This is a genomic window from Roseovarius sp. SCSIO 43702 (assembly GCF_019599045.1).
Taxonomy (GTDB): Bacteria; Pseudomonadota; Alphaproteobacteria; order Rhodobacterales; family Rhodobacteraceae; genus Roseovarius.
On sequence record NZ_CP080623.1, the window covers coordinates 983,977 to 1,039,080 of the forward strand.

General features: G+C 65.1%; 59 protein-coding genes and 1 tRNA gene (2 of these 60 cut by a window edge). 37 read left to right on the plus strand and 23 right to left on the minus strand.

Features of this window, described 5'->3' with window-relative positions; all coding sequences use genetic code 11:
• Positions 1-187, minus strand: partial view of an outer membrane protein gene (locus K1T73_RS04625; RefSeq protein WP_220602806.1) — the 5' end (the start) only. The gene continues 500 nt to the left of window position 1, outside the view; the window shows 187 of its 687 coding nt (coding positions 1-187); its start codon is at positions 185-187; its stop codon lies beyond the left edge, outside the window.
• Between the two features lie 222 nt (positions 188-409).
• On the opposite strand from K1T73_RS04625, the gene petA reads away from it, so the two are divergent.
• The 7 genes from petA (at position 410) to mscL (ending at position 6,983) form a co-directional block, all read left to right on the plus strand.
• Positions 410-994 (plus strand): ubiquinol-cytochrome c reductase iron-sulfur subunit, encoded by a 585-nt coding sequence (gene petA / locus K1T73_RS04630; protein ID WP_220602807.1) that lies wholly within the window; start codon positions 410-412, stop codon positions 992-994.
• A gap of 12 nt (positions 995-1,006) precedes the next feature.
• Entirely contained in the window at positions 1,007-2,350 is a 1,344-nt protein-coding gene (petB, locus tag K1T73_RS04635) for a cytochrome b (protein ID WP_220602808.1), read from the plus strand.
• Positions 2,351-2,366: 16 nt separating this feature from the next.
• Complete coding sequence (locus tag K1T73_RS04640) at positions 2,367-3,167, plus strand: cytochrome c1 (protein WP_220602809.1); 801 nt, start codon at positions 2,367-2,369, stop codon at positions 3,165-3,167.
• Positions 3,168-3,300: 133 nt separating this feature from the next.
• Positions 3,301-5,700 carry a phenylalanine--tRNA ligase subunit beta gene (pheT, locus tag K1T73_RS04645; protein ID WP_220602810.1) on the plus strand — a complete coding sequence of 800 codons (2,400 nt, stop codon included), beginning with the start codon at positions 3,301-3,303 and terminating at the stop codon, positions 5,698-5,700.
• Between the two features lie 138 nt (positions 5,701-5,838).
• On the plus strand, positions 5,839-5,970 hold the full coding sequence (locus K1T73_RS17815) for a hypothetical protein (RefSeq protein WP_259400447.1): 132 nt from the start codon (positions 5,839-5,841) through the stop codon (positions 5,968-5,970).
• Positions 5,971-5,986: 16 nt separating this feature from the next.
• Positions 5,987-6,436 (plus strand): YtoQ family protein, encoded by a 450-nt coding sequence (locus K1T73_RS04650; RefSeq protein ID WP_220602811.1) that lies wholly within the window; start codon positions 5,987-5,989, stop codon positions 6,434-6,436.
• Between the two features lie 124 nt (positions 6,437-6,560).
• On the plus strand, positions 6,561-6,983 hold the full coding sequence (gene mscL / locus K1T73_RS04655) for a large conductance mechanosensitive channel protein MscL (protein WP_220602812.1): 423 nt from the start codon (positions 6,561-6,563) through the stop codon (positions 6,981-6,983).
• Between the two features lie 36 nt (positions 6,984-7,019).
• Here mscL and K1T73_RS04660 read toward each other — a convergent pair whose 3' ends face one another.
• Positions 7,020-7,181, minus strand: coding sequence for a cytochrome oxidase subunit III (locus K1T73_RS04660; protein WP_220602813.1), 162 nt, complete (start codon positions 7,179-7,181; stop codon positions 7,020-7,022).
• 166 nt (positions 7,182-7,347) lie between these two features.
• On the opposite strand from K1T73_RS04660, the gene K1T73_RS04665 reads away from it, so the two are divergent.
• Positions 7,348-8,742 (plus strand): OmpA family protein, encoded by a 1,395-nt coding sequence (locus K1T73_RS04665; RefSeq protein WP_220602814.1) that lies wholly within the window; start codon positions 7,348-7,350, stop codon positions 8,740-8,742.
• A gap of 35 nt (positions 8,743-8,777) precedes the next feature.
• Positions 8,778-9,383, plus strand: a complete 606-nt coding sequence (locus K1T73_RS04670; protein WP_220602815.1) for a hypothetical protein — start codon at positions 8,778-8,780, stop codon at positions 9,381-9,383.
• A gap of 28 nt (positions 9,384-9,411) precedes the next feature.
• Here the strand turns inward: K1T73_RS04670 and K1T73_RS04675 are convergent, their stop codons facing one another.
• The 3 genes from K1T73_RS04675 to K1T73_RS04685 all read right to left on the minus strand — a co-directional run bounded on the left by K1T73_RS04675 (position 9,412) and on the right by K1T73_RS04685 (position 10,914).
• Positions 9,412-9,714, minus strand: coding sequence for a DUF1244 domain-containing protein (locus tag K1T73_RS04675; RefSeq protein ID WP_220603618.1), 303 nt, complete (start codon positions 9,712-9,714; stop codon positions 9,412-9,414).
• Between the two features lie 26 nt (positions 9,715-9,740).
• Positions 9,741-10,082 carry a 5-carboxymethyl-2-hydroxymuconate isomerase gene (locus tag K1T73_RS04680; protein ID WP_220602816.1) on the minus strand — a complete coding sequence of 114 codons (342 nt, stop codon included), beginning with the start codon at positions 10,080-10,082 and terminating at the stop codon, positions 9,741-9,743.
• A 91-nt stretch (positions 10,083-10,173) separates the two neighbouring features.
• A complete protein-coding gene (locus tag K1T73_RS04685; protein ID WP_220602817.1) occupies positions 10,174-10,914 on the minus strand; it encodes an N-formylglutamate amidohydrolase in 741 nt (246 codons plus the stop codon).
• Between the two features lie 140 nt (positions 10,915-11,054).
• Here K1T73_RS04685 and pyk point away from each other — a divergent pair, with 140 nt between their 5' ends.
• The 6 genes from pyk (at position 11,055) to rnr (ending at position 16,254) form a co-directional block, all read left to right on the plus strand.
• Positions 11,055-12,500, plus strand: coding sequence for a pyruvate kinase (pyk, locus tag K1T73_RS04690; RefSeq protein WP_220602818.1), 1,446 nt, complete (start codon positions 11,055-11,057; stop codon positions 12,498-12,500).
• A gap of 37 nt (positions 12,501-12,537) precedes the next feature.
• Positions 12,538-12,765, plus strand: coding sequence for a hypothetical protein (locus tag K1T73_RS04695; RefSeq protein WP_259400448.1), 228 nt, complete (start codon positions 12,538-12,540; stop codon positions 12,763-12,765).
• Positions 12,766-12,912: 147 nt separating this feature from the next.
• Positions 12,913-13,113: a 50S ribosomal protein L35 gene (rpmI, locus tag K1T73_RS04700; RefSeq protein ID WP_220602819.1), complete on the plus strand. Its 201-nt coding sequence runs from the start codon at positions 12,913-12,915 to the stop codon at positions 13,111-13,113.
• Between the two features lie 12 nt (positions 13,114-13,125).
• Positions 13,126-13,491: a 50S ribosomal protein L20 gene (rplT, locus tag K1T73_RS04705; protein ID WP_220602820.1), complete on the plus strand. Its 366-nt coding sequence runs from the start codon at positions 13,126-13,128 to the stop codon at positions 13,489-13,491.
• Between the two features lie 93 nt (positions 13,492-13,584).
• Positions 13,585-13,899 (plus strand): multidrug efflux SMR transporter, encoded by a 315-nt coding sequence (locus K1T73_RS04710; RefSeq protein WP_220602821.1) that lies wholly within the window; start codon positions 13,585-13,587, stop codon positions 13,897-13,899.
• Positions 13,900-13,998: 99 nt separating this feature from the next.
• Entirely contained in the window at positions 13,999-16,254 is a 2,256-nt protein-coding gene (gene rnr / locus K1T73_RS04715; protein ID WP_220602822.1) for a ribonuclease R, read from the plus strand.
• Between the two features lie 25 nt (positions 16,255-16,279).
• On the opposite strand, the gene K1T73_RS04720 is transcribed toward rnr, so the two are convergent.
• The 3 genes from K1T73_RS04720 to gloB all read right to left on the minus strand — a co-directional run bounded on the left by K1T73_RS04720 (position 16,280) and on the right by gloB (position 20,526).
• Positions 16,280-17,245: a M23 family metallopeptidase gene (locus tag K1T73_RS04720; protein ID WP_220602823.1), complete on the minus strand. Its 966-nt coding sequence runs from the start codon at positions 17,243-17,245 to the stop codon at positions 16,280-16,282.
• Positions 17,246-17,262: 17 nt separating this feature from the next.
• The gene (gene clpA / locus K1T73_RS04725) at positions 17,263-19,596 is read right to left on the minus strand and encodes an ATP-dependent Clp protease ATP-binding subunit ClpA (RefSeq protein WP_220602824.1); all 2,334 of its coding nucleotides are present in this window, start codon (positions 19,594-19,596) and stop codon (positions 17,263-17,265) included.
• 162 nt (positions 19,597-19,758) lie between these two features.
• Positions 19,759-20,526 carry a hydroxyacylglutathione hydrolase gene (gloB, locus tag K1T73_RS04730; protein ID WP_220602825.1) on the minus strand — a complete coding sequence of 256 codons (768 nt, stop codon included), beginning with the start codon at positions 20,524-20,526 and terminating at the stop codon, positions 19,759-19,761.
• A gap of 61 nt (positions 20,527-20,587) precedes the next feature.
• Between gloB and K1T73_RS04735 the strand changes: the two genes are divergently transcribed.
• A complete protein-coding gene (locus K1T73_RS04735) occupies positions 20,588-21,331 on the plus strand; it encodes a class I SAM-dependent methyltransferase (protein ID WP_220602826.1) in 744 nt (247 codons plus the stop codon).
• A 55-nt stretch (positions 21,332-21,386) separates the two neighbouring features.
• On the opposite strand, the gene K1T73_RS04740 is transcribed toward K1T73_RS04735, so the two are convergent.
• Complete coding sequence (locus K1T73_RS04740) at positions 21,387-22,724, minus strand: calcium-binding protein (RefSeq protein ID WP_220602827.1); 1,338 nt, start codon at positions 22,722-22,724, stop codon at positions 21,387-21,389.
• A gap of 573 nt (positions 22,725-23,297) precedes the next feature.
• Between K1T73_RS04740 and K1T73_RS04745 the strand changes: the two genes are divergently transcribed.
• The 6 genes from K1T73_RS04745 to K1T73_RS04770 all read left to right on the plus strand — a co-directional run bounded on the left by K1T73_RS04745 (position 23,298) and on the right by K1T73_RS04770 (position 28,775).
• Complete coding sequence (locus tag K1T73_RS04745; protein WP_220603620.1) at positions 23,298-23,864, plus strand: F0F1 ATP synthase subunit delta; 567 nt, start codon at positions 23,298-23,300, stop codon at positions 23,862-23,864.
• Positions 23,865-25,403, plus strand: coding sequence for a F0F1 ATP synthase subunit alpha (gene atpA, locus K1T73_RS04750; RefSeq protein ID WP_220602828.1), 1,539 nt, complete (start codon positions 23,865-23,867; stop codon positions 25,401-25,403). It begins immediately after the preceding gene.
• A gap of 18 nt (positions 25,404-25,421) precedes the next feature.
• Positions 25,422-26,303, plus strand: coding sequence for a F0F1 ATP synthase subunit gamma (locus K1T73_RS04755; protein WP_220602829.1), 882 nt, complete (start codon positions 25,422-25,424; stop codon positions 26,301-26,303).
• A gap of 20 nt (positions 26,304-26,323) precedes the next feature.
• The gene (gene atpD / locus K1T73_RS04760) at positions 26,324-27,748 is read left to right on the plus strand and encodes a F0F1 ATP synthase subunit beta (protein ID WP_220602830.1); all 1,425 of its coding nucleotides are present in this window, start codon (positions 26,324-26,326) and stop codon (positions 27,746-27,748) included.
• An 88-nt stretch (positions 27,749-27,836) separates the two neighbouring features.
• Positions 27,837-28,280 carry a F0F1 ATP synthase subunit epsilon gene (locus K1T73_RS04765; RefSeq protein ID WP_220602831.1) on the plus strand — a complete coding sequence of 148 codons (444 nt, stop codon included), beginning with the start codon at positions 27,837-27,839 and terminating at the stop codon, positions 28,278-28,280.
• A gap of 144 nt (positions 28,281-28,424) precedes the next feature.
• Positions 28,425-28,775, plus strand: a complete 351-nt coding sequence (locus K1T73_RS04770; protein ID WP_220602832.1) for an H-type lectin domain-containing protein — start codon at positions 28,425-28,427, stop codon at positions 28,773-28,775.
• Positions 28,776-28,801: 26 nt separating this feature from the next.
• Here K1T73_RS04770 and K1T73_RS04775 read toward each other — a convergent pair whose 3' ends face one another.
• On the minus strand, positions 28,802-29,815 hold the full coding sequence (locus tag K1T73_RS04775; protein ID WP_220602833.1) for a ribose-phosphate pyrophosphokinase: 1,014 nt from the start codon (positions 29,813-29,815) through the stop codon (positions 28,802-28,804).
• 108 nt (positions 29,816-29,923) lie between these two features.
• Between K1T73_RS04775 and K1T73_RS04780 the strand changes: the two genes are divergently transcribed.
• A complete protein-coding gene (locus K1T73_RS04780) occupies positions 29,924-30,523 on the plus strand; it encodes a 2-hydroxychromene-2-carboxylate isomerase (protein ID WP_220602834.1) in 600 nt (199 codons plus the stop codon).
• Positions 30,524-30,526: 3 nt separating this feature from the next.
• On the plus strand, positions 30,527-31,333 hold the full coding sequence (locus K1T73_RS04785) for an alpha/beta fold hydrolase (protein ID WP_220602835.1): 807 nt from the start codon (positions 30,527-30,529) through the stop codon (positions 31,331-31,333).
• Between the two features lie 42 nt (positions 31,334-31,375).
• Here K1T73_RS04785 and K1T73_RS04790 read toward each other — a convergent pair whose 3' ends face one another.
• The 6 genes from K1T73_RS04790 to hemE form a co-directional block, all read right to left on the minus strand.
• Positions 31,376-32,419, minus strand: a complete 1,044-nt coding sequence (locus tag K1T73_RS04790; RefSeq protein ID WP_220602836.1) for a low specificity L-threonine aldolase — start codon at positions 32,417-32,419, stop codon at positions 31,376-31,378.
• Complete coding sequence (locus K1T73_RS04795) at positions 32,419-32,889, minus strand: YcgN family cysteine cluster protein (RefSeq protein WP_220602837.1); 471 nt, start codon at positions 32,887-32,889, stop codon at positions 32,419-32,421. The genes K1T73_RS04790 and K1T73_RS04795 overlap by 1 nt, the downstream gene beginning before the upstream one ends.
• Positions 32,886-33,824, minus strand: a complete 939-nt coding sequence (locus K1T73_RS04800; RefSeq protein WP_220602838.1) for a bifunctional riboflavin kinase/FAD synthetase — start codon at positions 33,822-33,824, stop codon at positions 32,886-32,888. The genes K1T73_RS04795 and K1T73_RS04800 overlap by 4 nt, the downstream gene beginning before the upstream one ends.
• 104 nt (positions 33,825-33,928) lie before the next feature.
• The gene (locus tag K1T73_RS04805; protein WP_220602839.1) at positions 33,929-34,372 is read right to left on the minus strand and encodes a MaoC family dehydratase; all 444 of its coding nucleotides are present in this window, start codon (positions 34,370-34,372) and stop codon (positions 33,929-33,931) included.
• Positions 34,373-34,475: 103 nt separating this feature from the next.
• Positions 34,476-35,351, minus strand: a complete 876-nt coding sequence (locus K1T73_RS04810) for a TIGR01459 family HAD-type hydrolase (RefSeq protein ID WP_220602840.1) — start codon at positions 35,349-35,351, stop codon at positions 34,476-34,478.
• 55 nt (positions 35,352-35,406) lie between these two features.
• Positions 35,407-36,441: a uroporphyrinogen decarboxylase gene (gene hemE / locus K1T73_RS04815; protein ID WP_220602841.1), complete on the minus strand. Its 1,035-nt coding sequence runs from the start codon at positions 36,439-36,441 to the stop codon at positions 35,407-35,409.
• 104 nt (positions 36,442-36,545) lie between these two features.
• Between hemE and hemC the strand changes: the two genes are divergently transcribed.
• Positions 36,546-37,493: a hydroxymethylbilane synthase gene (gene hemC, locus K1T73_RS04820; protein WP_220602842.1), complete on the plus strand. Its 948-nt coding sequence runs from the start codon at positions 36,546-36,548 to the stop codon at positions 37,491-37,493.
• A 28-nt stretch (positions 37,494-37,521) separates the two neighbouring features.
• Here the strand turns inward: hemC and K1T73_RS04825 are convergent, their stop codons facing one another.
• Positions 37,522-38,937: an FAD-binding oxidoreductase gene (locus K1T73_RS04825; protein WP_220602843.1), complete on the minus strand. Its 1,416-nt coding sequence runs from the start codon at positions 38,935-38,937 to the stop codon at positions 37,522-37,524.
• Positions 38,934-39,356, minus strand: coding sequence for a tellurite resistance TerB family protein (locus K1T73_RS04830; protein ID WP_220602844.1), 423 nt, complete (start codon positions 39,354-39,356; stop codon positions 38,934-38,936). The genes K1T73_RS04825 and K1T73_RS04830 overlap by 4 nt, the downstream gene beginning before the upstream one ends.
• Before the next feature lie 133 nt (positions 39,357-39,489).
• Here K1T73_RS04830 and K1T73_RS04835 point away from each other — a divergent pair, with 133 nt between their 5' ends.
• Together K1T73_RS04835 and K1T73_RS04840 are read left to right on the plus strand one after the other, a co-directional pair.
• Entirely contained in the window at positions 39,490-41,064 is a 1,575-nt protein-coding gene (locus K1T73_RS04835) for a lysine--tRNA ligase (protein WP_220602845.1), read from the plus strand.
• Positions 41,065-41,138: 74 nt separating this feature from the next.
• Positions 41,139-41,552 carry a c-type cytochrome gene (locus tag K1T73_RS04840; RefSeq protein ID WP_220602846.1) on the plus strand — a complete coding sequence of 138 codons (414 nt, stop codon included), beginning with the start codon at positions 41,139-41,141 and terminating at the stop codon, positions 41,550-41,552.
• Here the strand turns inward: K1T73_RS04840 and K1T73_RS04845 are convergent.
• From K1T73_RS04845 to parE, 3 genes are all read right to left on the minus strand, one after another.
• Positions 41,549-42,220 carry a hypothetical protein gene (locus K1T73_RS04845; protein ID WP_220602847.1) on the minus strand — a complete coding sequence of 224 codons (672 nt, stop codon included), beginning with the start codon at positions 42,218-42,220 and terminating at the stop codon, positions 41,549-41,551. The two genes, K1T73_RS04840 and K1T73_RS04845, sit on opposite strands and share 4 nt — an antisense overlap.
• 542 nt (positions 42,221-42,762) lie before the next feature.
• Complete coding sequence (locus K1T73_RS04850; protein WP_220602848.1) at positions 42,763-43,428, minus strand: hypothetical protein; 666 nt, start codon at positions 43,426-43,428, stop codon at positions 42,763-42,765.
• On the minus strand, positions 43,429-45,390 hold the full coding sequence (parE, locus tag K1T73_RS04855; protein WP_220602849.1) for a DNA topoisomerase IV subunit B: 1,962 nt from the start codon (positions 45,388-45,390) through the stop codon (positions 43,429-43,431).
• 230 nt (positions 45,391-45,620) lie between these two features.
• On the opposite strand from parE, the gene K1T73_RS04860 reads away from it, so the two are divergent.
• The gene (locus tag K1T73_RS04860; RefSeq protein WP_220602850.1) at positions 45,621-46,370 is read left to right on the plus strand and encodes a redoxin domain-containing protein; all 750 of its coding nucleotides are present in this window, start codon (positions 45,621-45,623) and stop codon (positions 46,368-46,370) included.
• A gap of 33 nt (positions 46,371-46,403) precedes the next feature.
• Here K1T73_RS04860 and K1T73_RS04865 read toward each other — a convergent pair whose 3' ends face one another.
• Positions 46,404-47,309 (minus strand): MBL fold metallo-hydrolase, encoded by a 906-nt coding sequence (locus K1T73_RS04865; protein ID WP_220602851.1) that lies wholly within the window; start codon positions 47,307-47,309, stop codon positions 46,404-46,406.
• A 384-nt stretch (positions 47,310-47,693) separates the two neighbouring features.
• Between K1T73_RS04865 and K1T73_RS04870 the strand changes: the two genes are divergently transcribed.
• The gene (locus tag K1T73_RS04870) at positions 47,694-48,272 is read left to right on the plus strand and encodes a hypothetical protein (protein ID WP_220602852.1); all 579 of its coding nucleotides are present in this window, start codon (positions 47,694-47,696) and stop codon (positions 48,270-48,272) included.
• A gap of 24 nt (positions 48,273-48,296) precedes the next feature.
• Here the strand turns inward: K1T73_RS04870 and K1T73_RS04875 are convergent, their stop codons facing one another.
• On the minus strand, positions 48,297-49,646 hold the full coding sequence (locus tag K1T73_RS04875; RefSeq protein WP_220602853.1) for a cytochrome P450: 1,350 nt from the start codon (positions 49,644-49,646) through the stop codon (positions 48,297-48,299).
• 126 nt (positions 49,647-49,772) lie between these two features.
• Here K1T73_RS04875 and K1T73_RS04880 point away from each other — a divergent pair, with 126 nt between their 5' ends.
• The 8 genes from K1T73_RS04880 to rplK form a co-directional block, all read left to right on the plus strand.
• The gene (locus tag K1T73_RS04880; protein ID WP_220602854.1) at positions 49,773-50,330 is read left to right on the plus strand and encodes a hypothetical protein; all 558 of its coding nucleotides are present in this window, start codon (positions 49,773-49,775) and stop codon (positions 50,328-50,330) included.
• A 146-nt stretch (positions 50,331-50,476) separates the two neighbouring features.
• Positions 50,477-51,652 carry an elongation factor Tu gene (tuf, locus tag K1T73_RS04885; protein ID WP_220602855.1) on the plus strand — a complete coding sequence of 392 codons (1,176 nt, stop codon included), beginning with the start codon at positions 50,477-50,479 and terminating at the stop codon, positions 51,650-51,652.
• 252 nt (positions 51,653-51,904) lie between these two features.
• The gene (locus K1T73_RS04890) at positions 51,905-52,558 is read left to right on the plus strand and encodes a CatB-related O-acetyltransferase (RefSeq protein WP_220602856.1); all 654 of its coding nucleotides are present in this window, start codon (positions 51,905-51,907) and stop codon (positions 52,556-52,558) included.
• A 90-nt stretch (positions 52,559-52,648) separates the two neighbouring features.
• Positions 52,649-52,724 (plus strand) — tRNA-Trp (locus K1T73_RS04895).
• A gap of 253 nt (positions 52,725-52,977) precedes the next feature.
• Positions 52,978-53,751 (plus strand): hypothetical protein, encoded by a 774-nt coding sequence (locus K1T73_RS04900; RefSeq protein ID WP_220602857.1) that lies wholly within the window; start codon positions 52,978-52,980, stop codon positions 53,749-53,751.
• A gap of 85 nt (positions 53,752-53,836) precedes the next feature.
• Positions 53,837-54,034, plus strand: coding sequence for a preprotein translocase subunit SecE (secE, locus tag K1T73_RS04905; RefSeq protein WP_220602858.1), 198 nt, complete (start codon positions 53,837-53,839; stop codon positions 54,032-54,034).
• Positions 54,035-54,230: 196 nt separating this feature from the next.
• Positions 54,231-54,764 (plus strand): transcription termination/antitermination protein NusG, encoded by a 534-nt coding sequence (gene nusG / locus K1T73_RS04910; RefSeq protein ID WP_220602859.1) that lies wholly within the window; start codon positions 54,231-54,233, stop codon positions 54,762-54,764.
• 139 nt (positions 54,765-54,903) lie between these two features.
• Positions 54,904-55,104: the 5' end (the start) of a 50S ribosomal protein L11 gene (gene rplK, locus K1T73_RS04915; RefSeq protein WP_220602860.1), read on the plus strand. 225 nt of this gene lie beyond the right edge of the window; only the first 201 of its 426 coding nucleotides appear in the window; the start codon lies at positions 54,904-54,906; its stop codon lies off the right edge, out of view.

The window sequence follows — 55,104 nt, forward strand, 5'->3', positions numbered from 1 at the left end:
GGTTCTCGAGCGATTTTCCCTCCCAGTCGACGTTGCGGCTCACGGGTGCACCACCCGGCAGCGTTCCCGAGGCACGGCTGTCCTGCACCCCTTGCAGGCCCATGTAGAAGCTCAATTCGAGTTCGGCGGCGGCGGGCGTCGCGAAAAGGCAAAGTGCGGCGAGCGCGAGTTTGGCGGATTTGAACATGAGACCAAGGCCCTTCGAGGTGTAGTGTGGCGTCGGCCCTGCTTACACCGCGTGCCCGCGCCCCACAAGCGCGACACATGCGCGCCCCCCGCCTTTCCGCGCAGATGCGCACTGGACGGGCCTTTAAAGCCCCGCTAAACACGGGTCCCAAAGGTCGCGGGATTCCCGTGATCCGAAGGTGTTATGGCCCCGCAGAGGGTCGACAGAAATGGAGCAAACCTCGTGTCCCACGCAGAAGATCACGAAGGCACCCGGAGGGATTTCCTCTACTATGCAACCGCAGGCGCGGGCGTCGTGGCAACCGGCGCGGCCGTCTGGCCCCTCGTCAACCAGATGAACCCTTCGGCCGACGTCCAGGCGCTCAGCTCGATCCGCGTCGACGTGAGCGGCGTGGCGCAAGGCTCGCAACTGACGGTCAAGTACCTGGGCAAGCCGGTCTTCATCCGGCGCCGGACACCCGAGGAGATCCAGGCGGCGCGCGAGGTGGATCTCAGCGACCTGATCGACCCGATCGCGCAGAACCCGAACCTGCCCGGCGTCGCGCCGGCGACGGACGAGAACCGCGCGCTGGCCGCCCCCGAATCCGAGGGTGACGCGGCCGAGGAATGGCTCGTGATGATCGGGGTCTGCACCCATCTCGGCTGTGTTCCGATCGGTGACGGCGCCGGTGATTTCGGCGGCTGGTTCTGCCCTTGTCATGGTTCGCACTACGATACGGCGGGCCGCATCCGCAAAGGCCCCGCGCCGACGAACCTGCCGATTCCGATCGCTGAATTCGTCGACGCCACAACGATCAAACTCGGATAAGGGAGCGCGCAGATGGCCGGTATTCCGCACGATCACTACGAGCCGAACTCCCGCGGGGAGAAGTGGCTTCACAAGCGCCTGCCCATCGTGGCGCTGATGTATGACACCCTGATGATCCCCACACCCAAGAACCTGAACTGGATGTGGATCTGGGGCATCGTCCTGACCTTCTGCCTGGCGCTTCAGATCATCACGGGCATCGTCCTGGTGATGCATTACACGCCGCATGTCGATTTCGCCTTCGCTTCGATCGAGCACATCATGCGCAACGTGAACGGCGGTCATTTCATCCGCTACCTGCACATGAATGGCGCGTCGCTCTTCTTCTTCGCTGTCTACATCCATATTTTCCGCGGTCTCTACTATGGCTCCTACAAGGCCCCGCGCGAGATCACGTGGATCATCGGCATGCTGATCTACCTCTGCATGATGGGCACCGCCTTCATGGGCTACGTGCTGCCCTGGGGGCAGATGTCGTTCTGGGGCGCGACGGTCATCACCGGCCTCTTCGGGGCTATCCCGCTCATCGGCGAGCCGATCCAGACCTGGCTTCTTGGCGGACCGGCGGTGGACAACGCGACGCTCAACCGCTTCTTCTCGCTGCACTACCTGCTGCCCTTCGTGATCGCGGCACTGGTGGCGTTGCATATCTGGGCCTTCCACACCACGGGCAACAACAACCCCACCGGGGTCGAGGTGCGACGCGGATCGAAGGCCGAGGCCGAGAAGGACACCGTGCCCTTCTGGCCCTATTTCGTGATCAAGGACCTCTTCGCGCTTGCCGTGATCCTGGTGGTCTTCTTCGCGATCGTGGGGTTCATGCCGAACTACCTGGGCCACCCGGACAACTATATCGAGGCGAACCCGCTGGTCACGCCCGCGCATATCGTGCCGGAATGGTATTTCCTGCCCTTCTACGCGATCCTGCGCGCCTTCACCTCGGACGTGTGGATCGTCATGGCGGCGAGCTGGATCACCGGCGGCATCATCGACGCCAAATTCTTCGGCGTGCTGGCGATGTTCGGCGCGATCGCGGTCATGGCCCTGGCGCCGTGGCTCGATACGTCGAGCGTGCGTTCGGGGCGTTATCGTCCGATGTTCAAGTGGTGGTTCTGGCTCCTCGTGGTGGACTTCATCGTGCTGATGTGGGCGGGCGCGATGCCGGCCGAGCCGCCCTACTCGATCATCTCGCTTATCGGGGCGACCTACTGGTTCGCGTATTTCCTGATCATCCTGCCGCTTCTGGGCGTGATCGAGAAGCCGCTCGAGCAGCCCGAGACCATCGAGGAAGACTTCAAGGCGCATTACGACGCCAAGACGGGCGGCACGCATACCGTCGTGAACCCCGCTGAATAAGAAAGGATCAGGACCAATGTTGAAGAAAACAGGCATTGCCGCCCTGTCGGCCCTGACCCTTACCGCCGGTGCCGCCTTCGGCGCCGGCAGCGAGGGCCACGTGCACGACGTGGACTTCTCATTCGAGGGGCCGTTCGGCAAATTCGACGAGAACCAGCTTCAGCGCGGCCTGAAGGTCTATACCGAGGTCTGCGCGGCCTGCCACGGTCTGCAATACGTGCCGATCCGCACGCTCGGGGACGAGGGCGCGCTCGGCTACTCGGCGGACCAGGTTCGGGCCTATGCGGAGAATTTCGAGATTTTCGATCCCGAGCTGGACGATTACCGCGCGGCGAAACCGTCGGACCACTTCCCGGGCTCCAACCTCGAGAACGCACCGGACCTGAGCCTCATCGCCAAGGGCCGGGCGGGTTTCCACGGGCCTTACGGCACCGGGATGGCCCAGCTCTTCAAGGGCATGGGCGGCCCGGAATACATCGTGTCGCTCCTGACCGGATATACCGGCGAGGAGAAGGAAGAGGCGGGCGTCGTTCTCTATGAAAACACCGCGTTTCCGGGTGGGTGGATCGCCATGGCCCCGCCGCTCGAGGACGGGTTGGTGGACTACGACGACGGGCATGACAACTCGGTTCATCACATGTCCGAGGATGTCGCGGCCTTCCTGATGTGGACCGCGGAACCCAAGATGATGGCGCGCAAACAGGCGGGCCTCACCGGGGTCATCCTGCTCCTCGTTCTGTCAGTGCTGCTCTACCTCACGAACAAGCGGATCTGGGCGCCCATCAAGAACAAGGCGAAGGCCAAGAAGGAAGCCTGAAGGCGTCACCCTACGCCTTGGCCGAAATATGCCCCCGCCCGAGCGATCCGGCGGGGGTTTTTCGTGCCCTTCCCCCTCTGCGTCTTATCCGGTAAACGGCGCGTGACCCTGATACGAAGTTGCGGATGTACCCATGAAATTCACCCTCTCCTGGCTCAAGGAACATTTCGATACCGAGGCGAGCGTCGACGAGATCGCAGAGGCGCTGACCGACCTGGGCCTCGAGGTCGAGGAGGTGCAGAACCCGGCCGACCGGCTCAAGGACTTCACCATCGGAAAAGTGAGGAGTGCCGAGAAGCATCCCGATGCCGATCGGCTCAAGGTGTGCCAGGTCGAGACCGACGAGGGCATGGCGCAGATCATCTGCGGTGCGCCCAACGCGCGCGAGGGGATCACGGTGGTGATCGCCAAGCCCGGTGTCTATGTTCCGGGGATCGACACGACCATCGGCGTGGGCAAGATCCGCGGCGTCGAGAGCCACGGCATGATGTGCTCGGAGCGCGAGATGGAGTTGAGCGACGAGCATGACGGCATCATCGAGTTGCCCAGCGGCGAGGTGGGGGAGCGGTTCATCGACTGGCTCGCCGCCAACGACCCGGCCCGGATCGACCCGGTGATCGACATCGCGATCACCCCGAACCGACCCGACGCTTGCGGAGTGCGCGGCATCGCGCTTGACCTCGCGGCGCGGGGACTCGGCCGGATGAAGCCAGCCCCCGAAGCGAGCATCGAGCCCAAGTTTCCCTGTCCTATCGGGGTCAGCATCGCCGAGGACACCCGCGAACACGGGTGCGAGGTGTTTGCCGGCCGCGTGATCCGGGGCGTCAGGAACGGTCCCAGCCCGGACTGGCTTCAACGGCGCCTCAAGGCCATCGGCCTTCGCCCGATCTCGGCGCTGGTCGATGTCACGAACTTCTTCACCTTCGACCGCAACCGCCCGCTGCACGTTTTCGACGCCGACAAGGTGGTGGGCGATCTGCGCATCCACCGCACGCAGGGCGGCGAGACGCTCGTGGGGCTCGACGAGAAGGAATACACGTTCGGCGCCGGGCAGGTGGTGATCTCGGACGACAATGGCGTCGAGAGCATCGGTGGCATCATGGGCGGTCTGGCAACGGGCTGCACGATGGAAACGACGAATGTCTTCCTAGAGGCCGCCGTCTGGGATCATGTCCAGATCGCCGAGACGGGGCGTGCTCTCAGGATCAATTCCGATGCGCGCTACCGCAACGAGCGGGGCATCGACCCGGCCTTCAACATGGAAGCGGTCGATCTGGCCACGCAGATGATCCTCGATCTCTGCGGCGGTGAGCCCTCCGAGGTGGTCGTTGCGGGCGAAGTGCCGGATGTCAGCCGCGCCTATCGACTGGATCCCGCGCGCGTCCAGTCGCTTGTCGGCATGGACATCCCCGAGGCCGAGCAGCGCCAGACGCTGACCGCGCTGGGCTTCCGGCTCGAAGGGGATATGGCGCATGTGCCGACCTGGCGTCCTGACGTTCAGGGTGAGGCCGACCTTGTCGAGGAAGTGGCTCGGGTCGCATCGCTGACCAAGCTGGTGGGCAGGCCGCTGCCGCGGGTCGACGCGGGGCTTCCGAAGCCGATCCTGTCGCCCGTGCAACGCCGTGAGCAGGCGGCACGGCGCACCGGCGCGGCGCTTGGTTACAACGAATGCGTGACCTACAGTTTCATCGACCGGGCATCGGCCGAGATGTTCGGCGGCGGCGCGGATGCGACCATGCTGGCCAACCCGATCAGCGCCGACATGAGCCACATGCGCCCCGCACTCCTGCCGGGGCTCCTGCAGGCCGCTGCGCGCAACCAGGCGCGGGGACAGATGGACATGGCGCTCTTCGAGGTGGGGCACGCCTTTCATGGCGGTGAGCCGGGTGAGCAGCACCTTCTCGTGAGCGGGATCCTCGTCGGGCGCACGGGGCCCAAGGATTCGCACGGCAGCACGCGCGCGGTGGATATCTATGACGCGAAGGCCGATGCCGAGGCGATCCTCGCCGCGATGGGTGCGCCTGCCAAGGTCCAGATCCTGCGCGGCGCGGCGGAATGGTGGCATCCGGGACGTCACGGCATGATCTGCCTCGGCCCCAAGAAAATCCTGGGTGTGTTCGGAGAGTTGCATCCGCGCGTGCTCAACGCGCTGGACGTCAAGGGGCCGGTCGTGGGGTTCGCCCTGTGGCCCGCCGAGATACCGCTTCCGCGCAAGGCCTCGGCCAGCCGCGGGGCGCTGACCTTGCGCGATCTCCAGGCGGTCGAACGCGACTTCGCCTTCGTCGTCGACCGCGAGGTCGAGGCTCTCACGCTGGTCAACGCGGCGGCGGGCGCCGACAAGGCCCTGATCGAGGACGTGCGCGTGTTCGACGAGTTCGTCGGCGGAAGCCTCGGCGATGACCGCAAGAGCCTTGGCATCACCGTTCGGCTGCAACCGACCGAGAAGACGCTGACCGACAAGGAGATCGACGCCGTATCGCAGAAGATCGTCGACAAGGTGACGAAGGCGACCGGCGGCGTCCTGCGGGGCTGAGGCCTTGCTCGGGTTGGTTCCGCTGCTTCTCGGTCTCGCGGCGCTTCTCGGGGCGGTGGTTCTCGGGATGCATGGCGAGGAGAAGGACTGTACCGGCCTGTCGCCGCTCGTCCTCTGATCGAAGCGGAGCTAGATTTCGTGACGACTGCGCTACATGTGGTGCAGGGCGACGGCGCGCATCTCGAGGTGTTCGTGACGAGCCGCGGAACACATGACGTCGCCGAATGCGATCCTGCGAAAGCGGTGCGGCTTCTGGGCGGGACGCGATGAAAAACGGAGAAACCTGATGAAACTGAATGTCTACCTGTCTGGCGAAATTCACTCGGATTGGCGCGATGAGGTGATCGCGGCGGCCAAGGGCCTTGATATCACGTTCTCGGCCCCCGTCACGGACCACGCCGCTTCGGACGATTGCGGTGTCGCGATCCTCGGTCAGGAGGATGACAAGTTCTGGCACGACCACAAGGGCGCCAAGATCAACGCGATACGCACGCGCAAGGCCATCTCGGACGCCGACGTCGTGGTTGTCCGGTTCGGTGACAAGTACAAGCAATGGAATGCGGCCTTCGACGCGGGCTATGCGAGTGCGCTTGGCAAGAGCCTCATCATCCTGCAACCGGAAGAGCATGATCATGCACTGAAGGAAGTCGACGCCGCCGCGTTGGCCGTGGCGCGGACGCCTGCCGAGGTCGCTGCGATCTTGCGTTACGTCCTCGACGGATCGCTGCCCGGCTGAATCGGCTCGCGCCTGGACCATGGCTGCGGTCGAAAACCTGCACGGATGCGTCGGAACCTGTGTTAACCTTCGGTACTTTCGGAGCGAAACGAGCTTCGTCACAGAGGGACAGAGGGACACTTCCATGATCAAGGAATTCAAGGACTTCATTGCCAAGGGCAATGTGATGGACATGGCCGTCGGCATCATCGTCGGCGCAGCTTTCACGGCAATCGTCAGTTCGCTCGTCGCCGACCTGATCAACCCGATCATCGGTCTTTTCACCGGCGGGATAGATTTCACCGAGGTCTTCTATGTCCTTGGAGACGGTGAATACGCGACACTTGCCGAAGCCGAGGAGGCCGGTGCGGGGGTCTTCGCGATCGGGCGTTTCGTCATGGCGGTCATCAATTTCTTCATCATCGCATTCGTGGTCTTCATGCTGGTCAAGGGGGTCAACAACCTCAAGCGCAAGGAGGCAAAGGAGCCCGAGCCCGTGGCCGATACCGGGCCGACCGAGCTCGAGATCCTCATGGAGATCAGGGATTCGCTGAAGACGCGTGCGTGACGAGCGGTGGGAGGGCCCGCACCGCGCGGTCCCTCTTCATCTCGGGCGGAAGAACGGGATGAGGAAGACGAGGCACGCGACCAGGAAGAACACGCTTCCGAATGTGGCCCAGAAATGGCCCCAGCTCGCGATGATGAAGCCGATGGCAGAGACGATGAACAGGATCCAACCGATGAGGTTAATGTGATGATCGCTCATGCGGCTCCTCGGGTCGTGCAGGGGTCTGTTCGCGCAGCATAGACCGAAGACCGCCCGCCGATCCAGAGATGGGTGACGCGTGCCGGGGCTTTTCCCGCCCCGCGGCTTGGGCTTTACTTCTGACGAGACGGCTTCGCGTCGGAGCCGTGACGAAACGGGATACGGCATGTCCAAGATTCTCGGAGCAGTTGTCCTGATCGCGTGCGTTGCGGGCCTCGCCTATTGGGGTGTCGCCGATCATGCGATCCGGATCGAGACGACGGTGGCGGCCCGCGCGGCGGATGCGGCTGTCCGGACCGTTCATCCGGTAAGGGTCCGGGTCTCGGGGCGCGACATCCGCGTATCGGGCTACGTGGACGATGCGGCAGAGCGTGACCGCGTGATGGCAGCGCTCGACGCGGTCGAAGGGCGGCGGGTGGTGGTGGACGATCTTGCGGTCTTGCCCAGTGTAGCGCCGTTCATGCTTCGCGTGGAGAAGTCGGGTGACGGGTTCGAGATCGAGGGACACGCACCATCCCATTCGGGTCGTGCGCGGCTTGCCGAAGCGGTGGGGCAGGGCGCGGCGGACCTTCCGCTTGCCAGTGGCGCGCCCGCAGGATGGACCGATGCCGTGCTGACCGGGATCGAGGCGCTGCGTCCACTGGTCGGAGGGATGATGGAGATCGCGGGCCCCCGAGTTCTCATCAGGGGCGCGGCGGAGACACCGGAAGAGCGGCGGCGCGCGTTGATGACGCTTGCCGGGCTTCCGGACGGGATGAGGCTCGAGACCGAGATAGATGTGCGCGACGACGGCACCTTGCCCTTCCTGGTCGAGTATGACGCGGCCAGCGGCGTGACGATCGGCGGGAGATTGCCGAAAGGGTTCGATGCCGAGACCGTCTCCGAGACGCTCTCGGTCAAGGTGACGGAGGCCGATTTCGTCGCCTCGGTCGCAAGCAACGAGACGCTGGCGGAGGTGCTCACGCGGCTTGCGGAATGGCTGCCCGAGGCCGACCGCTGGCGCATCAGGAATGACGAGGCGGGCCTCACCGCAGAGATCGAGCTGTTGCCCGGCACGGATGACGCGCTGATCGCCGACGCCCTGAACGATCTGCCGGTGGAGGAACTTGCGATCCGGTTGTCGGGGCGCGAGGCGCACGAAGGTGCGCGGCGCATGAATGCCGCCACGGGTCTGAAGGAAGTTTTCCTGCACGGCCATTGGCTTCCTGATCTGCGCTTCGAAGCAAGCCGCGAAACCTGTGATCGGCGCGGACGGGAGATTCTTGATAGCGATCCGATTTTGTTCCTGGCGGAGTCGGCCCGCTTAGGCCCGAAATCGGCGCGTGCCGTCGATGGCCTGGCCGCGCTTGTGCGGATATGTACGGAAAAAGTGGGGCTGATCGCGCTGATCAGCGGCCATGCCGATGAGAGCGATGACGAGGGGCGCAACCGTATCTTGAGCCTCAAGCGCGCCGAGATGGTGCGCGAGGGGCTGATCGCGCGCGGGGTGCCTGCGGGGGCGGTCTCGACCGAGGCGGGGCGTGCCAGGAACGGACGTATCATGGTTGAATGGGCGGAATAGCCGCGCCACGCCGAGGGTGAACGAAAGGAAAGACGATGTTCAGGGAATGGGGCTTTCTGATCGGAGAGATGATCGCGCTTCTGATCCTCGCCGCGCTGGCCGGCCTTCTGGCAGGCTGGATCATCTGGGGCCGGCGCAACTCGGGCGATCACGGTGACGGCCGGGTGGCAAAGCTGAGCGGCGATCTCGAGGCGTGCCGCGTGGCCATTCGCGAGAAAGACCGGAAGCTTGCCGACCTTGAACAGAAGCTCGAGGCCAGTCACAACAGGATCCTGTCCGCAGCGGCGGCGCTGGTAGAAGGTGACGAGAGCGATTTCGACCTGACCGAGGATCCGCCGGACGAAAACACCGAGGCCCGCAAGCCCGAGACGCTCGATGCGCCGCGGGAGGAGGGACCCGACGACCTGAAGCGCATCCGGGGCATCGGGCCCAAGCTCGAAGCGATGTGCCACCGGCTCGGGTTCTACCATTTCGACCAGATCGCCAGCTGGTCCGACGAGGAAGTCGCCTGGGTCGACGACAACCTCGAAGGGTTCAAGGGGCGCGTGACGCGGGACGACTGGGTCGCACAGGCGCGCCATCTCGCCGAAGGAGGCGAGACGGAGTTTTCGAAGCGGGTGGATGAGGGCGACGTCTATTGACCTCGGGTGTCCGGCGAGCGGAGGGCGGTCACTCGTGCGCGGCGTGCGCCTTCTTGAATGCTTCCTGCTGTTCGGGCGACGCGTCGGTCTGATACCTCGATTTCCACTCGTCCATGGTCATCCCGTAGAATATCTCCCGCGCCTCCATCTTGTCCATCTCGATGCCGCGCGCGTTGGCCGCTTCCTGGTACCAGCGGCTCAGGCAGTTGCGGCAAAATCCCGCGAGATTCATCATGTCGATGTTCTGAACGTCCGTGCGATCCTGCATCAGATGTTCCCGCAGGCGGCGAAAGGCCGCGGCTTCAAGTTCGGTCTGGGTCTGATCGTCGATCTTGTCCATCGGTAATCTCCTTCGACTTACAACATGCGCTTGAGGTAGGGCGGGTTCAAGTCGGTGAGGCGTACCGTAAGGCTTCCGACATCGGCAAGGGCATCAATGAGGATGTCGAGCGTCATCCGGGCCAGCTCTTCGCGCGTCGCGTCGTCACGACCGGGGATGAGCAGAAGGGTGGCATGAGCAAAGCTCTGCGGTGCGACCCCGATGCGCGACGCGGTGGCGGCGATGCAACGTACACGCACGGTATCGGGCCCCGAGATCGATGGGTGGTCGGCAAAGGCCCGCCAGAGACGATCGCAGAGAGCCTGAAGGTCGTGGCTTTGGTCCAGCGCGGCGGAGTGTTCGATGACGATGTGGGGCATTGTCGTCCTTTCTGGGTATTCGCAAGATGGTGCGCCGGCCTTCGTATCCCGTGCAACCGGAATCTCAGACGCGGCCCGTTCCGTTCGCCCGCTAGACCCCGGCCGCCTGCGCCGCGTCCTCGAGGATGGGTGCGAGCCGCGCGGCCCAGGCCGCTTGGGCCTCGTCATCGGCAATCAGGTCGTTGCGTAGCTCGATAAGGACATTGGGTCTCTGATAGGCCAGCGCATGCCGCGCGATCGCATCGCCCGGAAGGTGGCCCGAATAGGGCTGGTTGTCACCGACGCAAAGATCGGGTTCCTGTGCGAGGCGCACCAGCAGAGGTCGGGCGAGCCGCGCGTCCGCCGCGTAGAGCACGCCGATGTGCCACGGACGGGCCGGGCGATTGCGGAACTGCCGGGTGAAGCTGTGGACCGACAGGATGATCGTATCCTCGCGTCGCGCCGCGAGTTTCGCCAAGGCGGAATGATAGGGGCGATATAGCTTGTTGAGACGTCGCTCGCGCTCGGCCTCGTCGGCGTGGCGGTTGCCGGGAATGATCGTGCCGTCATAGAGCTTCATGACGAGCGTCGGGTCGTCCTCGCCTCGGTTCGGGTCGATCACGAGGCGCGAGAAATCGGTACGGATCAAGGGCCCGTCGAGCGCGCGCGCCAGACCCTGCGCAAGCCCGAGCGCACCGACATCGTAGGCGATATGGCGTGCCATGTCCTCGGGCGCGATGCCCAGATCGCCGCCGTTGACGAAGTCCGGCACCGTATTCGTCGCGTGGTCACAGGTCACGAGCCAGCGAGAAGGGCGGTCCGCGCCCTCGACATGAAAGGGGGCATAAGTCATGAAGGTGTCATCCTTTCGGACGATCTACGGCCCGCGGCGAAAGAGTGCAACAAGACGCTCCGATCCGGGCTCGAAACAACAGCGCTCTGGCATTGTGTTAGCGATAACGCTATCACGGACCGGAAACAGGAAAGACCGCTATGAGACGACACCGCAACGTCAAGATCGTGGCCACGCTGGGCCCGGCATCCGAAACCTACGAAATGATCCGCGCCCTGCACGAAGCGGGCGCCGATGTCTTCCGCCTGAACATGAGCCACGGCGATCACGACAGTATCCGCGAAAAGCACCGCATCATCCGCGAGGTGGAGCGGGACCTTGAAAGCCCCATAGGTATCCTGGCCGACCTGCAGGGTCCGAAGCTTCGGGTGGGCGAGTTCGCGAACGGTGAGGAGGAGCTTGAGGAAGGCGCGACATTCCGCATGGATCTCGATCCCGCACCGGGGGACGCGACGCGGGTCTGCCTGCCGCATCGCGAGATCTTCGATGCGCTGACCGAGGGGGCGACCCTGTTGGTGAACGACGGCAAGATACGTCTTCGAGTGACGGAATGCGGTGCCGATCATGCCGATTGCGAGGTTGTGACGGGGGGCACGATCTCGAACCGCAAGGGCGTCAACGTGCCGGACGTGGAACTGCCGCTCGCGGCGCTTTCGGAGAAGGATCGCGCTGACCTGGAATTCGTCTGCCAGCTCGGTATCGATTGGCTTGCTCTGAGTTTCGTGCAGCGCCCCGAGGACGTGATCGAGGCGCGCGAACTGGCGGCCGGACGGGCCGCGATCCTGTCCAAGATCGAAAAGCCCTCGGCGGTCACCCGGTTCTCGGGGATCCTCGCCGCGTCCGACGGGATCATGGTGGCGCGCGGCGACCTGGGGGTCGAGCTTCCGGTGCAGAATGTTCCGCCCATCCAGAAACGCCTTGTCCGCAATTGCCGCGCGGCGGCGAAACCGGTGATCGTCGCGACCCAGATGCTCGAGTCGATGATCGAAAGCCCGATGCCGACCCGCGCCGAGGTTTCGGACGTGGCTACCGCGATCTACGAGGGGGCCGATGCGATCATGCTCTCGGCCGAATCGGCGGCGGGCGCCTATCCGGTCGAGGCCGTGACCACGATGGACAACGTCGCGCGCGAGGTCGAGAACGATCCGACCTACACCCAGATCATCGAGGCCAGCCGTCGCGCACAGCGCAACACGGTGGCCGATGGTATCGTGGCCGCCGCGCGCGAGATCGCCGAGACCACGGATATCAAGGCCATATGCTGTTTCACCCATAGCGGCTCCACCGCGCTACTGACCGCGCGGGAACGTCCGCGCGTGCCGATCATCGCCATGACGAGCCTCCGGGGCACCGCCCGGCGGCTTGCGCTGAGCTGGGGCGTGAACTGCGTGATGACCGAGGAGCTCACGCGCTTCAAGATGGCCGTGGTGAACGCCGCGCGGGCGGCCCGCGCCCAAGGCTACGCGGATGCGCTCGACCAGATCGTGGTCACGGCGGGCGTGCCCTTCAACGTGCCGGGCACGACGAATATCTTGCGCGTGGCACCCTGTCAGGAAAGTTTGATATATTCGACGGATCCGGGTTAAACTTGCCGCCACGGCGTCGGGTAAGGGACCGCAGTACATGATGAATACGGATATCGCGATCGTGGCGGGCCTCGTGCTCCTGGTCCTTTCGCTCCCGGCGATCTTCTCGGCTTTCTCGGAGGGTCGCGCCCCGCGGGTCGCGGCGGTGGTGATGATCGCGGGCGGCTCTCTCCTTGTCTGGGCATTCAGCCAGAAGCCGGGCGGGTTCGAATTGTCGGAGATACCGAACGCCATCGTGCGGGTCGTGGCGATGTTCGTGAACTGAGCGGGGCATCCTGATCGGCCCCTCCGGCCGGAGATTTTCCCTTGCACCAGAATGAGCCAAGGCCTATACGGCGCTCTCATCCGCGTGGCCGGCCTATGTGGCATGCCGAGTCGCGCGCAGACGACCGACCAGAAGAAGGAGCCGGAAATGCCCAAGATGAAGACGAAATCGAGCTGCAAGAAGCGGTTCAAGATGACGGCCTCGGGCCGGATCAAGGCCGGTCAGGCGGGCAAGCGCCACGGCATGATCAAGCGCAGCAACAAGTTCATTCGTGACGCACGCGGCACGACCATCCTGTCCAAGGCTGATGAACAGATCATCAAGCCGATGATGCCCTACGCGCGCTGAGGAGGACGAGACATGAGCCGAGTCAAAGGTGGAACCGTCACCCACGCCCGTCACAAGAAGATCGTCAAGGCCGCCAAGGGTTACTATGGTCGCCGGAAGAACACCTTCCGCACCGCCACGCAAGCCGTGGACAAGGCCAACCAATATGCGACCCGCGACCGCAAGAACCGCAAGCGGAACTTCCGCGCGCTCTGGATCCAGCGGATCAACGCGGCCGTGCGCAGCCATGATGACTCGCTGACCTATTCGCGTTTCATCAACGGCCTGTCGCTGGCCGGGATCGAGGTGGACCGCAAGGTTCTGGCCGATCTCGCCGTGCATGAGCCGGCGGCATTCGGTGCGATCGTCGAGCAGGCGAAGTCGGCATTGCCGGCCTGAAACACTGCGTGACGTAGAAGATCAGGAGGTCCGGCCCGGAGGGGTCGGGCCTTTTTCTTTGGTCCCACGCAGCGAATCCGGAGGAGGGCAGCTATGCCTTGGGTTTTACTGACCGTGGCCGGCCTGCTGGAGGTCGTCTGGGCGTTCGCGATGAAGGAGTCGCAGGGGTTCACCCGACCGGGGCCCACCTTGATCATGACTCTCGCGATGGTCGGTTCATTCTGGCTCCTGGCGCTCGCGATGCGCAGCCTGCCGCTCGGGACCGCCTACATGGTCTGGACCGGGATCGGTGCCGTGGGTGCCTTTGTCGTCGGGGCGATCTTCCTGGGCGAAGCGCTGACGCCGCTGCGTGTCGTGGCCGCGACGATGATCGTGGCGGGCATCGTCACGATGAAGCTCGCGCATTAGGCATTTTGTCTTCGGCGAGGATATTTGGAGCAAGAAGAAGGGACGCGTCGGCCGCTATTTCGGATGACGGCGCGGGGGGTGCGTGCTAGGTCCGGGCTTATGAGTGACCTGCCCAGCAAAGACGACATCCTGAGATGGATCGCCGATAATCCGACCGAGACCTCGAAGCGCGATATCGCGCGCGCCTTCGGCATCAAGGGGGCGGCGCGGATCGACCTGAAGCGGATGCTCAAGGAACTCGAGGAGGAAGGGCATCTCGAGAAGCGCAAGAAGACCTATCGCGATCCCGACCGGCTTCCGCCCGTGGCGCTTCTGCGGGTGGGCGAGCCGGATGGAGACGGCGACCTCTTTGCGCATCCGCTCGAATGGCAGGGCGAGGGCGAGGCGCCGCGCGTGCTGGTCGTGCCGAAGGCGGGGGATCCCGCGCTGGGGGAGGGCGACCGGGTTCTGATGCGCCTGAGCGCGGTCGAGGGCGAGGATCATGCCTATGAAGGACGGCTCATCCGGCGGATCGGGACCAATCCGCGCAAGATACTCGGAATCTTTCGCAAGGGGGCCGAGGGTGGGCGGATCCTGCCGATCGACAAGGGCCAGGACAAGGAGTGGAGCGTGGCCTCCGAGGCCACGCAGGACGCGAAGGACGGTGAGCTGGTCGAGGCCGAGCAGGCGGGGCCGAAGGGACGCATGGGCCTGCCGCGTGCGCGTATCGTCGCGCGGCTGGGCGACCCGAGCCAACCCAAGGCCGTGTCGCTCATCGCGATCCATCAGCATGGCATTCCGGACGAGTTCCCCGACGAGGTGATCGCCGAGGCCGACGCGATGAAGCCCGCGGGCCTCAAGGGGCGCGAGGACCTGCGCGACCTGCCGCTCGTCACCATTGACCCGAGCGATGCGCGCGACCACGACGATGCGTGTTACGCCCATGCCGATGACGATCCGAAGAACGAGGGCGGGCACGTCATCTGGGTCGCGATCGCGGATGTGGCGCATTACGTGACGGCCGGATCGGCCCTGGATCGCGAGGCGCGCAAGCGCGGCAATTCAAGCTATTTCCCCGACCGCGTGGTCCCGATGCTTCCCGATCGGCTTTCGGGTGACTTGTGTTCGCTGCATGAGGGTGTGCCGCGCGCCTGTATCGCGGTCAGGATGCAGGTGGATGCGAAGGGCCAGAAGATCGGGCATCGGTTCGTGCGGGGGCTGATGCGCTCACCCGCGTCGCTGAACTACCAAGAGGTGCAGGCCGCGATGGACGGAGAGCCCAACGCGAAATGCGCCGAGCTTCTGGAGGACGTGATCCGCCCGCTCTATGCCGCGCATGACGCGCTCAAGCACGCGCGGGCGGAGCGGCAGCCGCTTGATCTGAATCTGCCGGAACGAAAGGTCGTGCTCAGCGAGGAAGGCAAGGTGCTGTCGGTGAATTTTGCCGACCGCCTGGAGGCGCACAAGCTGATCGAGGAGTTCATGATCCTCGCCAACGTGGCGGCCGCCGAGACGCTCGTGGCGAAGAAATCCCCCCTTCTGTTCCGCGTCCACGAGGAGCCATCGCCCGAAAAACTCGACAGCCTGCGCGAGGTCGCAGAGGCGGCGGGGCTGACATTGGCCAAGGGTCAGGTTCTGAGGACCGCACATCTGAATGCATTGCTGCACGGCGCCGCGGGAACGGATCATTCCGAGCAGGTCAACATGGCGACGCTGAGAGCCATGACGCAGGCCTATTACTCGCCCTCGAATTTCAGCCATTTCGGCCTGTCGCTGCGGGCCTATGCGCATTTCACCTCGCCCATCCGGCGCTATGCGGATCTGATCGTGCATCGCGCGCTCATCACGGCGCATGGCTGGGGCGATGATGGGTTGAGCCCTGCCGACCTGGAGCGGCTGGAGCAGACGGCGCAGCATATCTCCGAGACCGAGCGGCGATCCATGGTGGCAGAGCGGGACACGAATGACCGTTATCTCGCCGCCTTCCTGAGCGAGCGGGTGGGCGAGGAATTCACCGGCCGCGTGAGCGGGATCGCGCGGTTCGGAGCGTTCGTGCGGCTTGACGAGACGGGGGCCGATGGCCTGGTCCCGATGCGCAGCCTTGGCCGCGAGTATTTCCGGTTCGACGCCGACGCCGCGACATTGACCGGGGCCGACAGCGGACGGCAGATCGGATTGGGTGACCGGGTGACCGTGCGGTTGGCCGAGGCTGCGCCGGTGACGGGTGGGATCGCGTTCGATCTCGTTTCGGTCGAGGGAAAGGCAATGGGCGGGCGCGGCAGCGGCAAGCGCGGCGCACCGCCGAAGCGAAAGGCGGGCGCGGCGAAGAAGAAGGCCGACAAGATGAAGCGCAAGGTGAAGCGGAGCCGGAAGTGAAACAGCGTGAAGCGGAGGGAGCCGGTCAGGGCAGGGTGAAGCGGGTGTTGCGCCGGTCGATCTCGGTGCCATCGCGCAGGAACGTGGCGGTGCCCGTATAGGCGCCGGAAGGCCATGACGCCCCCCTGAGCTTGCGGCCCGCGGCGCGGAAGAACTGTGCCTGATCCTTTTCCAGCCTTGCATCGTGGCGTATGATGTCGCCCTCCGGGCCGACAAGGTCGAGGCGCAGAACGTCGCCGGCGTGGCCTCCGAAGGCGAAGGCCCAGAAGACCAGCGCCGGTGTCTCCGGCGAGATTGGCTCATCGGCCTGACCCGCGCGGATCGCGTCGAATCCCGGTACGCTGTCGGAGAAACCCACCGACAGCAGCCCGCCGGGTGTGTAGGCTACGTCGTCCTGCCAGAGCGTTTCGGTCGACGGGGTGGCGCAGGTACTCTCTCCATCCGGGTCGAACGGGTCGACCACGCGACCCTCGTGGCGGAGCGTGAGATGCAGGTGCGGAAACTGCGTGCGACCGGAGAGGCCGATATGGCCAAGCGTGGTCCCTGCCTCGACGCGCTGGCCTTCTCTTACCGCGATGGAGCCGCGCGCCATGTGGCAATATTGACTGGTCCAGCCGTCGTCATGTTCGATGAGCACCCCGTTTCCGCAATCACGCCCCTCGAGCGCGGCCGCGTCGGCCTCGGTGTAGGCGCGGTCCGGCATCCCATCGCGCGCGCCCCTGATGCGGCCCGGAGCTATCGCGGTGACGCGAACCTCTCGCGCGAGATCGGCGTGGGTGGGCAGGGCGAAATCGGTGCCCTTGTGGCCGTCATAGCTGTGCGGGGCGCAGGCGAAATCGCGCGCACCGGGGCCGGGATCGTGATCGACATATTGCTGGATGAAGCAATCCTCGCCCAGCGCACAGTCGACCGGGAGGGCAAAGCGGGGGTTGGGGCCATCCTGGGCCAGCGCCGGAAACGAGACCGCCGCGACCAAGGTCGCGGCGGTCAACTTATGGAGAAGGCAGTTCAATCCGCCGTCAGGAGAGGCGGCTTCTTGCCCGAAAGCCGGGGCGCGTCCGGTCCGTCGAGCCGCAGATCGATCTTGCCGTCCTTCACGCCCACGCGGACGATGCCGCCCTTGGCGAGCTTGCCGAAAAGCAGTTCCTCCGCCAGCGGCTTCTTGATGTGCTCCTGGATCACGCGGCCAAGCGGGCGTGCGCCCATCTTGTCGTCATAGCCCTTGTCGGCCAGCCACTCGGCGGCGGCGCGGGTCAGCTCGATGGTGACCTTGCGGTCGAGAAGCTGCGCCTCGAGTTGCAGGACGAACTTCTCGACGATCTGGAGGATGACATCCTTGGGCAGGGCGCCGAAGCTGATCACGGCGTCGAGACGGTTGCGGAATTCGGGTGTGAAGGTCCGCTCGATCGCCGCCGTATCCTCGCCCTCGCGACGGTCGCGGCCGAAGCCGATCGCCTCTTTCGCCTGTTCGGCGGCGCCGGCGTTCGACGTCATGATGAGGATGACGTTGCGGAAATCCACGGTGCGCCCGTTGTGGTCGGTCAGTTGCCCGTGGTCCATCACCTGAAGCAGGATGTTGTACACGTCCGGGTGCGCCTTCTCGATCTCGTCGAGCAGGAGGACACAGTGCGGATGCTGATCGACACCGTCGGTCAGAAGACCGCCCTGGTCGAAGCCCACGTAGCCCGGAGGCGCGCCGATAAGCCGCGAAACGGCGTGTTTCTCCATGTATTCCGACATGTCGAAGCGCAGAAGCTCGACCCCGAGCGTATCGGCCAGTTGCTTGGCCACCTCGGTCTTGCCCACGCCGGTGGGACCGGCGAAGAGATAGTTGCCGATGGGCTTCTCGGGTTCGCGCAGGCCGGCCCGCGCGAGCTTGATCGCGGAACTGAGCGCGGTGATCGCGGTATCCTGACCGAAGACCACGCGCTTGAGCGAGGCTTCGAGATCCTTGAGCACTTCCGCGTCGTCCTTCGAGACGTTCTTGGGCGGGATGCGGGCGATCTTGGCCACCACATCCTCGATCTCCTTTGAGCCGATGGACTTGCGCCGTTTGGACGCAGCCAGAAGATGCTGTGCCGCGCCGGCCTCGTCGATGACGTCGATGGCCTTGTCGGGAAGCTTGCGGTCGTTGATGTAGCGCGCGCTCAGTTCGACGGCGGTGCGGATCGCGTCGTTGGTGTATTTGACGGCGTGATGCTCTTCGAAATAAGGCTTGAGGCCCTTGAGGATCTTGACCGTGTCTTCGACGGTCGGCTCGACCACGTCGATTTTCTGGAACCGGCGCGAAAGGGCGCGGTCCTTTTCGAAATGCTGGCGGAACTCCTTGTAGGTGGTGGAGCCCATGCACCGGAGCTTGCCGCCCTGAAGCGCGGGTTTCAGCAGGTTCGACGCGTCCATCGCGCCCCCTGACGTGGCGCCGGCGCCGATCACGGTGTGGATCTCGTCGATGAAGAGCACCGCGTCGGGATGGTTCTCGAGCTCGGTCACAACGGCCTTGAGCCGCTCCTCGAAATCGCCGCGATAGCGGGTCCCCGCCAGCAGCGCGCCCATGTCGAGCGAGTAGATCGTGGTCTTGGACAGGATTTCGGGTGTTTCACCCTGCACGATCTTGTAAGCCAGCCCTTCGGCGATGGCGGTCTTGCCCACGCCGGGATCGCCCACGAGAAGCGGGTTGTTCTTGCGCCGGCGGCAGAGCACCTGGATGCAGCGCTCGACCTCGGAGGCGCGACCGATGAGCGGATCGACGTCGCCCGCGCGAGATTTCTGGTTGAGGTCGACGCAATACTTGGCGAGCGCGCTTTCACCGCTCTCGACCTGCTCGGAACCGCCGGTGGTGGTGCCCGTCGCCTCATCCTCGTCATCCGCGCCGGTGACGGGCCGGGATTCGCCGAAGGCCGGATCCTTGGCCACGCCATGCGCGATGAAATTGACCGCATCATAGCGGGTCATGTCCTGTTCCTGGAGGAAGAAGGCCGCGTTGGATTCCCGTTCGGCGAAGATCGCGACGAGGACGTTGGCGCCCGTCACCTCGGTCCGGCCGGAGGATTGCACATGGATCGCCGCGCGCTGAATCACCCGCTGGAACGCGGCGGTGGGCACGGCCTCGGACCCTTCGATGTCGGTCACGAGGTTCGACAGGTCGTCGTCGATGAAATCGACGAGGGTCCCGCGCAGATCCTCGGTGTCGACATTGCAGGCCTTCATCACCTGCGCGGCGTCCGGTTCGTCCACGAGCGCAAGCAGAAGATGCTCGAGCGTCGCGAACTCGTGGCGCCGCGCGTTGGCGATGGCCAGCGCGGCATGAATTGCCTGTTCAAGCGTGTTCGAGAATGAAGGCACGATGGGTGCTCCTTCCTGATCTGGTAGCGGACGGCGCGTGTCGTGCCGTCAACCTTGGCCTCATAAGTTTAAAGTTTGGTCGATATGGCCGCACCTTCAAGGAATTTCTGCGTTTCCACGATCACTTTTCCCTGCACCGCGTCGATTTTGCGTGCTCCACGCTCAGAAATTGTCCTTGCGGGTGCGGATCTCGGCGAAGGTTTCGGCGTCGCTTGCGCGGCTCATGCCAAGCTCGGATTTGAGAGCCGGATCGGAGGCGCGCAGGAACGGGTTTGTGGCAAGCTCTTCCGACAGAAGAGACGGCACGGTGGGTTGATTGTCGGTGCGGGCGGCATCGACCGCCCTCGCCCGTGATATAAGCGCGGAATTCTTGGGATCAATGGACAGCGCGAAACGGGCATTCGCGGCGGTGTATTCGTGGCCCGAATAGATGCGCGTGTCTTCGGGCAGCGCGGCAAGCTTCGAGAGACTGTGCCACATCTGCTCCATCGTGCCCTCGAACACCCGCCCGCAGCCCAGCGCCATGAGGCTGTCGGCGGTGAAAGCCGCGCGGCTGTCCGGGAAGTGAAAAGCGATATGGCCGACCGTGTGTCCCGAGACGTCGAGAACGTGCCCCGTCTCGCGGCCGATCGTGACCGTGTCGCCCTCGGCCACCGCGATGTCGAGCGGTGGCAGCCGGTGTGCGTCAGCCCGCGCGCCCACGACGGTGGCGGGATGGCGGGCAAGGATGTCGGCAATTCCCTGCACATGGTCGGCATGATGATGCGTGATGAGCACGTGGCTCAACCGCCATCCGCTTTCATCGAGCGCGCGCAGGATGGGCGCCGCCTCGGGGGCATCCACGAGGGCGGTGTCGCCGGTCTCGGGGTCATGCGCGAGATAGGCGTAGTTGTCCGAAAGGCAGGGGATGGTCATAATGTCGAGTGTCATGGCTTTTCCCGTATCTGCGTTGTCGTTATGGTCATCGTGACTGATCCGGGGCAGGGCCGCAATGCATCTCGATGTGCAGGATCTCAGGAATTTCTACTATCGCAGCGCGCTCGGACGGGCGGCGCAGAAGACCTTGCGCGAGCAGATCGCGCGGTTCTGGCCCGAGGCCAAGGGACAGACCGTCGCCGGTTTCGGCTTCGCGGTGCCGTTCCTGCGGCCCTATCTCGCGGAGGCGCGCAGGGTCGTGGGCCTCATGCCCGCGCAGCAGGGGGTGATCGCCTGGCCGCAGGGCATGCCGAACGTGAGCGTTCTGTGCGAAGAGACGTTCTGGCCGCTCGAGACGGGGCGGGTGGACAAGCTCCTGGTGGCCCATGCGCTGGAGGTGAGCGAGCGGCCTGCGGAAGTGGTGCGCGAATGCTGGCGGGTGCTGGGTCCCGGGGGCTCGGCGCTTTTCATGCTGCCCAACCGCGCGGGGCTATGGTCGCGGTCGGACCGGACGCCCTTCGGCTATGGCCGTCCTTACAGCCAGGGCCAGCTCGAGAGCTTCCTGAAGGCCGAGGGGTTCATACCCGAACGACATGTCACCACGCTCTACCAGCCGCCCAGCGAGCGGCGTTTCTGGCGCAAGACGGCGGGGGTGATGGAACGGATGGGCGGGCGGCTCAGCATCCTTGGCGCTGGCGGCGTAGTGATCGTGGAGGCGAGCAAGCGCGTGCAGGCGCCGCGGGGCCCCGGGGTCAAGGCGCCGGCGCGCTCACCGCTCGAGGTGCTTCAGCCGAAACCAAGCGCCAAGCCAGCGGTGTGAGGCGGGTGCCCTGATCGGGGCTGGCGCGGTCCGTGGTGACGCCCGGACCGGTTCCTCAGCCGACAGGTGCCGAGGGGGGTGCGAGAAAGCGGATATGGCTCTCGGCGAGACCGGGTATCGAGCCGAGGTTGATCTGCAGGCTCGGCGCCGCCGGATAGACGAGGGTAAGCGTCGTTTCGCCAGTGCCGGACACGGAAATCTCGGTGTCATCGGGCTCGGGCGCCTCGATTACAAGCAAGTCCTCCGCGGTGTCGAAATCGGTGATGATGACATTCGGAGCCACCAGAAGCCCGTCAGCGCCCACCGCCGTGGCGAGCTGGAATTCATCCGCGCCGCTGCCGCCCGTGAGAGCCGCTGGATCGCCCTCCGTATCTTCGGGCTGTGCCTCGGCGCGCAGAATATCGTTGCCGGGACCGCCATCGGCGGCGGCCGCCCCGCGGATCGTGAGAAAGTCGTCACCGCTGCCACCGTCGAGCGTGGTCCCGCCCGAACCGGTGAGTATGTCGGCACCGCTGCCTCCGAAGCCGCTGGCGCTGTCGCTGAGGTCGAACGTATCGCTGCCGGCGCCTCCATAGCCGATGGCCTCATCGGCAAGCGTAAGGCTGTCGTCTCCATCGCCCGCATAAGCGGTCGCGTTGTCGGAGAGGCCGAAGGAGTCGTCGCCCGCATCCCCCGATGCCGTCGATTGCCCGCGAGCCTCGAACGTGTCGTCGCCATCCCCGCCGAAGGCTTCGGCGGTATCACTGACACCGAAGCGGTCGTTCCCCGCTTCGCCGAAGCCCCTGGCCGAGTGGCGCAGGACGAGCACGTCCTCGCCCTCACCGCCGCGGGTCACGGCATTGCCGTCTGCGATCAGCCGGTCGTCGCCCGCGCGACCGTCGAAGCGCGTCTCGTCGCCGCCCCTGATCGTGTCGTTGCCATCGCCACCGAAGCCGCGCGCCGCGTCGTTCAGGATGAGACTGTCATCGCCGGCATTGCCCGCCACGATGGCGTTTTCACCGCCGGTAAGCGTGTCATTGCCGTACCCGCCCGAGATCGTCGCCTGTCCGCTGGCCTCGAGCATGTCGTCGCCCGCACCGCCATAGGCGTCGGCCGTGTCGGCGGCATCCATCTGATCGTTGCCTCCGCCTCCGAGACCCAAAGCGCTGTTAACCAGGGAGATCGTATCGGCCCCCTCGCCGCCGAGCACGGTGTCCTGACCCTGACCCGAGAGATTATCGTCGCCGTCGGTGCCTTCGATGAGCGCCATGCTGACCTCGCCGTCGCCGGTATCGTCGCCTTCCCCACCGCCATCATCGCCCGCGGCCGGTTTATCGTCATCGCTATCATCGAATGCCTCGAAGGCGGCCGTGCCAAAGAGGAGCGCGAGCGCGCCCAGAACCAGAAATTCCACAATCACATCCCCCAAGGATTACTAGTATCTTGTTGATCGTCGGGGGGTGAGCAAGGTGAGTCAAGGGTCGCACAGCAATAGTTTCGGGTTGCGAAACAATCACTTGGGGTGCCGAGGATTGCGATGGCAGATCAAGAAATTGATGGGGAGCCTTCCGGGCGCGGGGCTCTGGAAGGGATTGGAGCGGGTATGGATGGCGGGCGCGCTCCGACTTGAACTCGGCGAGGACAGCCCGTTCCCGAGATCGTGAGCGCAAGTGCATTTCGAGCGAGAGCAAGATGAATTGATCGTGATAGCGTTAACGCCGAGAGGGTGGCTCGAGGGCAAATCCACGAATCTTGGAGCGCGCGCGCAATTTTTTTGCGTCCGATTGATGTGGCGGTGGCATTGCCGCGATCTAAGCCTTTGAAAAGGCTTGAGAGGTGGGTTTTCGCGATGCAGTCATGGTAGCTTGCCCGCTGGGAAAGGCTCTGCTAGACCCACGCCGGATCATGAACTATGCGGGCCGTCGCGGCCCATCAACGCCCCCGGCGCGGCAATCACCGCGATGCACCGGGGCCAACTGTCGGAAGGGTGGACGTGTCGGAAACAGCTTCGATTTCCTCCGGTATCGCCGAACGCTATGCGACGGCCATTTTCGAACTGGCACAGGAAGGCAAGTCGCTGCCGAAGCTCGAGGCAGGTGTCGATGCGCTTGCCGATGCGCTCGAGGCGAGTGCGGATCTGCGCGAGATGATCGCCTCGCCCGTAATCAGCCGGAGCGAGCAGGGCGCCGCGATGGAAGCGCTGGCCAAGAAGATGAAGCTTCCCGAAGAGCTTTCGAAGGGGCTTGCGCTCATGGCCGAGAAGCGGCGCCTGTTCGCGCTTCCGCAGCTTGTCGCGCAGCTTCGGGCCATGATCGCCGAGGAAAAGGGCGAGGTGACGGCCGACGTGGTGAGCGCGAAAGCTCTGACCAAGACGCAGTCCGAGAAACTTGCCAGCACGCTCAAGTCGACCGTCGGCAAGGACGTGAAGATCAATGTGACCGTCGATGAAAGCCTCATCGGCGGTCTTGTCGTGAAAGTGGGCTCGAAGATGATCGATACCTCGATCCGCTCGCGCCTCGATTCTCTCCAGAATGCAATGAAAGAGGTCGGATAAATGGGTATCCAAGCCGCAGAGATTTCTGCAATCCTGAAGGACCAGATCAAGAATTTCGGCAAGGATGCCGATGTGGCCGAAGTCGGCCGCGTCCTGTCGGTGGGCGACGGGATCGCCCGCGTCCACGGCCTCGACAACGTGCAGGCCGGCGAGCTGGTGGAGTTTCCCGGTGCGGTCATGGGCATGGCGCTCAACCTCGAGGCCGACAACGTGGGTGTCGTGATCTTCGGGTCCGACCGGGACATCAAGGAAGGCGACACCGTCAAGCGCACCAAGTCGATCGTGGACGTGCCGATCGGCGATGCGCTGCTGGGCCGGGTCGTGGACGGCCTGGGCAACCCGCTGGACGGCAAGGGGCCGATCAAGACAAAGGAACGCGGCCTGGCCGACGTGAAGGCACCGGGCATCATCCCGCGCAAGTCCGTGCATGAGCCGATGGCGACCGGCATGAAGGCGATCGACTCGATGATCCCGATCGGGCGTGGCCAGCGCGAGCTCATCATCGGCGACCGCCAGACGGGCAAGACGGCCGTGGCGCTCGACACGATGCTGAACCAGAAGACCTATAACGAGGCGGCGGGCGACGATGAGAGCAAGAAGCTCTACTGCGTTTACGTGGCCGTGGGCCAGAAGCGGTCGACCGTGGCGCAGCTTGTGAAGAAGCTCGAGGAGAACGGCGCGATGGAATATTCCATCGTCGTGGCAGCCACCGCCTCGGACCCGGCGCCGATGCAGTTCCTGGCGCCTTATTCGGCCACTGCGATGGCCGAGCATTTCCGCGATAACGGGCGCCACGCGCTGATCGTTTACGATGACCTGTCGAAACAGGCCGTGGCCTATCGCCAGATGTCGCTTCTTCTGCGCCGCCCGCCGGGCCGCGAAGCCTATCCGGGCGACGTCTTCTACCTCCATTCCCGCCTGCTGGAACGGTCGGCGAAACTCAACGAGGAAAATGGCGGCGGGTCGCTGACGGCGCTGCCGATCATCGAGACCCAGGGCGGCGATGTGTCCGCGTTCATCCCGACCAACGTGATCTCGATCACCGACGGGCAGATCTTCCTCGAGACGGAACTTTTCTACCAGGGTATCCGCCCGGCCGTGAACACCGGTCTCTCGGTCAGCCGCGTGGGATCGTCCGCGCAGACCAACGCGATGAAGTCGGTTGCCGGTCCGGTGAAGCTCAGCCTCGCGCAGTATCGCGAGATGGCGGCCTTCGCGCAGTTCGGCTCGGACCTCGACGCGGCCACGCAGCGGCTGCTGAACCGGGGCGCGCGCCTGACGGAACTGATGAAGCAGCCGCAATATTCGCCGCTGACCAACGCGGAAATCGTCGTGGTGATCTATGCCGGGACGAACGGCTATCTCGACGACCTGGCCGTCGACCAGGTGGGCCGCTTCGAGGAGGGTCTTCTCAATCACATGCGGACCAACAAGAAGGACGTGCTCGACTGGATCACCAATGAGGATCCGAAGATCAAGGGCGACGCGGAAGACAAGCTGAAAGCCGCGATCGACGAGTTCGCCAAAGACTTCTCGTAAGGGAAAGGACCGAGGCACATGCCGAGTCTCAAGGACCTTAAGAACAGGATCGAGTCGGTCAAGTCGACCCGCAAGATCACCAAGGCCATGCAGATGGTGGCCGCCGCGAAACTGCGGCGGGCACAGGAAGCGGCCGAGATGTCGCGCCCCTACACCGAGCGGTTCAATGCTGTGATGGCCAAGCTCGCCGCATCGGTGGGTGACAGCGACACCGCCCCGCGCCTGCTGCGCGGGACGGGCAAGGATGACGTACATCTGCTTGTCGTGATGACGGCCGAGCGGGGCCTCTGCGGAGGGTTCAACGGCAACATCGCCAAGAAGGCCCGCGCCGAGGCGGAGCGCCTTCTGGGCGAAGGCAAGACCGTCAAGATCATCACGGTGGGCAAGAAGGGTCGCGACGCGTTGCGCCGCTACGTGGGCGATCACTTCATCCACCATGTCGACCTGAGCGACGTGAAGAACGTGAGCTATGCGGACGCGCAGGCCATCGCCGCCGATATCCTCGAGCGGTTCGACGCGGGCGAGTTCGACGTGGCGAAGATCTTCTTCGCGCGCTTCGAAAACGTGGTGAGCCAGATTCCCACGATGCAGCAGGTGATCCCCGCGGATGTGCCCGAGGACGCCGAAGTCGAGACCGACAGCGACGTGGTCTATGACTATGAGCCGAACGAGGAGGCGATCCTCGAGCAGCTTCTGCCGCGCGCGGTGGCGACGGCGATCTTCTCGGCGCTGCTGGAAAACGGGGCCTCGGAACAGGGCGCGCGCATGTCCGCGATGGACAACGCGACGCGCAACGCGGGCGAGATGATCGACAAGCTGACGATCGAATACAACCGTTCGCGCCAGGCCGTGATCACCAACGAGCTCATTGAAATCATTTCGGGCGCCGAGGCGCTCTAACGAACCCGGAGACACGAAACATGGCACAAGCAAAAGGCACAATCACGCAGGTGATCGGCGCCGTGGTGGACGTTCAGTTCGGCGACCACCTGCCCGAGATTCTCAACGCGCTGACGACCGACAACAACGGCAAGAAACTCGTGCTCGAGGTGGCGCAGCACCTGGGCGAGAACACCGTGCGGACGATCGCGATGGACTCGACCGAGGGCCTGGTGCGCGGACAGGACGTGACCGATACCGGCGGGCCGATCATGGTGCCCGTGGGCGACGCCACGCTGGGCCGCATCCTCAACGTCGTGGGCGAGCCCGTGGACGAGGGCGCGCCGATCAAGGCCAAGGAATCCCGCGCCATCCACCAGCCCGCCCCGGAGTTCTCCGAGCAGTCGACGGAATCGGAGATCCTCGTCACCGGCATCAAGGTGGTGGACCTGCTGGCGCCTTACGCCAAGGGCGGCAAGATCGGCCTTTTCGGCGGCGCCGGCGTGGGCAAGACGGTTCTCATCATGGAACTGATCAACAACATCGCCAAGGTGCACTCGGGCTATTCCGTGTTTGCCGGCGTGGGCGAGCGGACGCGCGAGGGCAACGACCTCTATCACGAGATGATCGAGTCGGGCGTCATCAAGCCGGACAACCTCGAGGAAAGCCAGGTGGCCCTTGTCTACGGCCAGATGAACGAGCCTCCGGGGGCACGCGCGCGTGTTGCTCTCACGGGTCTCACGCTGGCCGAGCAGTTCCGGGATGCCAGCGGGACCGACGTTCTGTTCTTCGTCGACAACATCTTCCGCTTCACGCAGGCGGGGTCCGAAGTGTCGGCGCTTCTCGGCCGTATCCCCTCGGCCGTGGGTTACCAGCCGACGCTCGCCACTGACATGGGCGCGATGCAGGAACGCATCACCTCGACCAAGGCGGGCTCGATCACCTCGATCCAGGCCGTCTACGTTCCCGCGGACGACCTGACCGACCCGGCGCCTGCCACGACCTTCGCCCACCTTGACGCAACGACGGTTCTCAGCCGTGCGATCTCGGAGTTGGGCATCTACCCGGCCGTGGACCCGCTCGACTCGACCTCGCGCCTGATGGATCCGGCGATCGTGGGCGAGGAGCACTACAAGGTCGCGCGCGACGTGCAGGGCATCCTGCAACGCTACAAGTCGCTGCAAGACATCATCGCGATCCTCGGGATGGACGAACTGAGCGAAGAGGACAAGCTGACGGTGGCGCGCGCCCGGAAAATCCAGCGTTTCCTGTCGCAGCCCTTCGACGTCGCCAAGGTCTTCACCGGGTCCGACGGCGTGCAGGTGCCGCTTGAGGACACGATCTCGTCCTTCAAGGCCGTTGTCGCGGGCGAGTACGACCACCTGCCCGAAGGCGCCTTCTACATGGTGGGCGGCATCGACGAGGTGAAGGCGAAGGCCGAGAAGATGGCCGCGGACGCCGCGTAAGCGAAAGTTGCGGTGGGCAGTGATGCCCACCCTACATCCGGGGTAGGGCGGGCTTCGTGTCCGCCGTGCTCCGAAACGGGAGGCCAAGATGGCTGAAACAGTGCAATTCGACCTTGTCAGTCCCGAGCGGCAACTTCTGTCGGAGGAAGTGCGCGAGATCCGCATCCCCGCGACCGAGGGTGACATGACCGTCATGGCAGGCCACACGCCGGTCATCACGGGGCTTCGTCCCGGTGTGCTCAGGGTGTCGGGCAGCGATGGCGACAAGGATTTCATCGTGACCGGCGGTTTCGCAGAGATCAACGCCGAATCCATTTCGGTGCTGGCCGAGCGGGCAATCCCGCGCGAGGACATGACGCAGGACGACATGAAGAAGCTCGTGGACGAGGCGACCGACAAACTCGCCAAGGCACAGGAAACCTTCAAGAACGAGCCTGGCCCGGTGGACGATGCCGCGAAGCTCCTCGCCGACATGGTGGCGATGGGTGACGAAATCGACATGCCGGTCAGTTCGAAAGCCGCGGCGCCTTAAGACGGCCGCGCGACAGCGAGGATCGAAGGCCCGCCGAATCGAGCGGGCCTTTTTCATGCCTGCGCGTCGCAGCGTTGCATTTACCCTCTTATTATCGCCGCAATTGCGGGTAGAATGGCTCGCGGGAAGAGTGACGGCAGCGATATGAAACGTCTTGAAAACAGGCTGATCGGGATTGATCAGGGCGAACTCGTCTTGTTTTCGGACTACGAGAGCAATGGCGAGATGTGGACAGGTGCGGGCGAGCGAACCCGCCGCCACTCGGTCCGTTTCGCGGAGCGCTACAAGGCGCCGCCCGCCGTCCACGTGGCCCTTTCCATGTGGGACATAGACGCCAACACGAACGCGCGGATGGAGATTTCCGCCGAGAACGTCACCGAGCGCGGTTTCGATTGCGTCTTTCGCACGTGGTCAGACACCCATATCGCCCGCGCCCGCATGCGCTGGATGTCGATCGGCGAACTCGTGCACGAGGATGAGTGGGATCTGTATTGATCTGAGCGGGGCGGTGGGATGCCTACTTACCCGAAATGTCCTTCATAGATCGGGTCGAGCGTTTCGGTTTCGAACAGCGACGACACGGATGTACCGTTCCAGATGTTGAGGATCGCCTGCGCGAAAATGGGTGCCGTGGGCACGATGCGGATATTCGGCGCCGACTTGACCGCGTCGGTGGGCTGAATCGTGTCCGAGATCACCAGCGATTTCATCACCGATTTGCTGACCCGCTCGACCGCCGGGCCGGACATGACGCCATGTGTGATATAAGCGTGGACCTCGGAGGCGCCGTTCTGCATGAGCACTTCGGCGGCCTTGCAGAGCGTTCCGGCGGTGTCGACGATGTCGTCGACGATGATGCATTTCTTGCCGGTCACGTCACCGATCACGGTCATTTCCGCCACTTCGCCCGCTTTCTCCCGCCGCTTGTCGACGATCGAGAGAGGTGCCGCGATCCGCTTGGCCAGTTCGCGCGCGCGCGACACGCCCCCGACGTCGGGCGAGACGACCATCACGTCCTCCATCGCGCCCTTGAACTGGTCCTTCACGTCGAGCGCGAAGACGGGCGAGGCGTAGAGGTTGTCGACGGGTATGTCGAAGAACCCCTGGATCTGGGTCGCGTGGAGGTCCATGGTCAGAACCCGTTCGATCCCCGTGCCGGCGATCATGTTCGCCACGAGCTTGGCGGTGATGGGGGTCCGCGCCTTGGTCCGGCGGTCCTGGCGGGCATAGCCGAAATAGGGGATGACCGCCGTGATCCGTCGCGCCGAGGAGCGCCGGAGCGCGTCGGCGATGATGAGAAGTTCCATCAGGTTGTCGTTAGCGGGGTTCGACGTGGGCTGAAGGATGAACATATCCTCGCCGCGGACGTTTTCGAACACCTCGACGAAGATCTCCTGATCGTTGAACCGCTCGATCCGCGCGTCGACGAGGCCCACCTGAACGCCGCGATGCATCGACATGCGCCGTGCGACGGCCTTGGCCAGCGGCATGTTCGCGTTGCCGGAGATAAGCTTGGGTTCGGGAGTCTGGGGCATGGGGCGTCCTGGCGCGGGCAGTGGATTGACGGATTCGCGGGCGTTGAACCCCGCTTAGCATGGGCTTAGGGTCTGGCAAAGCATCAGCCTGCGGGGAGGCGCGCGAAAATGGCCCATATCGACTGTTTTTTCTCGACGCTGTCACCCTACACCTATCTCGCCGGAGAGCGGATGGAGGCGGTGGCCGAACGGCATGGCGCCTCGGTCACCTACAAGCCCGTCGATTTCATGGCGTTGATGCAGCGCGTTCACGGCAGGGCCAACCGCGAAGTGTCCGCGGCGGTAGCGGCCTATACGGCACAGGATCTCGCACGGATTGCGCGCCGCGAGGGGATGGAAATCACCCTGAAACCGGCGCATTGGCCCACGAATCCAGCGCCCTCGGCCTATGCGATCATCGCCGCGCAGGCGAGTGGTGGGGGTGACGTCGGTGCACTTGCGCGTGCGTTCCTGCGGGCCTGCTGGGCCGAGGAGCGCGACGTGGCCGAGGACGAGGTGGTGCGTGAGTGCCTGGTGCAGGCAGGGTTCGATCCCGCGCTCGCCGACAGTGGCCTGCTGAGCGGGGCGGAGACCTATGCGCGCAACCTGGAGGAAGCAGTGGAACGCGGGGTGATCGGTATTCCATTCTACCTCTGTGACGATGGTGCGGCCTTCTGGGGGCAGGACCGGATCGCCGATCTTGACGCCCATCTCGGTGGGACGATCTGAGCGATGCCGAAGGCGCGGCGGTCGGAGATCGAGACCTATTGGACGACTTTCGGGCAGGGGCCGCGGGCCGCGGTCATGATCCATTGCAGCCTGGCTCATTCCGGCGCGTGGGGGCCGCTGGCCCGGCACCTGTCGGGTGCGCTGACCATGACGGCCTTCGATCTTCCCGGCCACGGGAGGAGCGGCGGGTGGGCGGGCGAGCGCGAGATTCAGGCGGTCACGACCGAGATTGCCGCAAGTTTCTGCGACGGCCCCACCGATCTCATCGGACATTCCTTCGGCGCGACGGTCGCACTTCGCCTTGCCGTCGAGCGGCCGGAATTGGCGCGAAGCCTCACGCTGATCGAGCCGGTCTTCTTCGCGGTCGCGCTCAACAGTCGACCCGAAATGCGCGCGGCATTCGAACGTGAAATGCAAGGCGTGAGCGACGCATTCGAGGCGGGCGACATGCGCGCGGCGGCGCGGGCCTTCACGGAGCTCTGGGGTGCCGGAGGCAAGTGGGAGGACCTCGATGACGACGAGCGGGCGCGCATGGCTGCGCAGATGCCGCTTGTGCAGGCGGCGGAGGACGCGCTCTATCGCGACGCGGGCGCGTTGCTGGAACCGGGCCGTCTCGAGGGCGTGACAGCGCCCGCCCTGCTTCTGGAGGGCAGCCGATCGCCCGAGATCATCCCGGCGATCAACGAGGGCCTGGCCGCGCGCCTGCCGCATGCGCGACGTTCGGTCATCGCGGGCGCGGGCCATATGGGGCCGATCACGCATCCCTCGCAGGTCGCTTCGGAGATACTGCGGTTTCTTGACGAGGTTTAGGATCGTCGAGCAGGACTGGCGCGGAATAGCGCGGCCAGGGCCTCAGCCGTGGGCGATGGCCACGAAGCGGTCTATGCTGTCCTCCGGGATCGACCAATCGCAGACAAGACGCATCGGCAGTGGCTCGTCGTCGTCGCCCTCGAGCCCACCATCGAGCAGGTAATACATCGCGCCGGCGCCGTGCAAACGGCGGTGGGCGGCACGAGGCAGGGCGCCGAAGATGATGTTGGCCTGAGGTTCGAAATGAAACTCCATGCCAGGCACCTCGCGCAAGCCCGCTGCCAGCCTCGCGAGGTTGGCATTGGCACGGCGCGCTGAGGAGAGCCAGAGATCGTCGGTCAGCAGAGCGCTCATCTGGGCGGCGAGGTAGCGGTGCTTGGAAAAGAGATGCGCGCCGCGCTTGCGGCGAAGCTCGAATTCCCACGCTTTCTCGGGGTCGAAGAACACGACCGCCTCGACACCCGGGGCGCCGTTCTTGGTGCCGCCGAAGCTGAGCGCGTCGACGCCCGCCTTCCATGTCATCTCGGCCGGGCTGCATCCGAGCGCCACGAGCGCGTTGGCGAAGCGCGCGCCGTCGAGATGAACCGGCAGGTCGTGCTCGCGGGCCACGCCGGTGAGGTCATGCAGCTCATCGAGCGAATAGATCCGCCCGCGTTCGGTGACGGTGGTGATCGAGACCGGTCCGCGCTGCGGCCCATGCACGCCGCGCGTCTCCTCGTAGCGGATCGCGGCATCGAGCGCCTCTGCCGTCATCTTGTCGTCCTCGCCCACGAGCGTGAGCTTGGCCCCGCCCGTGTAGAATTCGGGGCCGTTGCATTCGTCCTCGTGGATATGACTGAACTTCGACGCGAATATCGTCTGCCAAGGCTGGGCCAGGGTGGCGAGCGCAAGACAGTTTGCCGCCGTGCCGGTCGCCACGAGGTAGACCGCCGCGTCGGGCGCCTCGAGCACGTCGCGCACCTGCGTGCGGACCTTGTCCATCAGCGGCTCGACCCCGTAGGGCAGGGCGTAGCCATCGTTGGCGTCGATGAGCGCCTGCATGACCTCGGGATGTGCGGGGCCCGCGTTGTCGGAAGCGAAATACATCAGGTGGGCTCCTCTATCAGGTGATCTTCCCAGTCGTCGTCATCGACCTCGAATTCGGCCACGGTTCGGTGCTGCATCGATACGCCAGCCTCGTGGACGGTTTCGGGGGTCCCAGAGATGAGCGGATGCCAGTCGTAGAGCGGCTTGCCCTGCCACAGGAGCTTGTAGGCGCAGGTCTCGGGCATCCAGTAGAGATGCGTCTCGAGGTTCCGCGCCGAGAGCGAGATGCATTCCGGCACGAACCGGTGGCGGATGGGGTAGTGCGCGCAGCGGCAGGTGGTGTCGTCGAAAAGGCGGCAGGCGACGCGGGTCAGTGCGACCTCGCCGGTGTCCTCGTCCTCGATCTTGTTCATGCAGCACTTGCCGCAGCCATCGCACAACGCTTCCCACTCGGCGCGGGTCATCCGAGAGAGCGGCTTGCGCTCCCAGTAGCGGGGGGCGAGGCCGGTGCGGTCGATGGGGTCAGTCATGGCCGGGCCAGCACCTCGCGGGCACGGTCGCAATCGGCGTCCATCTGGACGATGAAGGCCTCGAGGCTTTCGAACGTCTCCTCGGGGCGCAGGTAATCGACCAGCGCGACCGAGAGATGGGCGCCGTAGAGATCGCCGGAGAAATCGAAGAGGAAGGTCTCGAGATTGGCGACCTCGCCATTGAACATTGGGCGCACGCCGATGCTGGACGCCCCGAGATAGCGGCCCATATGCGGACCATCGCGGACATCGACCTCGGTCGCGTAGACGCCGAAGCGGGGGGGATGCAGCCCCTCGATCGACATGTTCGCCGTGGGATAGCCCAGCTTTCGGCCGCGCTGTTCGCCGCCGATCACGGGGCCGTCGATGCGGTGCCAGTGACCCAGCATCGCCGCGGCGTCGCGGGGCCGCCCCTCGCTCAGCGCGGTGCGGATCGCGGTGGAGGAGACCTGGCCCAGTTCCCCTTCGAGCAGAGTGGCGATGGTGACACCGAACCCCATCTCCTGCCCGAAGCGCACGAGATCGCCCGCATCGCCCGCGCGACCCTTGCCAAAGCAGAAATCCGCGCCCACCACCACATGTGCAAGACCCAGCCCGTCGCGGATGACCTGCCGGGCGAAATCTTCGGGGGCGAGCGCCGAGAGTGCGGCGTTGAAATTCAGTTCGTAGAGCTTTTCGACCCCCAGCTTCTCGAGCCGGTTGGCGCGGGCCTCGGCGCTCATCAGGCGAAAGGGCGGTGCGTCGGGCGCGAAATACTCGCGAGGATGCGGCTCGAAGGTGAGAACGCCCAGCGGCGCGCCGGTCTTGCAGCCCTCGGCGCGCGCGAGGTCGATCACCGAGCGGTGGCCGAGATGCACGCCGTCGAAGTTGCCGATGGCGACCGAGGCGCCCCGGTCGGCGGGATCCACGTAGGTATAATCGCGCACGATCTTCATGGCCGAGGCGTAGCGCGGGCCGGGGCGGGGTGCAAGGGCGCGGGATCGCGGCTGGGTGCCAAGGGTGCCGGGCGCGTGCCCGGCCCCCGGAGGCACGCGTCAGGTCAGTCGAATTTGCCCGTGGGCGCCAGGACGGTCGCTTCGCCCACCAGCACCTTCTTGCCGTCCACGAGGCAGCGGCAGTCGAGCTGCACACGACGCTTGGCGTAGTCGATGCCGATCACCTCGACCTCGGCGCGGACCATGTCGCCGGGACGGACTGGGGCAAGAAACTTGAGGGTCTGGCCCATGTAGACGGTGCCGTGGCCCGGTAGCTGCTCTCCGATCACGGCGGAGATCAGCCCGGCGGTGAGCATGCCATGCGCGATACGCCCCTCGAAGATCGTGTCCTGCGCGTAATCATCATCGAGATGGACGGGATTCCGGTCGGTCGACACCTGGGCGAACATCTCGATATCCTCGTCGGTCACGACCTTCTGGAGATGGCGCACCATGCCCATCTCGATTTCTTCGATGGTGATGGTTCCGCGCGGCAGGTTGTCCAACATTTCGCCCTCCTCGATCATGGCGGCGCAATTATGGGGCGCTGACGCCCTCCGATGGGCAACTTTATTACTTCGCAAGTGCAGAAAATCAAGGAGAGTCTGCCGATCAGCGCAGTTTTCCGATCATGTAGGTCGGGCTTACCCCTTCGCGGGCGAGGTAAGCCTCCAGCGCCGGCTTGTCGGGATGGTGCGTGGTGCCGGTGTCTTCGGCCGCCAGTCCCCCGGTGATGAAGAGCGAATCGAGATCCTCGCCCTGCGCGCCCAGGATGTCGGTCTGGATCCCGTCGCCGATGGCGAGAATCCGCGAGCGTTCCACGTCCGTCCCGAGCGCGGCGAGGCGGCGGTAGGCGAGATCGTAAATGGGCGGGTGCGGCTTGCCGAAATAGAGGCTTTCGCCTCCCATCTCGGTATAAAGCCGGGCGAGCGCGCCCGCGCACCATTCGCGCGTCTCGCCCCGGTCGACGATGATGTCCGGATTGGCGCAGAGAAGCTTGAGGCCCTTTTGCTTGGCATAGAGAAATTCGGGCCGGTTCACGTCGGGGTCGGCCAGCGGATCGAACGGGCCGCAGCAGACGATGCCCTCGGCCTCCTTCAGCGCGACCCGCTCGATTTCCACCGGGTCGTCGATGAGCCCGAGCGGTTCGAAGAATCCCGCATCACGCTCCCACTCGCCCATGAACCAGACCTTTTGCCCGACCATTCCTCGAAACATGGCCGCGCGTGCCGAATCGCCGGATGTGGCAACGGCGTCATAGGTATCGGCGGGCACGCCGAACTGCGAAAGCTGTGCCTCGACCCCGGCGCGGGGCTTCGGCGAGTTTGTGACGAAAACCACCACGCCGCCCCCTTCGCGATAGGCGCGCATGGCCTCGACCGCCTCGGGGTAGGCCTCGACGCCGTTGTGCATGCATCCCCAGAGGTCGACGAAAAGCGCGTCATATCGCGCGGAAATCTCGGAAAGGTTTTGGACGATCTGGGTCATGAGGACATTAGCCTATGGGCGAAAGCAGGGTGCAACCGGAAAAACTCGTGCGGAACTATCCTCCGCGCACGGTGTCGATCATCAGTTGGACGTTGTCGGGGTCGGCATCGGGCGTGATCCCGTGGCCGAGATTGAAGATATGCGGCCCGTTCGAGAAAGCCTCGACGATCCGGCGCGTCTCGCTTACCAGCGCCTCGCCGCCGGTGACCATGTGCGACGAGGCAAGGTTGCCCTGCACGCAGCCGTCTTTCTGGACATGGGCTGCGGCCCATTTGGGCGTGACGCCATCGTCGAGTGCCACGCAGTCGGCGCCGGTGGCGCGCGCGAAGCCCTCGTAGGCCGCGCCCGCGCCGCGCGGGAAGGCGATGACGGGCGTGTCGGGGTGGCGCGATTTCAGCGCCGCGATGATGCGTTTCGTGGGCCCGACGGCGTAGGCTTCGAAATCCGCAGCGCCCAGCGAACCTGCCCAGCTGTCGAAGAGCTTGACCACTTCGGCGCCCGCCTCGATCTGGGCTGAAAGATATTCGACCGTGGCCTCGGTCAGCAGGTCGATCAGCGCCTCGAACGTGGCGCGGTCCTCGTTCTTGAGCGTGTGGGCCGGACCCTGGTCGGGGGTGCCGCGCCCGGCGATCATATAGGTGGCGACGGTCCAGGGCGCGCCGGCGAAGCCAATCAGCGTCGTGTCAGCGGGCAGCGCGGCCGCGAGGTTGCGCACGGTCTGGTAGATGGGCGCGAGCGTCTCGTGCACTTCGGCGGCGGGGCGCAAAGCGTCGACGCCCGCGCGGTCGGTCACGGTCGAGAGGCGCGGGCCTTCGCCGGTGACGAACCACAGGTCCGCACCGAGCGCCTGCGGCACCAGCAGGATATCGGCGAAGAGGATGGCCGCGTCGAAGCCGAAGCGGCGGATCGGCTGGAGCGTCACCTCGGTCGCGAGCTCGGGGTTGTAGCACAGCGACAGGAAGTCGCCGGCCTCGGCGCGTGTGGCCTTGTATTCGGGCAGGTAACGTCCAGCCTGGCGCATCATCCAGATAGGCGGCACGGGCAGCGTCTCGCCCGCGAGGGCGCGCAGGATGGGTTTGTCGGTCGCCATGGTCGTCTCCTTGCCGGGCCTCGCGCCGTGGTCTCGCCTGCGCGGGATATTGTCAAGGCCTGCACCGCTTGCGTCGTGGGGGCGCGGAGCCTAAAGGAGGGCGCATGACCCAAGATTTGCCCGACCCCACCCATCCTCTCAAGATCGGCACCCGCGGCTCGCCTCTGGCGCTTGCGCAGGCGCACGAGACGCGGCAGCGGTTGATGGCGGCGTGGGACCTGCCCGAGGACGCATTCGAGGTGGTGGTCATCACGACGACCGGGGACCGGATCACCGACCGCCCCCTGAAGGAGATCGGCGGCAAGGGGCTTTTCACCCGCGAGATCGAGCAGGCGATGCTCGTGGGCGAGATCGACATCGCGGTGCATTCGATGAAGGATATGCCGGTGCTGCAGCCCGAGGGCCTCGCGCTCGATTGCTACCTGCCGCGGGAGGATGTGCGGGATGCCTTCGTCTGTCCCACGGGCCGAAGCCTGGCCGACATGGCGGCGGGAACCAAGGTCGGCACTTCGTCGCTCCGGCGGCGGGCGCAGGTGCTCGTGGCGCATCCGCACCTGGAGGTGGTGGAGTTTCGCGGCAACGTGCAGACGCGGCTGAAGAAGCTGGCCGATGGCGTGGCTGCCTGCACCTTCCTCGCGATGGCTGGGCTCAACCGTCTTGGTCGGGCTGACGTGGCGACTCGGCCGCTCGAACCCGAGGAGATGCTGCCCGCCGTGGCGCAGGGCGCGATCGGGATCGAGCGGCGCGCGGAGGACGGGCGCGTGGCCGACCTGCTGGAGCCCATCCATGACGGGCCCACGGCCGGTCAACTGGTGGTCGAACGCGCGTTCCTGGCGGCGCTTGACGGGTCGTGCGAGACGCCGATTGCCGGCCTGGCCCAGGTCGAGGGTGGCACCGTGCGCCTGCGGGGCGAGATCCTGCGCCCCGACGGCAGCGAACGGATCGCGGATGACCGGAGCGTCCCGGCCGAGGATGGCCCCGCAATGGCCCGTGAAATGGCACGCGACATGTTGCAGCAGGCGGGGCCGGGGTTTTTCGACTGGCGGAGCTGACGCGGCTTTCGCACGCCGGGCCCTGCCGTCAGGTTTCCGGCAGCACCTTGCCGGGGTTCAGGATGCCATTGGGATCGAGTGCGTCCTTGATCGCGCGCATCGCGTCGAGCGCTGCGGGATCCTTGAAGCGCGCCATGGAGGCCCGTTTCTCGAGCCCGATGCCGTGTTCGGCCGAGAAGCTTCCGCCAAGTGCGACGACGGCCTCGACCACGTCGCTGTAGATGGCGTCGTGGACGGCCGGGTCGTCGGTGGTCAGCGCACCCGCGAAATGGAGATTGCCGTCACCCAGATGCGCGACCGAAAGATCGCGGGCGCCGGGGTCATGACGCGCAAGGCTGGCGCCGATGGTGTCCAGAAGCTCGGGCATGCTGTCGATCGGCACGGCCACGTCATTGTGCACGAGCGGTTCGTTATGCTTGCAGACCTCCGCCGAAGCCTCGCGCCGGGCCCACATCTCCTGTCGCTGGCTATCGCTCTGGGCGACGACCGCATCGAGGATTTCGCCGGCCTCGAACGCCTCGGCCAGCGCCTCCTCGAGCCGCGCGGCGATGGGCAGCGTACCTCCCGCATCGGGCGTCGCATCGCGCGGGGCGGTGGCGCCGAGTTCGACGAGGATGTTGATGGCGTGCCGTTCGTCGAAAGGCGGGCGGACGTCGGGGTGGAGCGCGAGATAGGCGTCGATATGCGCCGCCGGCATGTATTCGAACGCCTCGACCGCGCGGCTCGTTTCTTCCTGAAGGCGGTTGAGAAGTGCGAGCGCGGCGGGCAGGTCCCGCGCGGCCACGGTCGCCGTCGCGTAGGCGCGCGGCTTGGGAAAGAGGCGCAGGGTTGCGGCTGTGATGATCCCGAGCGTGCCCTCGGCACCGATAAGCAGGTGCTTGAGGTTGTAGCCGGAATTGTCCTTGTGCAATTGGCTCATCAGGTTGACGACGCGGCCCGTGGGCAGCACCGCCTCGATCCCCAGGCAAAGGTCGCGCGTATTGCCGTAACGCAGCACGTTCGACCCGCCCGCGTTGGTCGAGAGCGCGCCGCCGATCATGGCCGAGCCACGCGCGCCGAAGAACAGCGGAAAGATGAGATCATGCGCGTCCGCGGCCTCGTGGATTGACGAGAGGATGGCCCCCGCTTCCACCACGGCGACGCGCGATTGCGGCCTTATCTCGCGGATGGCGCGCATCCGTTCGAGCGAGACGACGAGCGCGCCCTCGGCCGCCGTGCCCCCGGTGAGCCCGGTATTGCCCGACATCGGCACCACGGGCGTGCCCGTCTCGTTGGCGAGGCGCAGGATCGACGCCACCTCGCCGGTAGAACCGGGGCGGAGCGCGGCGAGCGGTCTGCCCTGCGGACGGTCTGCCCAGTCGAGTGCATAACGGCCGATCGCGTCCCCCGAGAGGACATGCGCGTCTCCGACGATGGCGGACAGGCGGTCGAGCAGGGCGGTCATGCCGTCAGGTGACGCGCACGCGAACCGCGTTCGATCGCCGCCGCGTGCAGCCGGTCGATGTCGAGCTCGTAGCGGATCTCCTCGAGCATGCGCAGCTCGGTCTCGGCCAGCGTGCCATCGGCGGCGGCCACGTCGCAGGCGAGCGCATAGGCGGTCTCGAAAAGCCGCTCGGGCAGGTTCTCGCGCACGAGGCCGAAGAGCGTGTCGAGACCGTCCTCCTGCCCGAAGAGGTCGAACACGACCTCGGCCATGCGGCGCATCCGGTTGCTGTCGTAGTCGGCGAAGATGGGCAGGTGGTTGAGCGCCACCTCGATCTTGATCAGTTCGGCGGTGCGGATCGTTTCGTCGGAGGCGGAGACGGCGATCATCACGGCGACGAGGCAATCCTGCGGGCTGAGCGGGTGGGGAATGTCGGGCATGGGGTTCCTTTCGGGCGGGCGCTTTGGCCCCCTTGTCGCGCGCGAGATTATTGACTGTCCACCCCCTCGGCAATAGGAAGCGCAGACCCAAGCGCCCGCGCCATGCAAGGCGGGGCCGAACCGGAGAATTCTCATGTCCGATCTGCGCGATGCCGCGATGCAATCGAAAGCCTGGCCCTTCGAGGAGGCGCGCCGCGTGCTCAAGCGTTACGAGAAGGCACCGCCGGAAAAGGGCTACGTGCTTTTCGAGACGGGCTACGGTCCGAGCGGATTGCCGCATATCGGGACCTTCGGCGAGGTGTTGCGCACGACGATGGTCCGGCGTGCCTTCGAGGCGATCTCGGACATCCCGACGCGGCTTATCTGCTTCTCGGACGACCTCGACGGGATGCGCAAGGTGCCCGGCAACGTGCCCAACCGCGACATGCTGGCCGAGCACCTGCAAAGACCTCTCACCAGCGTGCCGGACCCGTTCGGAACGCATGAGAGCTTCGGACATCACAACAACGCGATGTTGCGGCGGTTCCTCGACACGTTCGGCTTCGACTACGAGTTCATCAGCGCGACCGAGTTCTACAATTCGGGGCAATTCGACGAGGTGCTGCTGCGGGCCGCCGAGCGCTATGACGACATCATGAAGATCATGCTGAAAAGCCTGCGCGACGAGCGCCGGCAGACCTATTCGATCTTCCTGCCGATCCACCCCGAGACGGGCCGCGTCCTTTACGTGCCGATGAAGAACGTGGACGCCGCGAAGGGCGAGATCACCTTCGACGACGAGGAGGGGCGCGAGTGGACGCTGCCGGTGACGGGGGGGCGCGTGAAGCTGCAATGGAAGCCCGATTTCGGCGCGCGCTGGGCCGCGCTGGGCGTCGATTTCGAGATGTACGGCAAGGATCATTCGACCAACACGCCGATCTATGACGGCATCTGCCGCGCGCTGGGCGTTCGTCCGCCGGAGCATTTCACCTACGAGCTCTTCCTCGACGAGCACGGGCAGAAGATCTCGAAATCGTCGGGCAACGGGGTGAGCATCGACGAATGGCTCACCTACGCTGCCACCGAGAGCCTGTCGTATTTCATGTATCAGAAGCCCAAGACGGCGAAGCGGATGCATTTCGACGTGATCCCGAAGGCGGTTGACGAATACCATCAGCAGCTGCGGGCCTATCCCGGGCAGGACGTGAAGGCACAGCTTGCCAACCCGGTGTGGCATATCCACGGCGGCGACGTGCCCGAGAGCAACCTCATCGTGCCCTTCTCGATGCTTCTCAACCTCGCGTCGGTGGCGCAGGCGGAGGACAAGGAGACGCTCTGGGGCTTCATCCAGCGCTATGCGCCCGAGGCGAACCCCGAGGCGAACCCGGACATGGATGCCGCCGCGGGCTATGCGGTGAAGTATTACGAGGACTTCGTTAAGCCTTCGAAAACCTACCGTGCGCCGACCGAAACCGAGCGCGAGGCGCTCGAGGAATTGCGCGACCGGCTTGCCGCCTATGACGGTCCGGTCGAGGACGAGGCGCTGCAATCCGTGGTCTACGACGTGGGCCGTGACCGGTTCGATCCGCTGCGCGACTGGTTCCGCGCGCTATACGAGGTCCTGCTGGGTGCAAGCCAGGGGCCGCGTTTCGGCGGATTCATCGCACTTTACGGGATAAAGGAAACGGTCGAGTTGATCGACCGTGCGCTCGCCGGTAGGCTCGCCTGAAAATCGGTTGAGGTGGATCAAGGCGCAACGGCGTTCTCTCTGCCAAGATTGCCGGAGCGAGCAGAGAGGCAGCCATGAAACCTTTGATTTACAGCGGAATTCTCCTGGCCATCGTCGCGGCCTGCGCGCGCGTGTCGATGCCCGAGCCGCCCGAGGGCCGCGCGCTCTACGTCGAGAATTGCGCGATGTGCCACGGGCCTGCGGGGCAGGGGAACGGCGATTGGGCCGCGATGATCGAGCCCCGGCCCGCGGATCTGACGCGGCTCAACGAGGGCGGGCGGTTCGACCGCGCGCGGGTGCTCAGCATCATCGACGGCTATGACCGGACGGGCCTTCCGGGGCACCAGATGCCTGAATTCGGGGCCCTTCTGCGTGGTGACACGGTGCCTGTCGATGTGGGCGACGGGCGGCTTACGCCGACGCCGCGGCCGCTTGCGGCGCTGCTGGTCTATCTCGAGAGTATCCAGCGGGTCGCGCCCGAGGGTTAACGGCAGATCCCTTCCGTCTCGGCCCCGTCCCAGGGCAGGCGGACATTGCGCGGAATCTTCAACGATTGCAGGGGCATGGCGCCGCCGATGAGTTGGCGCAGGCGATCGGTGCGGGGCGCCCCGGGGTCGAGCGCGGCGCAGCAGACATATTCCTCGACGATGCTGGCCTGCTGTTCGTAGGAGAAGTCGAGGAAGCGGGTTTTCGTCGTCAGGTCAAAGAGATAGGGGTCATCGGCCACGCGGTGTTCGCGCGAGGCGCGAAACGGGGTGTAGCCGGTGATCGAGCGGTTCTGCCATTGCCAGACATGGGTGATCTCGTGGGCGAAGAACATCGCCTCGATGAGGCCCATCTCCTGCGGGTAGCCACGCAGATAATCCTTTAGATAGTAGGGTTTGGCGAAGAAAATGCGGTTGTAGAGAGCCACGGCGGCGGGGGCGACGGTCACGATGTCGGTCTCGGGTTCGGGCAGGATGCGCTCGCGGCAGGCGAGACGGGGCCGTTTCTGGCGCCGGTAGGAGATCGCGTCGACGGGCGCGCCGACGACGAAGCGGACGGCGCTCGTGTCGAGCGTGGGGCCATGTATCTGTTTCGCAAAGGATTTCTCGGCCGGGGTGAGCGGGCGGCCACAGGCGGCCAGGAGCAGGAAGAGGACGAGAACGAGGCGCATGTGGCGACGTTAGCAAGGCTTCCGGCGGGGGGCGAGGGGGATTTGCGGGCGAAAGGTTAATGCAGCGAACCCCACGTCGGTATCCACGTCGGTATCCACGTCGGTATCGCGTCGGTGGAAGGTGAGTCGCGCGATGTGTTGACGCTGCGCGCGGTGGGAGCGGACGGGCGCACGGGGGAGGGGCGTGGAGGCCCGGGGCGGGTGGTTCGGGGTGGAGAGACCGCGCGAGGGTCAGGCCGCGGGATGGCGATCCGAGGGTGATCCGGGGCGCTTCATGGTGGCCGTGTCCGCGGAGCGTTCGAGCGATGCGCAGGTGGCGGCCAATCGGCCAGCGCGTCGCATCCGGGGTGCGCCGCCCATAGTCGGCACGCCTGCGGCGTGACGGGCGGTCTCACTCTCGGCGATAGCAGGCAATCGGCGGTCGGACAGCGGGCGATGGTGCGGCGGCGCAGCGTGCTGCGCCTCGAAGCTGCGCGGGTGGTTTTCGTACCCCACTCTCAATTAGCATACATCTCGCGAATGCTTAAAGGCTACTTAAAAAATTATGAGCCAAAGTAACTATTGACCAGAAGCGTTAAGGCTATCGATATAACTGCAGTGACAATTGCTATGATTAGTTCGTGTCCATGCTTTTCGAAGAAACTCTTGTTCACTCTATGCTTGTATCTGACTGAAAATCTAAGAAGCAAAGCATTACCAATTGCCACGGGCAAGACAATCAACATACCAATACCAACAAACGCTTTTTGAGCCGCTTCTCCGAAACCAATGCTTTCTAGGGCGTTGTGTATGTAGTTGGTGTATCCGCCAATGACTATGAAGGCGAATGTTGAAGTGTAGACGAGCCAATTCTTAAAAAATGCATACCACGGCTTGAACTGATTGAGTTCTAGATAAGCAGTTTCAGCGTTTCTCCGGTTCTCTGACTTAAACTCAAATTTCGCACCATTGTCGCGTTCGAACGAAATCGAAAAATACGGAAATTGCAGAGAGAATGGAACCCTGATCGATGCTAGGTGCTTTCGAATTTCGTCGATGCCCTGCAGTTCAGTTCTTTCACGTCTGCCAGATTTAAAAGATAGAACTATCTCATCTGAATCTTCGGAATGTCGCTGAATAAAATCGGTTAGTTGCTCGCTGTCGATTTTTAGAGCACGTATTCTAAGAGTTTCGCGCCAAGGTCTCGGCGTGGTATCAATAACCTTCATCTAAACATCCAACTCCTCCACGAACCTCGCGTTCTCCTGGATATACTGGAACCGCAGTTCCGGCTTTTTCCCCATGAGCCGTTCCACGAGGTCGCCGGTCTCGCCGGGTTCGTCCTCGTCTATGGTCACGCGGATGAGCTTGCGCGTCCTGGGGTCCATGGTGGTTTCCTTCAGGTCCTTGGCGTCCATCTCTCCGAGGCCCTTGAAGCGGGAGACGTCGATCTTGCCCTTGCCGCCGAGGCCCTTTTCGAGCCAGCGGTCGCGCTCGGCCTCGTCGAGGCAATAGACCCGTTTCGCCCCTTGCGTCAGCCGGTAGAGGGGCGGGCAGGCGAGGTAGAGGTGGCCCGCGTCGATCATGGGCCGCATCTGGGTGAAGAAGAAAGTCATCAGCAGCGACGCGATATGCGCGCCGTCCACGTCGGCGTCGGTCATGATGATGACCTTGTCATAGCGCAGGTCGTCGATGTTGAACCGGCTGCCCAGCCCCACGCCGAGCGCCTGTGTCAGGTCGCTGATCTCGGCGTTCGAGCCTAGCTTGGAAGAGGCGGCGCCCAGCACGTTGAGGATCTTGCCCCTGAGCGGCAGGAGCGCCTGGTTGGCGCGGTTGCGCGCCATCTTGGCGGAGCCGCCCGCGCTGTCGCCCTCGACGATGAAAAGCTCGGTCCCGTCGCGCGTGTTGAGCGTGCAATCCACCAGCTTGCCCGGCAAGCGCAGTTTCTTGGTGGCGGACTTGCGCTGCGTCTCCTTCTCCTGCTTGCGGCGCATCCGCTCTTCGGCGCGCAGGACGAGGAAGTCGAGGATGGCGCCGGCGGATTTCGTGTTCGAGGCGAGCCAGTTGTCGAAATGGTCGCGCACCGCCCCCTCGACCAGGCGCACGGCCTCGGTGGTGGCGAGGCGGTCCTTGGTCTGACCCACGAATTCCGGCTCGCGGATGAAGCAGGAGACCAGCGCGCAGCCCCCGGCCATCAGGTCCTCGCGCGTGATCTGCGCCGCCTTGCGGTTGTTCACCAGCTCGCCATAGGCCTTGATCCCCTTGAGGATCGCGGCCCAGAAACCCGCCACATGCGTGCCACCTTCGGGGGTGGGCACGGTGTTGCAGTAGGATTGCAGGAAGCCGTCGCGCGACGGTGTCCAGTTGATCGCCCATTCGACCTTGCCGGGGGTGTCGAAGCGTTCCTGGAACTCGACGGTGCCGGAAAACGGGTTCTCGGCATAGGTCGAGGCGCTGCCCAGCGTCTCGCGCAGGTAGTCGGCGAGGCCGCCCGGAAAGTGGAACGTCGCCTCCTGCGGGGTCTCGCCGTCGTCGATGGCCGATTTCCAGCGGATCTCGACGCCCGAGAAGAGATAGGCCTTGGAGCGGATCGACTTGAAGAGGCGGGCGGGCTTGAACCGGTGGTGGCCGAAGATCTCCTCGTCGGCGTGAAAGGTGACGGTCGTGCCGCGCCGGTTGGGGGCCTGGCCCACCTTCTCGATCGGGCCGAGGGGGATGCCGCGTGAAAACCGCTGCTCGTGCAGTTCCTTGTTGCGGGCGACCTGCACGACCATGGAATCGCTCAGCGCGTTGACCACCGAGGCGCCCACGCCGTGGAGGCCGCCCGAGGTCTGGTATGCCTTGCCCGAGAACTTCCCGCCCGCGTGGAGCGTGCAGAGGATCACCTCGAGCGCGGATTTGCCGGGGAATTTGGGGTGCGGGTCGATGGGGATACCGCGACCATTGTCGCGGATGGTGATGGAATGGTCCTCGTGCAGCTCGACCTCGATCCGGGTGGCGTGGCCGGCGACGGCCTCGTCCATGGAGTTGTCGAGCACTTCGGCCACCAGGTGATGCAGCGCGCGTTCATCGGTGCCGCCGATATACATGCCCGGCCGCTTGCGCACGGGCTCCAGCCCCTCGAGCACCTCGATGGAGGAGGCGTCGTAATCGGTCGCGTCGGGGGCGGATGACAGGAGGTCCTGGGCCATGTGCTGCTCTGCTTTTATTGGTTGGGGCAGTTATGCCAGAGCCGGGTGCGGCTTGGCCAGTGGCAAAACCACGGGGAGCGCGCGAATGGCTAATGTCACTCTGAGACTGATATTTTCCGGGTTTCTTCTGCGCTGCCTTATTTTCGCCCAGATCGGGAGGCTAAGCTGCAACCAGAAGATGTGGGGGTAAACCCACTGTATTTGTGTCGTTGAGACGAGGAGTAGACATCATGGCGTTGCAGGATCTGTTCATGGCGCCCCAACCTGAAGATACCGACCCGGAAGACCAGGTTATCATCAACCTCCCGCGAAGCTATCGCAGGACCGTCGACTGGAAGCCCGAGCTGGGGGACATCGCGCCGAATTTCACCTGTCAGTCGACGCATGGGCGCATCACCTTCCACGATTGGGCGGAGGGACAGTGGACCGTGCTTGCCGGGTATCCCAAGATGCGGGCCGGGATCAGCGACACCGAACTGGTGGGGTTCGAGACGCATCGCGAGAATTTCGAGAAGCGCAACGCGGCAGTGCTTGGCATTTCGCCCTGTCGGCTGGAGCGCAACATCAACTGGATTGCCGAAGTCGAGGAGCTTTTCGCGGTGACGGCGGAATCCCCGATGCTGTGCGATCCGGGCCGGGAGATCAGCGAGATGCTGGGGATGTGGCATGAATCTGCGCCGGTCGAGCCGACGATCCGCAAGACGATGATCTTCGACCCCGCGCTGCGCCTTCGGTGGGTGTCGGAATATCCCTCGACCCTGGGGCGGAGCGTCGACGAGATCCTGCGCGTGCTGGACGGGCTGATCCTTTTCGATGCCAAGCAGCTTGGCGCGCCGATGGACTGGATGCCGGGCGATCCGGCGATCGTGCGGCCCGACATGAGCACGGCAATGGCGCGGCGCGTCTATGGCGACAGCGTCGTGGAAGTGACGCCGCGGATCAGGACCGTGGATCCCGACGCGGTGCCCGAGGGCGGGTGAGGCCCGGCCGGGCGGCGCCCGTGCCGCACCCGTCTAGAGGGTGAGCTGATAGCTCTGGGGCACGTAGGAGAAGCCGTCGCCCGCGCGCTCCACGTAGCCGAGCGCCGGAAAGGGCATGTGGTAGCCCACGAAGGGTGTCCGGTCGGCGGCGAGACGATCGAGCAGGCGACGGCGGGTCGCGGCGGCGGCCTGCTTGTCCATGTCGTACTTCACCTCCCAGTCGGGATGGGCGAGGGACCACACGTAATGATTCGCGAAATCCGCCGCGATCAGCAGGGTCTGGCCGCCAGCCTGGACGGTGAACACCATGTGCCCCGGCGTGTGGCCGAAAGCGGCTTGGGCGGTGATGCCGCGCGCCACGCTGTCACCGTCCGCAAGCATCGTCATCCGGTCGGCGAGGGGGCGCACCCTGGTTTCGAACCCCTCGTTCTCGCGGCCGGACCACGCGTCGAACTCGACCGATCCGGTCGCGTAGCGCGCGTTCGTGAAAGTGGGGGCGCCGTCCGTCATGAGGCCGCCGATATGGTCGCCATGCATATGCGTGATCACCACGAGATCCACCTGGTCGGGCGCGTAGCCCGCGGCTGAAAGCGCCTCGACCGTGCCGGGGCCGTCGAGCCCGGTGTCGAAGAGCACGAGTTCGTCGCCGGTATTGACGACGGTGGGCGTGAAGTAGCCGCGCGCCTCATCGGTGGGGATGTTGGCGGCCTCGGAGGCCTGTGCGAAGGTGGCCTCATCCACGTTCAGGCCGAAGATCGAATGCGGATCGGACATGGTGCGGGTGCCGGCGAGGATCGTGGTCACGTCCATGTCACCGAGTGTCACCCGGTGGAAGCGCGGCTCGGCCACGCCCATGAGCGGCGCGGCGGCCTGTGCCGCGCTCGCCAGTGGAAGGGCGGCGGCGGTGCCGAGAAGCCGGCGGCGGGTCAGATGGGTCATGATGGTCTCCTGTCCGATGGTCCTGACAGGAAAATAGCGCGAAATCCGGTCACGGCGAGGCCATCGCGGGCGGCAAGCTGGAGGTTTGCAGGCGCGATGGGGAGAATATCGGGAAAGATTGCAAATTGTAATTTCTGCGAATTTAAAGTGATATTGTTTCGTTATGAATATCGTTTTTATGATATGAAGAGATACTCGTTGCGCATCGAGCGCGTGACCTGTCTTGCCGGTTTTCGCCTCCTGTCGGCGATCTGAGCCCTTGGGCCGGGGCGGTCGCCGACCCGGCCCGGCCTCGCGCATGTCCACGTGACCGCCCTCGTGTCTCGACAAGCGGCGCCGTGGCCGGTAGAACGCCCCGGAAATTTCGAGGTGAGGGCGGTTTCAATGTTGCGACGTCTTGCAGGTCTCCTGTCGCTGGTCACGGTCGTTTTCCTGGCGGGGTGCGGCGCGCCCGGCGGTCCGGTCACGGCCACGCCGGAGGAGGTGAGCCAGCTTGCCACGGCCATCAAGGCGCTGGGCCCGCAGGTCGATCCCGAGGAGGCCGAGCGCGCGGCGCGGGTGGCCTATGCGCAGGCCCGGAACCTCGCCATCGAATACGAGATCGAGGATCCGCCGCTGGTCCACAACTCCAAGGTCAACATGGGGCTCAAACCGCGCGGCCTGTGCTATCACTGGGCCAAGGACATGGAGTGGCGCCTGCGCGACGAGCGGTTCGAGACGCTGGAACTGCACCGCGCGATCGCCAATGCGGACAACCCCTTCCGCATCGAGCATTCGACCGCGATCATCAGCGCGCGGGGCGACACGTTCGACCAGGGCATCGTCCTCGACCCGTGGCGGAAGGGTGGCGCCTTGTTCTGGGACGAGGTGGCGGATGATACCCGCTATGCCTGGGTCCGGCGCGATATCGTGATGGAGCAGAAACGCCGGCGCCGCGAGGCGGAGGCGGCGCTGGAAGGTTAGGCCCTCCAGCCTGCGCGGCGCGCGTCAGTCCAGTTCGTCGGCGGTGAGCCAGACGCCGCCCTCGGGGCGCAGCGTGAGGATCATGACGGGCCTGGGGTCGCGACCCCTGACCGGCGTGAAGCGGAACCGGGCGAGCAGCGTGGCCAGGATGATCACGGCCTCCTGCAGCGCGAAGCTGGCCCCGATGCAGATGCGCGGGCCGTCCCCGAAAGGCAGGTAGGCGTAGCGGTCGATGGCCTTGCGGTCCTCGAAGCGTTCGGGGCGGAAGGCGTCGGGTTCATCCCAGAGCAGGTGATTGCGGTGCAGCGCGTAGATCGGGATGATCACGGTGTCGCCGGCGCGCACCTCGCGCCCACAAAGCGTGTCGCGGGCCAGGGCCGTGCGGGAGATCATGCCGGCGGGCGGATAGAGGCGGAGCGCCTCGTCGGCGATCTGGCGGATGAAGGGGAGGCGGGCCACGTCCTCGCCCGTGGCGGGGCCATCGAGGACCGAACACGCCTCGGCCCGGGCGCGATCCTGCACGTCCTGATCGAAGGCGCAGAGGTAGAGAGACCACGCGAGGGTGAGCGCCGTGGTCTCGTGGCCCGCGACGATGAAGGTGAGAAGGTTGTCGCGCAGCTCGGCGGTGTTCATCTGCCGCTTGGTCTCGGGGTCTTCGCCCGAGAGCAGCAGGTCGAGCAGGTCGGGCACGCCGTCGTGGCCACGGGCGCGACGGTCCTCGACCGCGGCATCGGCCACGCGCTTCATCTCGCGCAGTTGCGCGCCCGAACTGATCCGCGCCGGACGCGGCACCCAGTCGGGGAAGCCCAGGATATCGAAAAGCGAGATCTTGCCGGCCGCCGAGATGTAATGGTCGATGGCGCGATGCACGCTGTCGGGATCGAACCCGTCGCCGCCGGAGAACGTCACCTCGCTGATCACGTCGAAGGTGGTGCGCACCATGTCCTCGGCCACGTCCACCGCGCGCGGCCCCGCTGCGGCGATGCGGTCGGCCGAGCGCCCGGCGGCGGCGGTCATCACGGGGGCGAGGTTCATCACGTTGCGATGCGAGAAGGCGGGCGCGGCCGCGCGACGCTGCCAGCGCCAATGCGCGCCCTCGGCGATGAAGAGCGAATCGCCGATCGCCGGTTTCAGCAGGTTCTTGGTGACGATGGATTTCGGGTAGTTGTCGAGATTCTCGAGCAGAATCCGGCGGATCGCGCCGGGGTCCATGACCATGTGCCACCGCTTGCCCGTGCGGCCCGAGACCATCGGCTGGCGCGTGGCGAGGTCGGGGATGATCGCGAGCACGTTTTCCCGCGCGGTCCTGAGCGAGCCGAGAAGCCCCATGGGCCTGGTCACGAGGGGAACACGGACGGGATGTGTCGGAGGCATCGGGGTTTCCTTCTGTCGGGTTCCTTTGATGTAGGGGCGGGACGGGGAGGGGGCAAACATTGCGATGCGGGCCCTGCTGCGGTAACGCTGTGCGCCGGGGAGTTTATTTCCAGGAGAGATTTTCGCGTGTTTCGGATATTGCTGGCCGGTATCGGCCTCCTGGCGCTCATGGCCTGCACCAATCCCGACGATCTCGACCGGGCGCCCGTCGACCTGGGCGCGTTCGAGCTTGGGCACAACGTGGTGGTGGCGCCGAACCTCGTGAAGGGCCCGGCTTCGCGCGAGGCGGGCAAGGAGGAGTGGATCGCGGCGATGGAGAAGGCCGTCGAGGAGCGGTTTGGCCGCTACGAGGGCGAGCGGCTTTATCATCTCGGCATCGCGATCGAGGGCTACGTGCTCGCCGTGCCGGGCGTGCCGGTCGTGGCCTCGCCCAAATCGGCGCTCATCGTCAACGTCACGGTCTGGGACGATGCGACGCAGCAGAAGCTCAACGCCGAGCCCGAAACGATCACCGTGCTCGAGACGCTGTCGGGGGAGACGGTGATCGGCTCGGGGCTGACGCAGTCGAAGGAAAAGCAGATGGAGAACCTGAGCCGCAATGCCGCGAAGCTCATCCAGAACTGGCTGCGGCGGCAATATCTGAACGAGGGGTGGTTCCGACCCGGAAAGAAGGCGGCGGAGTGATGCAGCTTGCGCTTGATTTTCGGCCGGGAGCGCAATAAACGGCCCGCGATACGAGACCATCCGCGGGATGCCGGGCCTTGTCCCGGCCTACCCACCATCCGTAGGCCGGACCATGTTCCGGTATCCAGAGCAAAGGAGCCAGCACCATGGCAAAGGAAAAGTTCGACCGTTCGAAACCGCATGTCAACATCGGGACTGTTGGTCACGTTGACCACGGGAAGACGACTTTGACGGCTGCGATCACGAAGTATTTCGGCGATTTCAAGGCGTATGACCAGATCGACGGGGCGCCGGAGGAGAAGGCGCGCGGGATCACGATCTCGACGGCGCATGTGGAATACGAGACCGACGCGCGGCATTACGCGCATGTGGACTGCCCGGGCCACGCGGACTACGTGAAGAACATGATCACGGGTGCGGCGCAGATGGACGGGGCGATCCTCGTGGTGAACGCGGCGGACGGCCCGATGCCGCAGACGCGCGAGCACATCCTTCTGGCGCGCCAGGTGGGCGTTCCTGCCCTGGTGGTGTTCATGAACAAGGTGGACCAGGTCGATGACGAGGAGCTGCTGGAGCTCGTCGAGATGGAGATCCGCGAGCTTCTGTCGAGCTACGACTTCCCGGGCGACGACATCCCGATCATCGCGGGCAGCGCGCTGGCGGCGATGGAGGGGCGTGACCCGGAGATCGGCGAGAACAAGATCCGCGAGCTGATGGCGGCGGTTGACGAGTACATCCCGACGCCCGAGCGCGCGGTGGACCAGCCGTTCCTGATGCCGATCGAGGACGTGTTCTCGATCTCGGGCCGCGGCACGGTCGTGACGGGTCGCGTGGAGCGCGGCGTGATCAACGTGGGCGACGAGATCGAGATCGTGGGCATCCGCGACACGAAGAAGACGACCTGCACGGGCGTGGAGATGTTCCGCAAGCTTCTGGATCGCGGCGAGGCGGGCGACAACATCGGGGCGCTGCTGCGCGGGATCGACCGTGAAGGCGTGGAGCGGGGGCAGGTTCTCTGCAAGCCGGGTTCGGTGACGCCGCACACGAAGTTCGAGGCGGAGGCGTATATCCTGACGAAGGAAGAGGGTGGCCGTCACACGCCGTTCTTCGCCAACTACCGTCCGCAGTTCTACTTCCGGACGACGGACGTGACGGGGACGGTGGAGCTTCCGAGCGGCACGGAGATGGTGATGCCGGGCGACAACCTGAAGTTCACGGTCGAGCTCATCGCGCCGATCGCGATGGAAGACGGTCTGCGCTTCGCCATCCGCGAGGGCGGCCGCACGGTCGGCGCGGGCGTGGTGTCGAAGATCATCGAGTAAGGGCGGCTTTGCGGGCGTCAGCCCGTGAAACGCCCGTGGGCGGCTTGGCCCAGGGTGGCTTCGCGCAGCGAAACGCCCGGGCCCGACCGCCCGTCTGCGTGGCAGGCGTGAGAGACGCGAAGGGCGCCCCGGACCGGGGCGCCCTTTGTGCGTGGGCAAGGATGTGCTATGCCGTCTCGCAACCGAGGGAGGGTGCCGTGACCAAGAACCGCTGATCGCCGAAAATCATCACGCGAACAGAGAGGTCATGTCATGCCCCGCTCATTCCCCGACGCGCGGACGCGCCATCCGCTCACGCTTCCCGACGGGAGGCTGCACGAAAGCACCGTGTTTCTCGCGGCGGTTCTCGATCATCCCCGCATGAGCGCGGGTGTCTACAGCTATGCGAGCCGGGACCATCCGGTCGAGGACTGGGCCGCGACGCTGGCGCCGCATCTGCATCCGGCCTCGTGCGAGCGGCTGGAAATCGGAAAGTTCTGCCAGATCGCCCATGGGGCGGAGTTCATCACCGCGTCCGCCAATCACCGCCACGATGGCATCTCGAGCTATCCATTCGCCATTTTCGACGGTGGATTCGACGAGGAACGCGCCTCGCTGCCGGGTGCCGGACCCGATACCGTGGTCGGGCACGATGTATGGATCGGTCGCAATGCGACGATCCTGCCCGGCGCCCGGATCGAGGACGGGGCGATCATCGGGGCGGGCGCCGTCGTGGGTGGGCATGTGCCACCATATTCCGTGGTGGCGGGCAACCCGGGGAAGGTTCGCAGGTACCGCTTCGATGACCCCACCGTGGCGCGGATACGCGCCGTGGCGTGGTGGGACTGGCCCATCGAGACCATACTCAGGCACGAGGAAGCGATCTGTGGTGCCGATATCCATCGGCTCGAGCAGGTCGCTCCGTAGGTGCCGGTCGGAGAATCGAGACAGTATGCGCTCTCCCGGCGAAACCACCCTTGATCTCGGGCCGCATCCGGCGTAATCGGGCGCGGCGATAGGGGTATAGCTCAGTTGGTAGAGCGACGGTCTCCAAAACCGTAGGTCGCGGGTTCGAGCCCTGCTGCCCCTGCCAGTTCCCGACAGATCCGAGGTGCGAATCGCCGCGACGGACGCAGCCGCGGCCGAGCCCGTTTCGCGTGACGCTGCGTTCCGAAGCTGGGTGAAAAGCCGGTCGAATTGCGGTCCAATTGAGACGTGCCGCATTTTTGACGAGTTTCGCCACAATTTTGCCAGAATTGCGCCCTATCGCGGATGCAATCGGTTGCGTGTCCGGGGGGATGGCGACCGGGAAGCGTGGGGGCGCTTGAACAGGACGATTGGCTGCCATGGCCCTCTCTCATGATTTGCTCGAGCAGGAGCGATATCGGCGTTCGTTGCGTCCGGGTCTGCGACTGGACCCGATGCACGAGCCCGGCAAGGATATTCCCGAGGTAGAAACCGACGCGGTGATCCGCGCGATACTGACCGAAGAGCCCGCGGGCGCGGAGCGACCCGAGAAGCGCACGCCCCTGTCGCGTCTTCGCGGTCGGCGGGCGTTGCCTGACCTGAACACCCAGGACGAGATGCGCAAGCGCGCCCCGCGCCGGGCACTGGTCCGCGCGGTCGAGGAGACCGTGGCCGCCTCGCGCGAGACGGACGACGAGACCACGGCGGAAGCCGAGGGCGCCGCAGCGCCCCGCGAGCGCGTCGCAACGCGCGACGGCAAGGGCGCATCCCGGCGCAAATGGCTGCGGCCCGCCCTGGCCGGTGCCCTGCTTCTTGCGCTCATCCTGCGGCCCGGCACGGTTTTCCTCGTGGCGTTGGCATTGGCCTGGCTGGTGGTCGTCGCGATCATCGCGTTGGGCCGTGGCAGCGTGGCCGAGGGGTTCGGCGTCATCTATCGCGCGATGAAGGCGCGCGACGCGGCGCGGGCGGAGCGGTTCCGCGTGCGGATGGATCACCTGGCCGAGCGGTGGGACGGTGTTCTGGATGCCGTGCCGGGCGACTGGGCGGACGGGTTCGCGCTCCCCGATTTCAGCCGTGCCGCGCTCGACCCCGACGCGGTGGCGATGAGCCGGCCCGATCCGTTCGAGCGCCTGGCGGAGGAGACGCGGGACTGACGGCATAGTCGGGGATCGGCCCTTGAATTGCGCGCGGAGCCCGCGTATGTGCGGCACGAGCAAACAGCAAGAGACGTGACCGCCCATGGCCCGCACCAATCCGCTTCAGTTCATTCAGCAGGTCCGTTCGGAGATCGCGAAAGTGGTCTGGCCGACGCGCCGCGAGGTCGCGCTGACCACGGTGATGGTGTTCATCATGGCGACGCTGACGGCGATTTTCTTCGCGCTGGTGGATCTCGGGATTCGGACCGGGTTGCAATCGATCCTCAACATCTTCGGCTGACCGCGCGGCGGCGAACCCTTGAAACCGCTGCCCCGTGCGGGTATGCGGGCCGTCATTCCCAACATCGGTGCACGGCGATTCGAGACGGCGCACCGATTTCGTGTTGCGGATGGGGCCGGGTGCGGGGTATGGCACCGGCGAGTTTGAAATCAGCGTGGGCCGATCGCGGCCGCGCCTCCGGGAAAGAAGATCAACGATGGCAAAGCGGTGGTATTCGGTCAGCGTCCTCTCGAATTTCGAGAAGAAGATCGCCGAGCAGATCCGGCAATCGGTCGCCGAGCAGGGGCTCGAGGATCAGATCGACGAGGTGCTGGTGCCGACCGAAGAGGTGATCGAGGTGCGCCGCGGCAAGAAGGTGACCGCCGAGCGCCGCTTCATGCCGGGCTACGTGCTGGTTCACATGGAGATGTCCGACGAGGGCTATCACCTCATCAACTCGATCAACCGCGTGACCGGGTTCCTGGGGCCGCAGGGCCGCCCGATGCCGATGCGCGACGCCGAGGTGAACCAGATCCTCAACCGCGTGCAGGAAGGCGAGGAGACGCCGCGCACGCTCATCCATTTCGAGGTGGGCGAGAAGGTCAAGGTCAACGACGGCCCGTTCGAGGATTTCGACGGCATGGTCGAGGAAGTGGACGACGACAACCAGCGCCTTAAGGTGACGGTGTCGATCTTCGGCCGGGAGACGCCGGTCGAACTGGAATTCACGCAGGTCACGAAACAGTCCTGAGTGATGGCGGGCTGATGCCCGTCCTGCGGCGGATTCGCCGTATCAAGGTGGGAGGCGAGGGCATCGCGATGCCCGGACCGGACCACACAACCCGGAACCCGAGGGACGCGTCCCGAGGGTGTTGGAAAGGAGAAGGCCAATGGCCAAGAAACTCGCAGGCAAGATGAAGCTGCAAGTGCCTGCCGGACAAGCGAACCCGAGCCCGCCGGTCGGTCCGGCGCTGGGTCAGCGCGGCATCAACATCATGGAATTCTGCAAGGCGTTCAACGCCAAGACGCAGGATATGGAGCCCGGTGCGCCGTGCCCGACCGTGATCACCTATTACCAGGACAAGTCCTTC

Bases quoted from the DNA above. Each gene is read 5' to 3' on its own strand.
- hemC (WP_220602842.1), top strand. From the start codon at position 36,546: ATGACCCAAGATTTGCCCGACCCCACCCATCCTCTCAAGATCGGCACC.
- K1T73_RS04810 (WP_220602840.1), bottom strand. From the start codon at position 35,351: ATGACCCAGATCGTCCAAAACCTTTCCGAGATTTCCGCGCGATATGAC.
- K1T73_RS04845 (WP_220602847.1), bottom strand. From the start codon at position 42,220: ATGCGCCTCGTTCTCGTCCTCTTCCTGCTCCTGGCCGCCTGTGGCCGC.
- K1T73_RS04900 (WP_220602857.1), top strand. From the start codon at position 52,978: ATGGCCCTCTCTCATGATTTGCTCGAGCAGGAGCGATATCGGCGTTCG.
- rnr (WP_220602822.1), top strand. From the start codon at position 13,999: ATGAGTGACCTGCCCAGCAAAGACGACATCCTGAGATGGATCGCCGAT.
- K1T73_RS04840 (WP_220602846.1), top strand. From the start codon at position 41,139: ATGAAACCTTTGATTTACAGCGGAATTCTCCTGGCCATCGTCGCGGCC.
- K1T73_RS04665 (WP_220602814.1), top strand. From the start codon at position 7,348: ATGTCCAAGATTCTCGGAGCAGTTGTCCTGATCGCGTGCGTTGCGGGC.
- K1T73_RS04865 (WP_220602851.1), bottom strand. From the start codon at position 47,309: ATGACCCATCTGACCCGCCGCCGGCTTCTCGGCACCGCCGCCGCCCTT.
- K1T73_RS04770 (WP_220602832.1), top strand. From the start codon at position 28,425: ATGAAACGTCTTGAAAACAGGCTGATCGGGATTGATCAGGGCGAACTC.
- K1T73_RS04765 (WP_220602831.1), top strand. From the start codon at position 27,837: ATGGCTGAAACAGTGCAATTCGACCTTGTCAGTCCCGAGCGGCAACTT.
- rpmI (WP_220602819.1), top strand. From the start codon at position 12,913: ATGCCCAAGATGAAGACGAAATCGAGCTGCAAGAAGCGGTTCAAGATG.
- secE (WP_220602858.1), top strand. From the start codon at position 53,837: ATGGCCCGCACCAATCCGCTTCAGTTCATTCAGCAGGTCCGTTCGGAG.
- rplT (WP_220602820.1), top strand. From the start codon at position 13,126: ATGAGCCGAGTCAAAGGTGGAACCGTCACCCACGCCCGTCACAAGAAG.
- K1T73_RS04680 (WP_220602816.1), bottom strand. From the start codon at position 10,082: ATGCCCCACATCGTCATCGAACACTCCGCCGCGCTGGACCAAAGCCAC.
- K1T73_RS04735 (WP_220602826.1), top strand. From the start codon at position 20,588: ATGCATCTCGATGTGCAGGATCTCAGGAATTTCTACTATCGCAGCGCG.
- K1T73_RS04650 (WP_220602811.1), top strand. From the start codon at position 5,987: ATGAAACTGAATGTCTACCTGTCTGGCGAAATTCACTCGGATTGGCGC.
- K1T73_RS04805 (WP_220602839.1), bottom strand. From the start codon at position 34,372: ATGTTGGACAACCTGCCGCGCGGAACCATCACCATCGAAGAAATCGAG.
- hemE (WP_220602841.1), bottom strand. From the start codon at position 36,441: ATGGCGACCGACAAACCCATCCTGCGCGCCCTCGCGGGCGAGACGCTG.
- petB (WP_220602808.1), top strand. From the start codon at position 1,007: ATGGCCGGTATTCCGCACGATCACTACGAGCCGAACTCCCGCGGGGAG.
- K1T73_RS04640 (WP_220602809.1), top strand. From the start codon at position 2,367: ATGTTGAAGAAAACAGGCATTGCCGCCCTGTCGGCCCTGACCCTTACC.
- K1T73_RS04850 (WP_220602848.1), bottom strand. From the start codon at position 43,428: ATGAAGGTTATTGATACCACGCCGAGACCTTGGCGCGAAACTCTTAGA.
- K1T73_RS04835 (WP_220602845.1), top strand. From the start codon at position 39,490: ATGTCCGATCTGCGCGATGCCGCGATGCAATCGAAAGCCTGGCCCTTC.
- atpA (WP_220602828.1), top strand. From the start codon at position 23,865: ATGGGTATCCAAGCCGCAGAGATTTCTGCAATCCTGAAGGACCAGATC.
- K1T73_RS04755 (WP_220602829.1), top strand. From the start codon at position 25,422: ATGCCGAGTCTCAAGGACCTTAAGAACAGGATCGAGTCGGTCAAGTCG.
- pyk (WP_220602818.1), top strand. From the start codon at position 11,055: ATGAGACGACACCGCAACGTCAAGATCGTGGCCACGCTGGGCCCGGCA.
- K1T73_RS04775 (WP_220602833.1), bottom strand. From the start codon at position 29,815: ATGCCCCAGACTCCCGAACCCAAGCTTATCTCCGGCAACGCGAACATG.
- K1T73_RS04825 (WP_220602843.1), bottom strand. From the start codon at position 38,937: ATGACCGCCCTGCTCGACCGCCTGTCCGCCATCGTCGGAGACGCGCAT.
- K1T73_RS04710 (WP_220602821.1), top strand. From the start codon at position 13,585: ATGCCTTGGGTTTTACTGACCGTGGCCGGCCTGCTGGAGGTCGTCTGG.
- K1T73_RS04795 (WP_220602837.1), bottom strand. From the start codon at position 32,889: ATGACTGACCCCATCGACCGCACCGGCCTCGCCCCCCGCTACTGGGAG.
- K1T73_RS04785 (WP_220602835.1), top strand. From the start codon at position 30,527: ATGCCGAAGGCGCGGCGGTCGGAGATCGAGACCTATTGGACGACTTTC.
- K1T73_RS04860 (WP_220602850.1), top strand. From the start codon at position 45,621: ATGGCGTTGCAGGATCTGTTCATGGCGCCCCAACCTGAAGATACCGAC.
- K1T73_RS04685 (WP_220602817.1), bottom strand. From the start codon at position 10,914: ATGACTTATGCCCCCTTTCATGTCGAGGGCGCGGACCGCCCTTCTCGC.
- K1T73_RS04875 (WP_220602853.1), bottom strand. From the start codon at position 49,646: ATGCCTCCGACACATCCCGTCCGTGTTCCCCTCGTGACCAGGCCCATG.
- K1T73_RS04890 (WP_220602856.1), top strand. From the start codon at position 51,905: ATGCCCCGCTCATTCCCCGACGCGCGGACGCGCCATCCGCTCACGCTT.
- nusG (WP_220602859.1), top strand. From the start codon at position 54,231: ATGGCAAAGCGGTGGTATTCGGTCAGCGTCCTCTCGAATTTCGAGAAG.
- K1T73_RS04780 (WP_220602834.1), top strand. From the start codon at position 29,924: ATGGCCCATATCGACTGTTTTTTCTCGACGCTGTCACCCTACACCTAT.
- gloB (WP_220602825.1), bottom strand. From the start codon at position 20,526: ATGACACTCGACATTATGACCATCCCCTGCCTTTCGGACAACTACGCC.
- K1T73_RS04790 (WP_220602836.1), bottom strand. From the start codon at position 32,419: ATGTATTTCGCTTCCGACAACGCGGGCCCCGCACATCCCGAGGTCATG.
- K1T73_RS04670 (WP_220602815.1), top strand. From the start codon at position 8,778: ATGTTCAGGGAATGGGGCTTTCTGATCGGAGAGATGATCGCGCTTCTG.
- K1T73_RS04800 (WP_220602838.1), bottom strand. From the start codon at position 33,824: ATGAAGATCGTGCGCGATTATACCTACGTGGATCCCGCCGACCGGGGC.
- K1T73_RS04695 (WP_259400448.1), top strand. From the start codon at position 12,538: ATGATGAATACGGATATCGCGATCGTGGCGGGCCTCGTGCTCCTGGTC.
- K1T73_RS04830 (WP_220602844.1), bottom strand. From the start codon at position 39,356: ATGCCCGACATTCCCCACCCGCTCAGCCCGCAGGATTGCCTCGTCGCC.
- mscL (WP_220602812.1), top strand. From the start codon at position 6,561: ATGATCAAGGAATTCAAGGACTTCATTGCCAAGGGCAATGTGATGGAC.
- K1T73_RS04870 (WP_220602852.1), top strand. From the start codon at position 47,694: ATGTTGCGACGTCTTGCAGGTCTCCTGTCGCTGGTCACGGTCGTTTTC.
- K1T73_RS04660 (WP_220602813.1), bottom strand. From the start codon at position 7,181: ATGAGCGATCATCACATTAACCTCATCGGTTGGATCCTGTTCATCGTC.
- pheT (WP_220602810.1), top strand. From the start codon at position 3,301: ATGAAATTCACCCTCTCCTGGCTCAAGGAACATTTCGATACCGAGGCG.
- atpD (WP_220602830.1), top strand. From the start codon at position 26,324: ATGGCACAAGCAAAAGGCACAATCACGCAGGTGATCGGCGCCGTGGTG.
- tuf (WP_220602855.1), top strand. From the start codon at position 50,477: ATGGCAAAGGAAAAGTTCGACCGTTCGAAACCGCATGTCAACATCGGG.
- parE (WP_220602849.1), bottom strand. From the start codon at position 45,390: ATGGCCCAGGACCTCCTGTCATCCGCCCCCGACGCGACCGATTACGAC.